The 56,411-nt window shown below is 57.4% G+C and carries 54 protein-coding genes (2 of these 54 cut by a window edge); 34 read left to right on the forward strand and 20 right to left on the reverse strand.

All coding sequences use genetic code 11. From position 1 onward, the window contains the following. From CKW11_RS09205 to CKW11_RS09230, 6 genes are all read left to right on the forward strand, one after another. Positions 1-358: the end of a bifunctional prephenate dehydrogenase/3-phosphoshikimate 1-carboxyvinyltransferase gene (locus CKW11_RS09205; protein ID WP_256582039.1), read on the forward strand. It extends 1,850 nt beyond the left edge of the window; 358 of the gene's 2,208 nt are visible here — the last part of the coding sequence; its start codon lies beyond the left edge, outside the window; the stop codon is at positions 356-358. Then, positions 355-1,044, forward strand: coding sequence for a (d)CMP kinase (gene cmk / locus CKW11_RS09210; protein WP_007963625.1), 690 nt, complete (start codon positions 355-357; stop codon positions 1,042-1,044). The genes CKW11_RS09205 and cmk overlap by 4 nt, the downstream gene beginning before the upstream one ends. A gap of 119 nt (positions 1,045-1,163) precedes the next feature. Beyond that, positions 1,164-2,849 carry a 30S ribosomal protein S1 gene (rpsA, locus tag CKW11_RS09215; RefSeq protein ID WP_027612422.1) on the forward strand — a complete coding sequence of 562 codons (1,686 nt, stop codon included), beginning with the start codon at positions 1,164-1,166 and terminating at the stop codon, positions 2,847-2,849. Between the two features lie 199 nt (positions 2,850-3,048). After that, the gene (locus CKW11_RS09220) at positions 3,049-3,327 is read left to right on the forward strand and encodes a hypothetical protein (protein ID WP_027612423.1); all 279 of its coding nucleotides are present in this window, start codon (positions 3,049-3,051) and stop codon (positions 3,325-3,327) included. Between the two features lie 151 nt (positions 3,328-3,478). After that, positions 3,479-3,766, forward strand: coding sequence for an integration host factor subunit beta (ihfB, locus tag CKW11_RS09225; RefSeq protein WP_068587689.1), 288 nt, complete (start codon positions 3,479-3,481; stop codon positions 3,764-3,766). A gap of 98 nt (positions 3,767-3,864) precedes the next feature. Next, positions 3,865-4,038 (forward strand): LapA family protein, encoded by a 174-nt coding sequence (locus CKW11_RS09230; RefSeq protein WP_253150466.1) that lies wholly within the window; start codon positions 3,865-3,867, stop codon positions 4,036-4,038. A 95-nt stretch (positions 4,039-4,133) separates the two neighbouring features. Here the strand turns inward: CKW11_RS09230 and CKW11_RS09235 are convergent, their stop codons facing one another. Genes CKW11_RS09235 through CKW11_RS09260 form a run of 6 tightly spaced genes read right to left on the reverse strand, consistent with a single transcriptional unit; the run spans position 4,134 to position 12,315 of the window. After that, positions 4,134-5,258, reverse strand: a complete 1,125-nt coding sequence (locus CKW11_RS09235; RefSeq protein ID WP_095137265.1) for a glycosyltransferase family 4 protein — start codon at positions 5,256-5,258, stop codon at positions 4,134-4,136. Further along, positions 5,251-6,291 carry an NAD-dependent epimerase/dehydratase family protein gene (locus CKW11_RS09240; protein ID WP_095137266.1) on the reverse strand — a complete coding sequence of 347 codons (1,041 nt, stop codon included), beginning with the start codon at positions 6,289-6,291 and terminating at the stop codon, positions 5,251-5,253. Before CKW11_RS09240 ends, CKW11_RS09235 begins: the two co-directional genes overlap by 8 nt. A gap of 11 nt (positions 6,292-6,302) precedes the next feature. After that, positions 6,303-7,631 (reverse strand): nucleotide sugar dehydrogenase, encoded by a 1,329-nt coding sequence (locus tag CKW11_RS09245; RefSeq protein ID WP_243753571.1) that lies wholly within the window; start codon positions 7,629-7,631, stop codon positions 6,303-6,305. After that, positions 7,628-9,553 carry an asparagine synthase (glutamine-hydrolyzing) gene (gene asnB / locus CKW11_RS09250; protein WP_095137268.1) on the reverse strand — a complete coding sequence of 642 codons (1,926 nt, stop codon included), beginning with the start codon at positions 9,551-9,553 and terminating at the stop codon, positions 7,628-7,630. The genes CKW11_RS09245 and asnB overlap by 4 nt, the downstream gene beginning before the upstream one ends. 18 nt (positions 9,554-9,571) lie before the next feature. Beyond that, positions 9,572-10,894 (reverse strand): O-antigen ligase, encoded by a 1,323-nt coding sequence (locus tag CKW11_RS09255; protein ID WP_095137269.1) that lies wholly within the window; start codon positions 10,892-10,894, stop codon positions 9,572-9,574. After that, complete coding sequence (locus CKW11_RS09260) at positions 10,894-12,315, reverse strand: oligosaccharide flippase family protein (protein WP_095137270.1); 1,422 nt, start codon at positions 12,313-12,315, stop codon at positions 10,894-10,896. The genes CKW11_RS09255 and CKW11_RS09260 overlap by 1 nt, the downstream gene beginning before the upstream one ends. A gap of 791 nt (positions 12,316-13,106) precedes the next feature. Here CKW11_RS09260 and CKW11_RS09265 point away from each other — a divergent pair. The 7 genes from CKW11_RS09265 (at position 13,107) to CKW11_RS09295 (ending at position 21,309) form a co-directional block, all read left to right on the forward strand. After that, the gene (locus CKW11_RS09265) at positions 13,107-13,703 is read left to right on the forward strand and encodes a sugar transferase (protein WP_095137271.1); all 597 of its coding nucleotides are present in this window, start codon (positions 13,107-13,109) and stop codon (positions 13,701-13,703) included. Beyond that, on the forward strand, positions 13,700-14,326 hold the full coding sequence (locus tag CKW11_RS09270) for an acetyltransferase (RefSeq protein ID WP_095137272.1): 627 nt from the start codon (positions 13,700-13,702) through the stop codon (positions 14,324-14,326). The genes CKW11_RS09265 and CKW11_RS09270 overlap by 4 nt, the downstream gene beginning before the upstream one ends. 92 nt (positions 14,327-14,418) lie before the next feature. Beyond that, a complete protein-coding gene (locus CKW11_RS09275; RefSeq protein WP_095137273.1) occupies positions 14,419-15,597 on the forward strand; it encodes a DegT/DnrJ/EryC1/StrS aminotransferase family protein in 1,179 nt (392 codons plus the stop codon). A 201-nt stretch (positions 15,598-15,798) separates the two neighbouring features. Further along, a complete protein-coding gene (locus CKW11_RS09280; protein ID WP_095137274.1) occupies positions 15,799-17,793 on the forward strand; it encodes a nucleoside-diphosphate sugar epimerase/dehydratase in 1,995 nt (664 codons plus the stop codon). A gap of 122 nt (positions 17,794-17,915) precedes the next feature. Then, positions 17,916-18,932 carry a glycosyltransferase family 4 protein gene (locus tag CKW11_RS09285; protein ID WP_095137275.1) on the forward strand — a complete coding sequence of 339 codons (1,017 nt, stop codon included), beginning with the start codon at positions 17,916-17,918 and terminating at the stop codon, positions 18,930-18,932. A 191-nt stretch (positions 18,933-19,123) separates the two neighbouring features. Further along, a complete protein-coding gene (locus CKW11_RS09290) occupies positions 19,124-19,447 on the forward strand; it encodes a helix-hairpin-helix domain-containing protein (protein WP_095137276.1) in 324 nt (107 codons plus the stop codon). 407 nt (positions 19,448-19,854) lie between these two features. After that, complete coding sequence (locus tag CKW11_RS09295; RefSeq protein ID WP_095137277.1) at positions 19,855-21,309, forward strand: O-antigen ligase; 1,455 nt, start codon at positions 19,855-19,857, stop codon at positions 21,307-21,309. A 58-nt stretch (positions 21,310-21,367) separates the two neighbouring features. Here CKW11_RS09295 and wzy read toward each other — a convergent pair whose 3' ends face one another. Then, complete coding sequence (gene wzy / locus CKW11_RS09300) at positions 21,368-22,813, reverse strand: O-antigen polysaccharide polymerase Wzy (protein WP_095137278.1); 1,446 nt, start codon at positions 22,811-22,813, stop codon at positions 21,368-21,370. Between the two features lie 341 nt (positions 22,814-23,154). On the opposite strand from wzy, the gene CKW11_RS09305 reads away from it, so the two are divergent. Both CKW11_RS09305 and fabF read left to right on the forward strand, forming a co-directional pair. Then, positions 23,155-23,952 carry an SDR family oxidoreductase gene (locus CKW11_RS09305; protein WP_095137279.1) on the forward strand — a complete coding sequence of 266 codons (798 nt, stop codon included), beginning with the start codon at positions 23,155-23,157 and terminating at the stop codon, positions 23,950-23,952. A 17-nt stretch (positions 23,953-23,969) separates the two neighbouring features. Further along, positions 23,970-25,244 (forward strand): beta-ketoacyl-ACP synthase II, encoded by a 1,275-nt coding sequence (gene fabF, locus CKW11_RS09310; protein WP_095137280.1) that lies wholly within the window; start codon positions 23,970-23,972, stop codon positions 25,242-25,244. Here the strand turns inward: fabF and CKW11_RS09315 are convergent. From CKW11_RS09315 to eat, 3 genes are all read right to left on the reverse strand, one after another. After that, positions 25,241-25,798, reverse strand: coding sequence for a TetR/AcrR family transcriptional regulator (locus CKW11_RS09315; protein WP_095137281.1), 558 nt, complete (start codon positions 25,796-25,798; stop codon positions 25,241-25,243). The two genes, fabF and CKW11_RS09315, sit on opposite strands and share 4 nt — an antisense overlap. Before the next feature lie 137 nt (positions 25,799-25,935). Further along, entirely contained in the window at positions 25,936-26,103 is a 168-nt protein-coding gene (locus CKW11_RS09320) for a DUF2897 family protein (protein ID WP_003226857.1), read from the reverse strand. Positions 26,104-26,323: 220 nt separating this feature from the next. Continuing rightward, on the reverse strand, positions 26,324-27,688 hold the full coding sequence (eat, locus tag CKW11_RS09325; protein WP_095137282.1) for an ethanolamine permease: 1,365 nt from the start codon (positions 27,686-27,688) through the stop codon (positions 26,324-26,326). Positions 27,689-28,096: 408 nt separating this feature from the next. Between eat and kdpF the strand changes: the two genes are divergently transcribed. The 6 genes from kdpF to CKW11_RS09355 all read left to right on the forward strand — a co-directional run bounded on the left by kdpF (position 28,097) and on the right by CKW11_RS09355 (position 36,166). After that, positions 28,097-28,186 (forward strand): K(+)-transporting ATPase subunit F, encoded by a 90-nt coding sequence (kdpF, locus tag CKW11_RS09330; RefSeq protein WP_007963673.1) that lies wholly within the window; start codon positions 28,097-28,099, stop codon positions 28,184-28,186. Positions 28,187-28,194: 8 nt separating this feature from the next. Then, positions 28,195-29,889 (forward strand): potassium-transporting ATPase subunit KdpA, encoded by a 1,695-nt coding sequence (gene kdpA / locus CKW11_RS09335; RefSeq protein ID WP_095137283.1) that lies wholly within the window; start codon positions 28,195-28,197, stop codon positions 29,887-29,889. Positions 29,890-29,899: 10 nt separating this feature from the next. Continuing rightward, positions 29,900-31,963 (forward strand): potassium-transporting ATPase subunit KdpB, encoded by a 2,064-nt coding sequence (gene kdpB, locus CKW11_RS09340; RefSeq protein WP_095137284.1) that lies wholly within the window; start codon positions 29,900-29,902, stop codon positions 31,961-31,963. A gap of 131 nt (positions 31,964-32,094) precedes the next feature. Beyond that, positions 32,095-32,640, forward strand: a complete 546-nt coding sequence (kdpC, locus tag CKW11_RS09345) for a potassium-transporting ATPase subunit KdpC (protein ID WP_095137285.1) — start codon at positions 32,095-32,097, stop codon at positions 32,638-32,640. 127 nt (positions 32,641-32,767) lie between these two features. After that, positions 32,768-35,419 (forward strand): sensor histidine kinase KdpD, encoded by a 2,652-nt coding sequence (locus CKW11_RS09350; RefSeq protein WP_095137286.1) that lies wholly within the window; start codon positions 32,768-32,770, stop codon positions 35,417-35,419. A 48-nt stretch (positions 35,420-35,467) separates the two neighbouring features. Next, complete coding sequence (locus CKW11_RS09355; RefSeq protein WP_047295501.1) at positions 35,468-36,166, forward strand: response regulator; 699 nt, start codon at positions 35,468-35,470, stop codon at positions 36,164-36,166. Positions 36,167-36,308: 142 nt separating this feature from the next. On the opposite strand, the gene CKW11_RS09360 is transcribed toward CKW11_RS09355, so the two are convergent. Then, entirely contained in the window at positions 36,309-37,355 is a 1,047-nt protein-coding gene (locus CKW11_RS09360) for a patatin-like phospholipase family protein (RefSeq protein WP_095137287.1), read from the reverse strand. A 216-nt stretch (positions 37,356-37,571) separates the two neighbouring features. Here CKW11_RS09360 and CKW11_RS09365 point away from each other — a divergent pair, with 216 nt between their 5' ends. From CKW11_RS09365 to CKW11_RS09375, 3 genes are all read left to right on the forward strand, one after another. Further along, positions 37,572-37,850, forward strand: a complete 279-nt coding sequence (locus tag CKW11_RS09365) for a hypothetical protein (protein ID WP_041069470.1) — start codon at positions 37,572-37,574, stop codon at positions 37,848-37,850. 79 nt (positions 37,851-37,929) lie between these two features. Then, the gene (locus tag CKW11_RS09370) at positions 37,930-38,697 is read left to right on the forward strand and encodes a CHAD domain-containing protein (protein ID WP_095137288.1); all 768 of its coding nucleotides are present in this window, start codon (positions 37,930-37,932) and stop codon (positions 38,695-38,697) included. 225 nt (positions 38,698-38,922) lie between these two features. Next, positions 38,923-39,717 (forward strand): acyl-CoA thioesterase II, encoded by a 795-nt coding sequence (locus tag CKW11_RS09375; RefSeq protein ID WP_095137395.1) that lies wholly within the window; start codon positions 38,923-38,925, stop codon positions 39,715-39,717. A 5-nt stretch (positions 39,718-39,722) separates the two neighbouring features. Here CKW11_RS09375 and CKW11_RS09380 read toward each other — a convergent pair whose 3' ends face one another. The 3 genes from CKW11_RS09380 to CKW11_RS09390 all read right to left on the reverse strand — a co-directional run bounded on the left by CKW11_RS09380 (position 39,723) and on the right by CKW11_RS09390 (position 42,803). Next, a complete protein-coding gene (locus CKW11_RS09380; RefSeq protein ID WP_027612458.1) occupies positions 39,723-40,088 on the reverse strand; it encodes an Mpo1-like protein in 366 nt (121 codons plus the stop codon). Positions 40,089-40,301: 213 nt separating this feature from the next. Beyond that, entirely contained in the window at positions 40,302-41,783 is a 1,482-nt protein-coding gene (locus tag CKW11_RS09385; RefSeq protein ID WP_095137289.1) for a methyl-accepting chemotaxis protein, read from the reverse strand. A gap of 213 nt (positions 41,784-41,996) precedes the next feature. Next, complete coding sequence (locus CKW11_RS09390) at positions 41,997-42,803, reverse strand: TatD family hydrolase (RefSeq protein ID WP_095137290.1); 807 nt, start codon at positions 42,801-42,803, stop codon at positions 41,997-41,999. Between the two features lie 235 nt (positions 42,804-43,038). On the opposite strand from CKW11_RS09390, the gene CKW11_RS09395 reads away from it, so the two are divergent. The 3 genes from CKW11_RS09395 (at position 43,039) to CKW11_RS09405 (ending at position 45,560) form a co-directional block, all read left to right on the forward strand. Then, positions 43,039-44,460 carry a transglycosylase SLT domain-containing protein gene (locus tag CKW11_RS09395; protein WP_095137291.1) on the forward strand — a complete coding sequence of 474 codons (1,422 nt, stop codon included), beginning with the start codon at positions 43,039-43,041 and terminating at the stop codon, positions 44,458-44,460. A gap of 108 nt (positions 44,461-44,568) precedes the next feature. Next, on the forward strand, positions 44,569-45,003 hold the full coding sequence (locus CKW11_RS09400) for a DoxX family protein (protein WP_041069491.1): 435 nt from the start codon (positions 44,569-44,571) through the stop codon (positions 45,001-45,003). Positions 45,004-45,251: 248 nt separating this feature from the next. Continuing rightward, on the forward strand, positions 45,252-45,560 hold the full coding sequence (locus tag CKW11_RS09405) for a hypothetical protein (protein ID WP_016985510.1): 309 nt from the start codon (positions 45,252-45,254) through the stop codon (positions 45,558-45,560). Positions 45,561-45,565: 5 nt separating this feature from the next. Here the strand turns inward: CKW11_RS09405 and greB are convergent, their stop codons facing one another. From greB to CKW11_RS09420, 3 genes are read right to left on the reverse strand one after another with little or no spacing between them, the layout of a single operon-like run. After that, the gene (gene greB / locus CKW11_RS09410; RefSeq protein WP_016770885.1) at positions 45,566-46,063 is read right to left on the reverse strand and encodes a transcription elongation factor GreB; all 498 of its coding nucleotides are present in this window, start codon (positions 46,061-46,063) and stop codon (positions 45,566-45,568) included. Between the two features lie 34 nt (positions 46,064-46,097). Continuing rightward, positions 46,098-48,602 (reverse strand): ABC transporter permease, encoded by a 2,505-nt coding sequence (locus CKW11_RS09415; protein WP_095137292.1) that lies wholly within the window; start codon positions 48,600-48,602, stop codon positions 46,098-46,100. Beyond that, positions 48,602-49,285, reverse strand: coding sequence for an ABC transporter ATP-binding protein (locus tag CKW11_RS09420; RefSeq protein WP_003226816.1), 684 nt, complete (start codon positions 49,283-49,285; stop codon positions 48,602-48,604). The genes CKW11_RS09415 and CKW11_RS09420 overlap by 1 nt, the downstream gene beginning before the upstream one ends. 10 nt (positions 49,286-49,295) lie before the next feature. Here CKW11_RS09420 and CKW11_RS09425 point away from each other — a divergent pair, with 10 nt between their 5' ends. The 3 genes from CKW11_RS09425 (at position 49,296) to CKW11_RS09435 (ending at position 51,360) form a co-directional block, all read left to right on the forward strand. After that, positions 49,296-49,901 carry an arylesterase gene (locus CKW11_RS09425; RefSeq protein ID WP_166496840.1) on the forward strand — a complete coding sequence of 202 codons (606 nt, stop codon included), beginning with the start codon at positions 49,296-49,298 and terminating at the stop codon, positions 49,899-49,901. Between the two features lie 57 nt (positions 49,902-49,958). After that, on the forward strand, positions 49,959-50,252 hold the full coding sequence (locus CKW11_RS09430) for a hypothetical protein (RefSeq protein ID WP_003226812.1): 294 nt from the start codon (positions 49,959-49,961) through the stop codon (positions 50,250-50,252). Between the two features lie 136 nt (positions 50,253-50,388). After that, positions 50,389-51,360, forward strand: a complete 972-nt coding sequence (locus tag CKW11_RS09435) for a L,D-transpeptidase family protein (RefSeq protein ID WP_095137294.1) — start codon at positions 50,389-50,391, stop codon at positions 51,358-51,360. Between the two features lie 123 nt (positions 51,361-51,483). On the opposite strand, the gene oprI is transcribed toward CKW11_RS09435, so the two are convergent. Continuing rightward, the gene (oprI, locus tag CKW11_RS09440; protein ID WP_025113130.1) at positions 51,484-51,735 is read right to left on the reverse strand and encodes an outer membrane lipoprotei OprI; all 252 of its coding nucleotides are present in this window, start codon (positions 51,733-51,735) and stop codon (positions 51,484-51,486) included. A gap of 635 nt (positions 51,736-52,370) precedes the next feature. Between oprI and CKW11_RS09445 the strand changes: the two genes are divergently transcribed. Continuing rightward, entirely contained in the window at positions 52,371-52,652 is a 282-nt protein-coding gene (locus CKW11_RS09445; RefSeq protein WP_003226804.1) for a GNAT family N-acetyltransferase, read from the forward strand. 60 nt (positions 52,653-52,712) lie between these two features. Here the strand turns inward: CKW11_RS09445 and CKW11_RS09450 are convergent, their stop codons facing one another. Together CKW11_RS09450 and CKW11_RS09455 are read right to left on the reverse strand one after the other, a co-directional pair. After that, entirely contained in the window at positions 52,713-53,789 is a 1,077-nt protein-coding gene (locus CKW11_RS09450; RefSeq protein WP_007908583.1) for a 3-deoxy-7-phosphoheptulonate synthase, read from the reverse strand. Positions 53,790-53,918: 129 nt separating this feature from the next. Beyond that, positions 53,919-54,362: a PilZ domain-containing protein gene (locus CKW11_RS09455; protein WP_095137295.1), complete on the reverse strand. Its 444-nt coding sequence runs from the start codon at positions 54,360-54,362 to the stop codon at positions 53,919-53,921. Here CKW11_RS09455 and CKW11_RS09460 point away from each other — a divergent pair. The 3 genes in view from CKW11_RS09460 to CKW11_RS09470 are tightly spaced (at most 30 nt apart) and all read left to right on the forward strand, a layout consistent with a single transcriptional unit that may run on beyond the window. Next, on the forward strand, positions 54,361-54,747 hold the full coding sequence (locus tag CKW11_RS09460) for a co-chaperone YbbN (RefSeq protein WP_095137296.1): 387 nt from the start codon (positions 54,361-54,363) through the stop codon (positions 54,745-54,747). The two genes, CKW11_RS09455 and CKW11_RS09460, sit on opposite strands and share 2 nt — an antisense overlap. Further along, positions 54,748-55,704 (forward strand): putative 2-dehydropantoate 2-reductase, encoded by a 957-nt coding sequence (locus CKW11_RS09465; protein ID WP_095137297.1) that lies wholly within the window; start codon positions 54,748-54,750, stop codon positions 55,702-55,704. 30 nt (positions 55,705-55,734) lie between these two features. Then, positions 55,735-56,411: the 5' portion of a 5'-nucleotidase gene (locus CKW11_RS09470; protein ID WP_027613454.1), read on the forward strand. Its footprint extends 229 nt past the window's final position; only the first 677 of its 906 coding nucleotides appear in the window; the start codon lies at positions 55,735-55,737; its stop codon lies beyond the right edge, outside the window.

The raw sequence follows: 56,411 nt of genomic DNA on the forward strand, positions 1-56,411 counted from the left end.
CCCGGTGCTGTTCGTGGCAGCGGCCTGTGCCGAAGGTCGCACCGTGTTGACCGGTGCTGAAGAGCTGCGCGTCAAGGAATCGGATCGCATTCAAGTGATGGCGGACGGCTTGCTGGCGCTGGGCGTCAAGTGCCAACCGACGCCGGACGGTATCATCATCGATGGCGGACAGATCGGTGGCGGCGAAGTGCATGGTCACGGCGATCACCGTATCGCCATGGCCTTCAGCGTTGCCTCGCTGCGCGCCACTGCACCAATCCGCATCCATGATTGTGCCAACGTCGCGACGTCGTTCCCGAACTTCCTCGCATTGTGCGCGCAGGTCGGCATTCGTGTGGCTCAAGAGGCTCAGTCGTGAAAAACATTGCACCGGTCATCACCATCGATGGGCCTAGCGGTTCGGGCAAGGGCACGGTCGCCGGTATTCTGGCCAAGCGTCTGGGCTGGAACCTGCTGGATTCCGGTGCGCTGTATCGCCTGCTGGCGTTTGCTGCGCACAACCATGGTGTCGACCTGACCAATGAAGAGTTGCTGAAGAAACTGGCCGCTCATCTGGATGTGCAATTCATCGCGGCGACCGAAGGTCAACTGCAGCGCATCATCCTTGAGGGTGATGAAGTCAGCGATGTCATCCGTACTGAAAGCGTCGGTGCCGGCGCGTCCCAAGTGGCTGCGTTGCCGGCCGTGCGCGAGGCGCTGCTGCAGCGCCAGCGTGCTTTTCAGGAAGCGCCGGGCCTGGTGGCTGATGGTCGCGACATGGGCACGGTAGTTTTTCCTGATGCGCCATTGAAGATCTTCCTGACCGCCAGCGCCGAGGAACGGGCGCGCCGCCGATATTTGCAGTTGAAGGGCAAAGGCGAGGATGTTAGTCTGTCGAGTCTGCTAGATGAGATCCGTGCACGCGACGAGCGTGATACCCAGCGCGCAGTAGCCCCGCTCAAGCCGGCGGCTGATGCGATCCAGCTGGATTCAACGGAGTTGTCCATCGATCAGGTGCTTGAACGCATCATGAGCGAGATCGCCATTCGCGATATCGCCGGGTGACCAAGAAGGCCGCAGGGGACCAGTCATAGTCCTGCAGCGCTTCTTTTAAATGAAACTAACCCACGCCGTCTGGGGTGTGGAGATGGGCGTATTCTTCGCCCTCATCTACAGGAATTAAAATGAGCGAAAGCTTTGCGGAACTCTTTGAAGAAAGCCTAAAGACCCTGAACCTTCAGGCAGGCTCCATCATCACCGGTGTTATCGTTGATATCGATTACCAGGCTCGCTGGGTAACCGTTCACGCTGGCCTGAAGTCTGAAGCACTCATCCCGCTGGAACAGTTCTACAACGATGCTGGTGACCTGACTATCAATGTCGGTGACGAAGTTCACGTTGCTCTGGATTCGGTTGAAGACGGTTTCGGTGAAACCAAGCTGTCCCGTGAAAAAGCCAAGCGCGCTGAATGCTGGATCGTTCTGGAAGCAGCCTTCGCAGCTGAGGAAGTGGTCAAGGGCGTTATCAACGGTAAGGTTAAAGGCGGCTTCACTGTCGACGTTAACGGCATCCGTGCGTTCCTGCCAGGTTCCCTGGTTGACGTCCGTCCAGTGCGCGACACCACGCACCTGGAAGGCAAAGAGCTGGAATTCAAGGTCATCAAGCTGGACCAGAAGCGCAACAACGTTGTCGTTTCCCGTCGCAGCGTCCTGGAAGCCGAGAACTCCGCCGAGCGTGAAGCTCTGCTGGAATCCCTGCAGGAAGGCCAGCAAGTCAAAGGTATCGTCAAAAACCTCACCGATTACGGCGCATTCGTCGATCTGGGTGGCGTGGACGGCCTGCTGCACATCACCGACATGGCGTGGAAGCGTATCAAGCATCCTTCCGAAATCGTCAACGTTGGTGACGAAATCGACGTCAAGGTTCTGAAATACGATCGCGAACGCAACCGTGTTTCCCTGGGCCTGAAGCAACTGGGCGAAGATCCATGGGTTGCTATCAAAGCCCGTTACCCAGAAGGCACTCGTGTTACCGCTCGTGTAACCAACCTGACCGACTACGGCTGCTTCGCTGAGCTGGAAGAAGGCGTTGAAGGTCTGGTACACGTTTCGGAAATGGACTGGACCAACAAGAACATCCACCCTTCGAAAGTCGTACAAGTCGGCGACGAAGTGGAAGTCATGGTTCTGGACATCGACGAAGAGCGTCGTCGTATCTCCCTGGGCATCAAGCAGTGCAAGTCGAACCCATGGGAAGACTTCTCTGGCCAGTTCAACAAGGGCGACAAGATCTCCGGCACCATCAAGTCGATCACCGATTTCGGTATCTTCATTGGTCTGGACGGCGGCATCGACGGTCTGGTTCACCTGTCCGACATCTCCTGGAACGAAGTGGGCGAAGAAGCCGTACGTCGTTTCAAGAAGGGCGACGAGCTGGACACCGTCATCCTGTCGGTTGACCCAGAGCGCGAGCGCATCTCCCTGGGCATCAAGCAACTGGAAAGCGATCCGTTCTCCGAGTACGTCTCGGTTAACGACAAGGGCGCTATCGTGACCGGTACCGTGAAAGAAGTTGACGCCAAAGGCGCCATCATCGTTCTGGCCGACGACATCGAAGCAACCCTGAAAGCCTCCGAAATCAGCCGTGATCGCGTTGAAGACGCGCGCAACGTTCTGAAAGAAGGCCAGGAAGTTGAAGCCAAGATCATCAGCGTTGATCGCAAGAGCCGCGTAATCCAGCTCTCGATCAAGTCGAAAGACGATGCTGAAGAGAAAGAAGCCATCCAGAGCCTGAAAGCAGCTCCGGAAGGCGAAGCAGCTGACACCACTATGGCGGCACTGCTGCGTCAAGCAATGGCCAAACAGAACTAAGTTCTGCTTGATCATGAAAAAGGGCGACTTCGGTCGCCCTTTTTTGTGCCTGCGATTTGTGCGGTACGGTTGGGGGGGGGGGGTGAAACCAATCCCTTCAGCGGGTTGTCTGTTTCTTTAATCGGATCAATCGCCTATTCGCGACTAAGCTGGGTATTAGTCGTGCAGTAGTCGGGCGTAGCCTGGCATAAGGAAGTGGATGAACAGATTTATTGTATTGATTGCGGTGTTGGTATTGGCTGGCTGCACCACAAGTGCCAAGACGCATGCCGTGCGTGGCGTCAGCGGTATCGAGATCGACTGCTCTGGTCTGGGTTCGGGGTGGGAGAAATGCCAGAAGCGCGCAGCGAAGGAGTGCAAGGGGGCAGGTTATAGGGTAATCACCCGATCTGATCAGGCCAAGGATGAAGATGAATATCCGTTTGGCTTCAATCCCGCAGGCTACGTCACTCGAACCATGCTGGTCATGTGTCGATGAGTGTTTACTGCTCGGCTTGTGCTTTTGTGCACTGAAAAAAGGCGTTTCGGCGCCAAGGAAGATATGTCAATCCCTGGGCTGTTCAAAATCTTCCGGGCGTGCTAAAACCTTTCAAGCGCTGATCTAGCTGCTTGAAAAAGAAGGGAAAAATATGACGAAGTCGGAGTTGATCGAACGAATTGTCACCCATCAAGGGCTACTCTCATCAAAGGATGTGGAGCTGGCCATCAAGACCATGCTTGAACAAATGTCCCAGTGCCTGGCTACCGGTGATCGCATCGAGATCCGTGGGTTTGGCAGCTTTTCTCTGCACTATCGTGCCCCGCGTGTCGGTCGCAATCCGAAGACTGGCCAGTCAGTCAGTCTGGACGGTAAATTTGTTCCGCATTTCAAGCCAGGCAAAGAGCTTAGAGATCGGGTAAACGAGGATGAAGAATAGGGATACGCCCTGTAATGCACGTGAGGGAAGGTGCTGTGCATAGAGTGAAAAGATTTATTTTGGTTTTACTTTTATTGGTAGCGGTGGTCGCTACCTTGATGTTTTCGCTTGAGAATCAGCAACCGGTTTCTCTGACATTCCTGGGCTGGTCTACTCCGCCGTGGGCTGTCTCGATGTATGTATTGACGGCGCTGTTGGTCGGCTTGGCGATCGGACCTCTGTTGAGCTTGATGCTGTACAGGCGCCATAAAGCTGGGTCGGGGAGGGGGTAGCCCGATCCTGGATGTGACAGAGTTCGGAATGTTGCAGCCCACACCAGCTTTGCGGCGCCGGCGTACAACCTTTCCGTACGCCGGGCCGCATTTGGCTAGTGTTGTAACTGCATTTTTTCAAGCATGAAGGCATTTACGCGGTGAACGTCATATTTCTCTTGCGCAATGGCGCGGCTTGTTTCGCCCATCTGTGCGCGTAACTCCCCCGACTCTGCCAGGCATTTCATCGCTTTCGCCAGATCGACGGCGTCGCGAGGTCTGACAAGCATCCCATTAATCCCGTTCTGAACCGTTTCACGACATCCAGGGGCGTCTGTCGTGACAATGGCCCTTCCACTGGACATGGCTTCGAGTACAGAGCGAGGCGTGCCTTCACGATAGGAAGGCAAAACAAACACGCTGCATTGCGCCAGATACGGTCGCACATCGCTGACGGAGCCGTGGTATTGGATAATTCCCTCTTGCTCCCATCCAGATACCGCAGCTGCGTTAATTCCAGAAGGGTTGGAATCAAGTGGGCCGACAATGTGAAAGGTTGCCTCAGGGTAGATCGGTTTGAGTGTACGAGCGGCCTCTACATACTCATTGATACCTTTGTCACGCAGCAGTCTCCCAACGAACAGAAAGCTCGGTTGAGAGGGCAGGGGAGCGACAGCGAAGCTCGCAGTGTCGACTCCCGATCCATTTACGATCCAGATCGGAAGGCCTGACTTCACAAGCCTCTGATCGATGAACAGCTGCCGATCATCAGGGTTCTGAAAGAATAAGCCATCCGCGAAACGTAGCCCAAACCGGTACAGGCCTGAGGCGACGCGATTCACAACAGCGCGACTGAAACTCGAGCTGACATCCGTGAATGCGTAGCCCAATCCGGTTATCAACGCATAGCTTCGCTTGACGCGCGTCAGCCGCGCCGCAAGCAATCCATATACCACCGGCTTGATCGTGTAAGCGAGCACCACATCGGGTTTGATTTTGCGCAGGCACCGGCTCAAATGCAGCAGGTAACGCAAATCCGCCAATGGGTTCAGCCCTGCGCGTGCCATGGGAACGACATGGTATGCGATGCCCTTTTCAGCCAGACGCTGGCGAACAGAATCATCCTCTTCTGGCGCAATGGCAGCGATTTCATGACCATTCGCTCGCATTGCATCCAGAAGATCTCCACGAAACCGAATCAACGACTCGGCGAGCCCGGCGATGACAACAATTTTAGACATGCTTGCCTACATGGGTCGTGTAGTAGTCCGCAGAACTCTTCAGTCCATCGGCGATACGATGCGTCGGAGCGTAACCGAGTAATGTTTGCGCTTTACTGATGTCAGCCTGGGAGTGACGAACGTCAGCGGCTCTGAAGTCGCGATAAGAGGGCTCAATGTCCTTGAGTTCAGCTCTGGCTACGGTGGCAAGTTCGCGGATGTTATAGAACAGCTCATTCAGGGTGGTCCGGTCACCTACGGCAACGTTGTAAACCTGATTGATCGCATCGGCATTTTGAGTGGTTGCAGCCAGCAAATTCGCTTGAACCGTGTTGGCAATAAAGCAAAAATCGCGGCTGGTCTCGCCATCACCATTAATGTGAATGGTTTCATCTCGCAGGAGTGCGCCAAACCACTTCGGAATTACTGCCGCATAGGCGCCGTCCGGATCCTGCCTTGGTCCGAATACGTTGAAGTATCGCAGGCCAATGGACTGCAAGCCGTAGCAGCGTGCAAAAACGTCCGCGTACAGCTCGTTTACGTACTTGGTCACGGCATAAGGGGACAACGGGCGGCCAATCCGGTCCTCTACCTTGGGCAAATCAGGGTGATCGCCGTAGGTAGAGCTGGATGCGGCATAGACGAATCGCTTGACGCCGGCATCACGGCTGGCGACCAGCATATTCAGGAAGCCATCGATATTCGTGCTGTTGGTTCGAGCAGGGTCTTCAAGCGAGCGAGGTACGCTGCCCAGCGCTGCTTGGTGCAGAACGTAGTCGACATCACCCGAAAGGGCCTTCTGGCAGTCTTCTGGCTTGCGGATGTCGCCGTGCACGAACTCGAATTTCGACCACGCTTGTGCTGGAACGGCTTGTTTCACCAAGTCCAGGTTACGTTGATGACCGGTTTCGAAGTTATCCAGGCCGATAACACGCTGATTCAGATGGAGTAGTGCCTCAAGCAGGTTCGAGCCGATGAAGCCGGCTACGCCAGTAATCAGCCAGGTTCGAGGTGACTTTTCCAGGTCTTGACGCAGTGTTTCGTAAGCGCTCATGCCAATCTCCTTTATAGACGCCAGAAACGGGCGCCCGCACTTTCAAGGGCTGATCCGTCGCATACGCCTTTGACGTCGATGACGACAGGTGCGGTGTGCATCAGGCTCAAGAACTGCTCGCTGCTCCAGCGTGCATAGGCGTCATGCGCCACTGCAACGACGATAGCTGCTGCGGGTTCCAGCTCGTTGATATCAATCAGTTTGACGCCATATTCATGTTCGGCTTCGGAGGCCTCTGCTTCCGGGTCAACGACCTGAACATTTACGCCGAACTCTTCGAGTTCACGAATGATGTCGATGACGCGGGAGTTGCGCAGGTCCGGGCAGTTCTCTTTGAACGTCAGGCCAAGCACGGTAACTTTGGCGCCGGCAATGGTGTGACCGGCGTGAATCATCTGCTTGATTGTCTGCTGGGCGATATAAGCGCCCATGCCGTCGTTGATGCGTCGACCGGCCAGAATAACCTGTGGAATGTAGCCAAGCTTTTCGGCTTTGTGTGTCAGGTAGTATGGGTCTACACCGATACAGTGACCTCCCACCAGACCCGGTTTGAACTTCAGGAAGTTCCATTTGGTGCCGGCGGCTTCCAGAACATCGAGAGTATCAATGCCCATGCGATCGAAGATGAGTGCGAGTTCGTTCATCAATGCGATATTCAAGTCGCGTTGAGTATTCTCGATAACCTTGGCTGCTTCGGCAACCTTGATGGATGCGGCTTTATATACACCCGCGACCACTACCGAGCTGTACACATCGGCGACAATATCAAGGGTGGCGATATCCTGGCCGGAAACCACCTTCATGATTTTGGTGAACGTATGTTCTTTGTCGCCAGGGTTGATGCGTTCCGGGCTGTATCCGACAGTGAAGTCCGTGCCGCATTTCAGGCCGGAAACGCGCTCCAGAATCGGGACGCAAATATCTTCGGTGACGCCGGGATAGACGGTCGACTCGTAGACAACGATGTCGCCTTTCTTCAACGCCTTGCCAACTGTCTCGGAAGCTTTCACTACCGGAGTCAGATCCGGCTGGTGTGCTTCATCAATCGGTGTCGGTACTGCGACGATGTGGAAATCCGCCTTTGCGAGAACATCGGTCTTGCTCGTAAACTCGATTTGAGTTTGTGCAAGCTCCTCGCTGGTGATTTCATTGGTACGATCCTGTCCTGATCGAAGCTCGCGCAGTCGGCTTTCGTTGATATCAAAACCGATTACCGGGTGTTTTTTGCCGAACGCTACAGCTACAGGCAGGCCAACATAGCCCAACCCGACCACCGATATCTTTCTCAGATACATGGATTTTTTTCCTCTGATAATAGGTTCTTGATTCAGTTGACTCATTTCCGATCGAGCCAGGCCTGGAACATCAGCACAGGCCAAAGTTGTTGCTGGAAATTTCCCTGCCCTCGGAGGTGTCTTTCCCATACGGCACGGATCGCTTCAGGAATGAAATATCCCTCGCGAGCAAGACGTTGTGGATCCAGCAGAGACTCGGCCCAGTCGCGCAGCGGGCCGCGAAGCCAATCGTGCAGTGGAATACCGAAGCCCATTTTAGGGCGCTCGATGAGTTCGCGTGGAACATACTGGTAGAGTAACTGACGCAGGATCCACTTGGTGTTGCCATCGCGAATTTTAAGCGACATTGGCAATGTTGAAGCAAACTCGACGATTCTATGATCGAGAAATGGTACGCGAGTTTCCAGGCTCACAGCCATTGCTGCGCGATCAACTTTGGCCAGGATATCGTCCGGAAGGTAGGTCAAAGTGTCCTGGCGCATCATCCACGAGGCGAAATCTCCGCTCTCAAAGCGCGCTATAGGGGAAAGGCTCGATCCGATAACGACGTCGGAAGCGTTTTGCCATTGCGAAACCACATGATTGTACATTTCGCTGGCAGTGTCGTGTCGCATGACACCTGCGAGTTTGTGAAGCTTGTCGCCAGGCAAGCGAACACGCAGGTTTGCGGGAATAAAAGGATTTAGCCCGCTTGCAATGTTGTCCCAACGGTTTGGCGACGCAGTCTCGATCATTCGAGAGGCAAGCTTGCGTACCGGTCCTGGGATTCGATTCAGCTTTTGCCAGACTTTTGGCAGAAATTGATAACGATTGTATCCGCCGAAAAGCTCATCGCCCGCATCGCCCGACAGGCTTACCGTCACGTGACTGCGCGCTAGTTGAGATACGAGATAAGTCGGTATCTGCGATGAGTCTGCAAAGGGTTCGCCATAGATATCCGGTAGTTTCGGTACTACGTTCAGAGCATCCGCACCAGTCACATACAGTTCGGTATGGTCAGTGCCAAGGTGGCGAGCCACTGCTTTCGCATGCTCGGCCTCGTTGTACCCGGGATTGTCAAAGCCGATGGTGAAGGTCTTTACTTTTTGCGTCGACAGCGACTGCATCAGGCTGACGATCAGGGTCGAATCGATCCCCCCGGAGAGGAATGCGCCGAGGGGAACGTCTGCAACCATTTGATCGCGTATGGTTGTGCGCATCAGTTCATGAAGTTGATCGATGGCATCAGCGTCCGATAGAGGTGCGCCGGTTTGGGCAGGCAGCTCCCAGTATTTTTGTGGCTCACCCAGCATGCCGTTTTCCACGGCATCACGGTCGATCTCGATCCAGGTGCCCGGAGGCAGCTTGTGCACGCCATCATAAATGGAGTGCGGAGCTGGAACGTATGCGAACTTCAATAGCAGCGCCAAGCTGTCGCGTGACACTTGCGCGTCAAAACTTGGGTGCGCATTCAGTGCCTGCAGCTCTGAGGCGAACAGCAATGCGCCGTTTTTCACCCCATAGTAAAGAGGCTTCTCGCCAATCCGGTCGCGGGCCAGTGTAAGGGTTTCGCGGCTTCGGTCCCATACGGCGATTGCAAACATGCCCACCAGTTGGCGGAGGGTTTCAGTGATACCCCAGTGTTCAAATGCCGCCAGCATGACTTCGGTGTCAGAATGACCGCGCCACGGTAGTGGGCTCGTATGCAGCGCGTCGAGGGATTTGCGTAGCGCCTGAAAGTTGTATATCTCGCCATTGAAAACTATGACATAGCGCCCGGTTGGGGATGTCATGGGCTGATGGCCGGCGGAACTGAGGTCCACAATCGCAAGACGGCGGTGACCGAGGAACAGGCCTGCGCCGTTGTTCCAGGCTCCTGCGTCATCCGGGCCGCGATGTAAGATGGTGTTGTTCATGCGGGTCAGGGCTGCCGCCCCGTCATACCTGCCTTGGCTGTTAGGGTGCCAGAACCCTGCAATACCGCACATGGAGCAATCTCATTGTAATCAAATGGTTGAAGGCTTATCGCGCAGAGTGGTGAAACTTCCGTTTTTGACCGCTAGCGCACAGACAATCAGGTAGAGGCTGAATATGGGCTGTCGGAGCATGAAGTGTGCCCCCGAAAAAAGCATCAATACGATAAGTACCGTCAGTGAATATGGATCTTTGGCCTGATACGCTCTGACGATCAGCCAGAGGTACAAAGCCGCAAATAACAGGACGCCTGCAATGCCAACCTGAGTAAGCATGTCGAAGGCCAGGTTATGAGCTTCCTCCTTGACCTTCGGGTCATTAAGGTAAGAGAAAGCGCCGGGGCCATGACCTATCAGGGGGGATTGAAGCCATGCTTCTGTCGCATGGATCCACAGAGTCTTGCGAACACTACCCTTGTTTTCGTCAAAGCCAACACCGATTACCGAGTCCGACTTGCCTGGCGCAGTTACCTTTTTGCTGACATGCGGGGCGGCTGTATTTTGGGTCGGAGTGCTGAACACGGACGATACCGTGCTAACAATCGAGGCTTCGACCGCCAAGAGTTTTTCCCGTCCCGGTCCGTCGATTATGAATTTGAAGGAGCCGAACGCCAAAACGAAGGCGCATAACATCGTGAACAATAACTTCCAATTTACCCGCTTCGCCCAAAGTGCGGTCACGATTGCCAGCAATGGCAGGCCAATCGTCCAGGCAAGCAGTAGTGCGTCGCTTCGTACGCATATTCCCAGAAAGAAAAAAGCCGACAGTAAAAGAAGATTACGTAGCCAGCGCAGTCCCTGCCAGTTCGAGTTGCGATGTACTGCCATCAGCCAGATCGGGATAGGCAGCAGAAGTAATGCGAGCTGGTTGGGGTTCGTGGACCACGCGGACAGGCGCGAAGGGTAGTCGGTGTTTATCCCGATAAATCTGGCCAACTCGTATGAGTCCGTCAGGAAGCAAATAAACGGTACGGTCAGTAATAGGGCGGGGACTACGCCAAGTGCTTTGATAAAACTATCGAATTCTTGCTGCGAGGCCTGATCCATAAAGGCCAGAGCCATAAGTGAAAAGCATGCGACGTATAAATAAGCCACGGCAGTGTGTGCACTGGCAGCACCTTGCAGGGGGCTGAGGAGTGCAGCCATTCCTGCGATTGCGATGAACCCTGCCCAGAACATCATTATGGGGTGTTTCAGGTATCTCAATGCGTGCTTGTATCGCAAAGCCCATAGCGTCAGTAAAACGACTACGAGCTCACCAAGCCCGACGGGAAGGTTCGCGAAGCGCAAGGCAGTTGCTACAGAGGCAAAGACGACTAACGCGGCGCCGATCGAGATGTAGTTCAGAGTTCGCATTATATCTGCCTCAAATCACGTACCTGTTTTGCCAAAGCGATCATCCCGACCATAAAAGCTCCAATAAGGAATAGGGTAGTCAGCGTGTTCGCCATGCTGTTGTAGCCTGAACAAGTCCAGAAAACACCTGCAGTTACTCCGAGCCAGGGTAGCAGACCGGTGACGGATTTCTTGATTGGGTTGGACAAGAGTATACAGTTTCGAATGTCTACGATAACGACCGCCAGCAGTTGTGAGACGAACCATGCCCAGCCAATTTCTTTGGTTGCATGGCCGTAGAGTGCAAATAACACTGCGGCGCCCGCCCCAATTGACAGTAGATTGACCAAAAGTGCCGTACCGGCGTCTCTTTGGGCCTGTAGAAATTCATATCCGAGTCGAACGTGTCCAGACATACATATGCCGGCCAGTAATCCTGCTGCAAAGGGCGCTGCATCCTGCAATGCAGGAACCCACTGAGCGAGCACTGGATAGAGCGCGATGCCGCAAAGGGTGAGGAGACCGTAGAAGAGCGCGCTGCCCAGATTCAGGTACAAAACAGTGTTTTTAAGCCAGACCCTTTTGTCGCGATCTGCCAGCCACTCACAAATTTTCGGATAAATCAGAACGGGATAAAGAGTGGCGACAAACCAAATTTTATTCAGGACATCGTAGACCGATCGGTATTTACCGAGTGTTTCGGCGCCGTAGGCGTGGCTCACATATATGGAGATGAACTCAGTTCCAAGGACCTGCAGCAATGCTAGTCCGACAATAGGAGATGCTTGACGGAACAGGGTTATGACCATTGGCCATTGTGCCGGTGCATGAAGTTCGGCCTGTTGGCGCCGCCAAAAAAGCCACAAAATCAGATAGTCGGGAATCTTTCTCAGTACGACGGCAGCAAGCACCCATTCTATCTGTTGGGTAGTGGCGGCAACGACCGCAACTGTAACAAAGCGACTTAGCTGGATGCACAATTGATATTGTGCATATACAAAATGTCGAGCTCGCAGAACATTCAGCATTTGAAAATACTGGCCCGGCAGTGCGAGTACATATTCCACTACCGCGGCGATACCAATCCAGTAAGCTAGATTCAGGCTGTCTGTCCGAAGCGGAAATAGCAAGGAAATTCCGTTGGCAATAAGTGGGCTTGCCACAAGCATGAGAAAGCCGGCCGTGATGTACGCCACTCGGGAAGCGTTAACGACGCGGGTAGCATCCACTTTTTTTGCCGAATGAATTGCGCTTACCGTCGACTTGGAAAGTGCCGAGTCCAGAAATAACAGGGTGCTCGAAAGAATGATATAAACAGAGTAAAAACCATATCCTTGAAAACCGATGTAGTAGACAAGGATTGGGATGATCAGAATGTTTAATATAAAATTCAAGCCATTGGCTGAGTAAAGCGCGAGAGATTTTTTCAGCCAACTGTTCATTCCATCTCCCTGTTCTCAATATGTAAGGTTCTCAACGTTCCGGTCTGGATCGCAAGGTGTGTTGTGATCTGTGGTGCGCGAGAATCGATTTCCTTTAACCCTCTCATCTATGTGCGAAGCATCCGGTCATCGTTCGATGGCGCGGTTGCGCGGAAATGCGAGCCAGGCCTTGGCTGTTGGCGTCATGGATGCAGGGCACGGAATGATACTGTATGGAGCGGCTCTGGCAAGTATCCTGAGGCAAGCGAGGGTGTGTGGCTTCTGGCTCCATGGTTGAAAAAAGATCCGTCCGGGATTGTGCTGTGAAAATAAAGCTGTCGAGCAAATCCAATTGACAGCATTTGAGCCTTGGTGCTTGCGTAAATCGCGGTTATGTGCATTGAGGGCGGGACTGTTATGGGCGGTGGCTGTAATCGTGATCCTGTGTACTTGTTCATTGCTTGATGGGTTAAGGGGGAGTGTCAAGATTTTTGCCCTTTGCCATCATTCTCAACCGTACAGCTTAGTGGTGGCGAATGATTACGAAAGTCAATGATGAATGCCTTGATGGATCAATGTTCGCTGCCGTCGTGGCTAACTGCCTTCATTTTTGGCTACTGTCGACGGCCGCTCAAATCATAAAATTTATCAGACGAAAGGGTGAAAAAACGATATCTCCATTTGTATTTTTGATTTAGATGGCGATTTGCAATGGTAGACGGAATATACTGTTCAGTGGTTGCTCTCCCTTTCTCTTGCAGGGCACTGCATCATTGATCCCCTGCGTTAATTACATTCATTCAGGTCAATAAATGTTCAAGCGGTTCATCGATATCAGTGCGTCTTTTTGTGCTCTCGTAATCTTGGCACCTGTGATGGCTATCGTTGCCTGGCACATCCGCAAAAAACTGGGCTCACCAGTCCTCTTCAGACAGGTACGTCCCGGTCTGGATGGCAAACCATTTGAAATGGTCAAATTTCGCACAATGCGCGATGCCGTGGACGCCAACGGTGTTCCACTTGCGGACTCCGAGCGGATGACTCCCTTCGGCAGCTTCCTGCGTGCCACGAGCCTGGATGAATTGCCTGAGTTGTGGAATGTCCTCAAGGGCGATATGAGTCTCGTTGGTCCTCGCCCGCTATTGATGGAATATCTCCCCCTCTACAGTCCAGAGCAAGGTCGTCGGCACGAGGTTCGTCCGGGCGTAACGGGGTGGGCGCAAATTAATGGTCGTAACGCGCTGAGCTGGGAAGAAAAATTCAAGCTGGATACCTGGTACGTTGACAATCGCTCGTTTCTGCTTGACGTGAAGATCCTGTTCTTGACGGTAAAGAAAGTTGTCATCAAGGAAGGGATCAGCGCAGCTGACGATGTGACGATGTCAAAATTTACAGGTAACAAATCTTGAAAAAGCTGGCGGTACTTGGAGCGAGTGGTCATGGCAAGGTGGTAGCTGATACTGCTCAGTGCAGTGGCTGGGATCAAGTTGACTTTTATGATGACGGCTGGCCAGGTCGTGTGCACAATGGTGTTTGGCATGTGGTTGGCGATTCTGCCGCACTTCTTGCCCGCTTTCATGAATATCAAGGTGTTATCGTCGCCATCGGCAATAACGCTGTCCGCAGTACGAAGCTCGCATCGCTGAGCGATATAGATGCTCCTATTGTGTCATTGATTCATCCGATGGCATTTGTAAGTCAATACAGCTCCATTGGGCCAGGCTCTGTGATTTTTGCGGGGGCGGTGGTCAATGCTGACGCGAAAATCGGCCGGGGCGCGATCCTCAACACCGGCTGCAGTGTCGACCATGATTGCATTCTGGGTGACACTGTCCACGTCAGTCCAGGGGCCAGGCTTGCAGGAGCCGTGAGCGTTGGAGACCGTAGCTGGGTCGGTATTGGCGCAAGTGTCAAGCAATTGATTACGATAGGTTGCGATGTGGTAGTGGGTTCTGGCGCGTCAGTGGTGAACAATGTCCCTGATGGTGTGATTGTCGTAGGTGTGCCTGCGAAGGCAATCAAGACTGCCTGAACCCAGATCGACTATGCTGGATTGCTTAGTCGCATGAGATGCAAGAAATTGATTCCACTGAATTTTCATCTTGAAATTAATGGGTATGGACTGTGCTGAACTCTCCCTTTTCTCCATGGCCTTCTTTTACTGAAGAAGAGGCCAATGCCGTGCGTGATGTAATTCTTTCCAATAAAGTCAACTACTGGACTGGGCAAGAGTGCCGAGAGTTCGAGAGGGAGTTCGCAGTCTGGAGTGGCACACGCCATGCTATCGCCCTGACCAACGGTACTGTCGCGCTGGATCTTGCTTTCAAGGTATTGAATATTGGCGGCGGAGACGAAGTTATCGTGACGTCCCGAACCTTTCTCGCGTCGGTCTCCAGTATTGTCAATGCTGGCGCAACCCCTGTTTTCGCTGACGTGGATCAGGATTCGCAAAACATCACCGCCGATACCATTTCAGCTGTTCTGACGCCGAGGACGCGGGCAATCGTATGTGTACACCTCGCGGGTTGGCCTTGTGATATGGATCCAATCATGGCCCTGGCAGAGAAACATTCTCTCAAGGTGATCGAGGACTGTGCCCAGGCCCATGGGGCAAAATACAAAGGGCGCCCTGTCGGCTCGATTGGTCACATTGGCGCATGGTCTTTTTGCCAGGACAAGATCATGACGACGGGTGGCGAGGGCGGGATGGTCACTACCAACGATCATGATTTGTGGGCGGCCATGTGGGCTTATAAGGATCACGGTAAAAGTTGGGAAGCAGTCTACGAGCGCGATCACGCGCCTGGTTTCCGCTGGGTGCATGAGAGTTTCGGTACCAATTGGCGAATGTTGGAAGTGCAAGGGGTATTGGGGCGAATTCAGCTCAAGCGTATGCCAGAGTGGCAAGAGTCGCGCTTGTCGAATGCCAGGAAGATTTGGGATACCGCTGCTCGACTCAAAGGTTTACGCGTACCGTCAACTACTGAGGATATTTCACACGCGGCTTACAAGTGCTACGTATTTGTCAAGCCAGATACTCTGAAAGCTGGTTGGGACAGAGATCGAATTATCAATGAGATCTCCAGTCGCGGCGTGCCGTGCTTCTCAGGTTCATGCTCAGAAGTTTATTTGGAGAAAGCATTCGATAATACTCCATGGCGACCCGAGCAGCGTCTGAAAGTTGCGAAGGAGTTGGGTGAAACCAGCTTGATGTTCCTGGTGCATCCTACATTGACAGACGATGAGATTGAAAAAACCTGTCAGGTATTGCGCGATGTAATGGAAGAAGCGCAAGCCAAGTGAATTTGCCGCGCATTTGTTTCTGGCGAATATTGGAATTGCTGTAATCGTCTAGAGCAAGAGTGTATTGAAAGGATGTTGATTCGAAGTGGGGCGAACATCAGGCGATAAAGCCTGTGTCGCCCTGTTTGTCTGATGACTTTGACCAGTGAGTCTGCAGGTTCAGGATCAGCTAGAGAATGATTTAGGTTGTACGAGGGAGTTATGGAAAGAGCACGAACATTCTTGTTAGGTCTGTCACGCAGGAAAAAGCGCTTGATTCAGGTAAGTTTCGATGTGCTGCTGATTTGGCTTGCTCTATGGATGGCATTTGTCGTGCGCCTTGGTATTGATGATCTGATCAATCCATTTAAAGAACATCGCTGGTTGTTTATCAGTGCTCCCGTCGTTGCAATTCCATTGTTTATTCGATTTGGCATGTATCGCGCGGTTATGCGATATTTTGGTAATGACGCCCTAATCGCCATCATCAAAGCCGTAAGTCTGTCTTCCCTCTTGCTGGCTGTTGTTGTGTACTGGTATAGCAACCACGCACCAGTAGTCCCTCGCTCGATCATTTTTAACTATTGGTGGCTAAGTCTGGTGCTGATAGGCGGATTGCGTCTTGCCATGCGCCAGTATTTTCTTGGTAACTGGTTTGCTGCTACGCAGCATGTGCCGTTCACCAATCGAGATGACGGTCTGCCCAAGGTTGCCATCTATGGTGCCGGCTCTGCCGGGAACCAGCTGGCAGTGGCGCTGCGGATGGGGCGTTTGATGCGTCCGGTAGCGTTTATCGATGATGATCGCGGTATTGCAGGACGGATCATTTCGGGGCTGCAGGTTTATACCCCAAAACATATACAGCAAATGATCGACACAACGGGTGCTCAGGAGATATTACTGGCCGTACCTTCCGCGAGTCGCGGGCGTCGCCGGGAGATTCTTAATTTTCTCGAAGACTTTCCTCTGCATGTACGAAGCGTTCCGGGGTTTATGGATCTTGCGAGTGGTCGGGTCAAGGTCGACGACATTCAAGAAGTTGATATTGCTGACTTGCTTGGTCGTGATGCAGTTCCGGCTAGAGAGGAGCTGTTCTCTCGCTGCATCGAAAACCAATGTGTTTTGGTGACCGGGGCTGGGGGATCTATCGGATCGGAACTATGCCGCCAGATTTTGAGCGCAAAACCGAAGACTTTGCTACTTTTCGAACACAGTGAGTTCAATCTTTACAGCATTGTGTCCGAACTTGAACAGCGAATCAGTCGGGAATCGCTGTTGGTCAAGCTGCTTCCGATTCTTGGGTCTGTGCGTCACCAGGAAAAACTTCTGGATGTGATGAAAACCTGGAATGTGGATACTGTCTATCACGCGGCAGCCTACAAGCACGTGCCTATGGTCGAGCACAATATTGCAGAGGGTGTCCTGAATAACGTTATCGGCACGCTTTATACCGCGCAAGCGGCTCTGCAGGCGGGTGTATCCAATTTCGTTTTGATCTCAACAGACAAAGCTGTCCGTCCAACCAATGTGATGGGCAGCACCAAGCGTCTGGCCGAAATGATATTGCAAGCACTCAGTCGTGAAACCGCGCCGACGCTGTTCGGATTTCTCGACAATGTATCCCAGGTGAACAAAACCCGTTTCACAATGGTGCGATTCGGTAATGTACTGGGGTCATCAGGCTCGGTAATTCCTCTTTTCCACAAGCAAATCAAATCTGGCGGTCCGCTGACGGTAACTCACCCGAAAATCACTCGTTATTTCATGACCATACCTGAGGCTGCACAGCTTGTTATTCAAGCTGGCTCCATGGGGCAGGGTGGGGATGTTTTTGTGCTTGATATGGGCGACTCGGTGAAAATTGTCGAGCTGGCAGAAAAAATGATTCATTTGTCCGGTTTGAGCGTGCGATCCGAAAAAAACCCTCATGGTGATATCGCCATCGAATTTACCGGATTGCGTCCTGGTGAAAAGTTGTATGAAGAGCTATTGATCGGCGATAGCGTAGTGGCCACCTCGCACCCGATGATCATGAGCGCGGACGAAGATCATCTGTCCTGGGATATTCTCAAAGGCAGAATCAGCAAGCTCTTATCAGCGATTGATAAGGACGACTACGCAACAGTGCGTCAGTTGTTGCGTGAGACTGTGAGCGGGTACACGCCAGATGGTGAAATAGTTGACTGGATCTATCAACAGCGACGTCTTGAACCTTGATCGGCGTGTGATGGCATATATGGCATATCTGTTCATCAGGCGCATGGCAGTGTGGTCAACTCAGGCTGGGCAGCTTCCTCCTGATCTTCGTTGCGTTAAAGGCGCTTAAAGGATGTCCCCAGATGAGTATATGGATGTCGTTAATTGTTGTAACGGCACTGTCTCTAGCACTCACGGGGGGCATGCGGCGCTATGCACTTGTTCGCAGTATCGTGGATCTGCCAAACAATCGTAGCTCCCATTCTATTCCGACGCCTCGCGGCGGTGGGATTGCGATAGTTTTCAGTTTTCTACTTGCGCTGCCGATTTTTGGCATCTGGGGTATTGTCGATTGGACTTTGATCATCGCAATGCTGGGGGCGGGATCAGTCAGTGCGGTATTGGGGTATCTGGATGATCGCGGTCATATCGCTGTTCGCTGGCGATTGCTCGGCCACTTTGTCGGAGCATTTTGGGCACTATTGGTGTTTAAGGGAATGCCTCCAATAAATTTGTTTGGAGTGCTGATTGATTTTGGTTGGGTTGGTCACCTGCTGGCGGTTTTTTATCTGGTTTGGATGCTTAATTTATATAATTTCATGGATGGTATTGACGGAATTGCCAGTTTTGAAGCGGTTACCATTTGTTTGGCTGTATGTTTTATATATTGGTTGACTGGGTACAAGGACCTTATATGGCCTCCTTTGCTTTTGGCTATGTCTGTTACAGGTTTTCTTTATTGGAACTATCCTCCGGCTCGAATTTTTATGGGGGATACCGGCAGTGGTTTTCTGGGGATTGTGTTCGGTGTTTTTTCGCTTCAGGCGGTCTGGCGTAATCCAGAGTTGCTGTGGGTGTGGTTGATCCTTCTGGGCGTATTTGTAGTGGACTCGACGTTTACATTGATACGGCGCTTTATTCAAGGAGCCAGGCTTGATGAGGGGCATCGTACTCATAGCTATCAGATCGCAGCCCGCCGCTGTGGAAAACATTCTACTGTCATATTTTCAGTTGTTTTAATTAATATATTTTGGTTGTTCCCGATTGCGCTAAGTGTGATGATTTTTGGTCTTGATGGTTTTGTTGGTGTTCTTGTTGCGTATACACCTCTACTATTAATTGCTCTTTATTTTGGTGCAGGAAGGATAGAGGGAGGGTAGTTGTACATGTTTTTTTCAACTTTTCACACTTCTGGTGACAAAAAGACTGTTGATTAAATTTTTGGTTCTACAGTTTTTCAATTTTACATTTAGTATTAAACACATTTTTGACACTCCGCGAATTTGACCTAATTTTGAAAGGCGGCAAATGAAAAGCTATCCTCTCAATTTGAAATAATGGAGTTTTAAATATGTCTTACGGATTCTTTCGCTCTCTAGTGCTTGCAGTGTTTGCAACCCTTTCAATCAGTGCAATAGCGGCCCCGGTGGTCGATTCCTCGCCTGCAGCTCTGGAGATTTCTGAGAAAAGACAAGACGAGAGAATCGATCTCAATGCCGCTGATGCGGGTACCTTGCAACGCGAGTTGACAGGCGTGGGTAAGTCAAAGGCTCAAGCCATTGTTGCCTACCGTGACATCAACGGGCCATTCTCTTCAGTTGACGAGCTCCTGGAAGTAAAAGGAGTAGGCAAAACGATTCTCGAAACGAACAAGGAGAAGCTACAAGTAAAATAAGCACTGTCGCTATGTGAAAGGCCAGCTTGACTGGCCTTTCTGCTTTGTCGTATCACGTGTCGACGTGATACGCCGCCTCCTCTATGTAATGCGGCTCAAGACTCTTTTGTCGCGCCATGACTGTTCCTTTCTTTCAACCCGTAGCACTCATCGTATGATTTCCCTTGACTAGCCCCGGCTCATGGGAGAATCAGGGAAGTAACTGGCAATGGATTTTTTAGTTTATAGGTGTTGACTTTTTCAGAAATACTCTGATCATTATTCAATGTTAAATAATATGACACATATCTGACAAGGAGAAGTTACAGGATATGTGCTTGTGGCATACTTGAGTCCGGTGTCCCTGGAGTTAGCTGCCAGGTAAACATCAGCTTGGTTTGTCGTTGATCAGAGAGTGTTATCTTCAAATGGATAGAAAAAGCGTAATCCCTGTAATCGCGGCTCTGGTCGCCTTCTTGTCCGTGTCGACCATGCTTCGTTTTCCGGGCTTGCCTATAGGCGTTGGCGAAGTAATCGTTTTGTTGACTGCGGTTATTTTTTATCGCCGCGGCCAGTTTTTACAGAATTTCAAGCACCCGCTGATGCTGTTCTGGATGGCTTTCATAATCACTGCCATTGCAGGCTATTTTGTGGGTACTGTACGTGGAGAGGCAACCGTACATACGGCGATTGCTTACGTTTACGCTGCCGGGTTCACTTTGATCGTTCTCGCTTATGTGGGGGATCTAAATAAAGAAGAATTTCAGCGCTTCATTAGAGCGTTGGGAACAATCCCTGTTCTGCTGCTTTCAATTCCGCTTGTGATTTTTCTGGTTGGTAGCGAATGGGTTTCGAATTTGCTGGAAATCAATACCACCTTTTATCCGTCAAGAGTTGCTGCATGGTCTACCAATCCTAATCAGTTAGCATTGTTCTTGTTGCCTGTGCCGATCTGGTTGGCCGCTGTGTCACAAAATACCAGTTGGCGCGGATTGCGACTTTTCAAGAAATTCATATTTCTATGGTTTGTGTTCTTTTTAGGGTTCTGTGTGAGGAGCGATGCGCTGCTATTGGCGTGGACCATTGGAGTTCCTCTTTTGACCATTATCGCGTGGTGCTGGTTAAAAAGAATCAACTGGAAATTTTTTGCGAGCGTGATTGCCGCGTTTGTGCTCGCGTTCGTTTCCTTCAAGTTTTTCTTTGATGGCCCTGGTCAGCAACTTTTCGAGGCTGTTCGAAATGAAGTTTCAGAGAAAATTTCCTCGGTGGAGCAACCTTCAGCCACGGACCGGGAAAAGGAACTAACTAGTATCAATTCTTCGTCGTCCAATACTTCAATCATTGCGCAAGATAATCCGGCAGGATCTGGCGAGGTGCAGCAATCACATGCCGAGATTCGGGCGAAGGAGACTCCTGCACCCCTTGTTTTTGGTCGATCTGACTCAGCTATTGGCGTTGGGATGGATCCAAATAAGGCGGGTGTACGTAAAACCTTGTGGGTACACGCCTATGAAGTGTGGAAGTTGTCTCCGATTGTCGGGCATGGGCCTGGTGCATTCTCTTATCTGGATTCACCCGATGAGAGACAAGAGGCGCACAATCTTCTCCTGGATATGCTTACGCAAGTAGGTATCGTGGGGGTAGGTCTTTTTGCTGTTGCTTACTTGTGGCTGATCATTGGTGCATTCAAGGCACGTGATCCTTACTCGATTACTCTATTGATCGTCTTAATGGTTTTCTCTGGTGCTCACTTTATGCTTCGCCAGCCGATATTTACGCTGTATATGGTGATTTGCGCTGTAGTTATAAAGAACAGGCTGTTTGAACAGGTTGCTGAAGATGAGGTTGACGATAATAGTCGTGTCTCATCTTCGGTTTCTTGAGGTCGGTTTCGTATATAAAAAAAGAGAGTTGTATCCATGCTGGATACAACTCTCTTGTTTATCGTTTCAGGAAATATGAATCCCGTTGATTATAAATGTAATGGCCGAAGTAGCAACTAGCTAAAATTCCAAAGTACACAAGGAGGAATGGGGCAATACTGTACAGTCCAGTCCGAGGCAGTAGCATGATTTTCACGAAAATCATGACGTGTGCGCCGAAGACAAGCGGGTTTGTAGAGTTAACAAGTTTCGCCAACAGGCCACCAAAAACACCTGCTGCAATCAGATACAAACCTGGTATCCAGAGTGTGTAGGCATAGAAATCCGCAAAAACTGACCAGCCCATACCAAATCCTTGTTGGTATGCATCTCCGGACAAAGCGATTTTGGAAAGGAATTGCCCGAAGTAAAGTTGATCCAGTGGAACAGATTGCCCCGCCAGAGCAAAAAATGTCGGAACAGCCGGAAATATACTGTGAAAATAGGCAAGCGTTGGGTAGCTGTCAATCTGCATGGCTGAATGAATATAGAGCACTGTAAGTCCTTGATTATCAATAAACCAAGGCAGATAAAGTGCGGTTTTTTCCCCAAAGTTGCCAGCGCGTGTGCCGAATGCTGCGAACGTCACCAGTACGGCGAGAATGGCAGGAATGGCTATTAGCGCAAGGCGGTCAATTTGTTTGATTCTGGTATGGAACAACCATATGCAGAGCAGGGAATATCCCATGATGCCGCCACGGATACCCAGTTGCAGGTTCGCAATGTAATAGGCTCCCAGCAATGCCATTACTGTCCAACCAAGCCATCGCGAGTTCGAAGCGAAAGCAAGGCCCAGCGCTATCAGCAGACCGTATTGTGCTGCAGTACTACCACGCGTTGTGAAGTCGCTTGAAGCAGACTTATACAGCGACAAGTAACCATCGCTGTGTACGGCGTTGTAAACATCGGGAAAGCTGATCAGAAAAACCACGGTAGAAATTGCTGCCAGAATCATGGAGGGAATACTCAGAGTCCATGCCCAAGAGATATCGTTACTGCTGGTTATCTGGCTCGATTGCTTGGATATCGTAAACATGTATCCCACGTGTATTGCATACAGGCATGTGGCGATATAGACCGATAGACGAACACCTTCCTTGGCACTCATCGATATCGTCACGAAGTCGGGTCTGTGTACGGAAAAAATATTGGTTTCCATACCCAATGCTGCTATGTCGAAGCCCGCAGCATAGCTGAGAAATCGACCACCAACGAATAACGATACGCAGCCTAGAAAAAATATGTATGTATGCACGATAGTGCGATGAACTAATACGCTCGTGATAATCAGGTAGACCAGGGTGGCGACGATTAGTAAGGTTGAAGCTGTTTCAGCTTGAGGCATCGTCAGGCTGTCTGGGACGAGCATCCAGGCCAGCAGCAGCAAGGGAATTAACCCTAGAGAGGCCACGGAAATAATCCTGGCGTTTGCAAGCCGATGAAGATTGAGCTGTTTGATATTCATGTGATTTCTTGACGATTTGAAAGTACTTGTATCATGCCATAAAGCGACTGGTGGATCGTCAAGGCTTTGCCGCCATCCTCTACGACTTCTGGGATTCAACGTTCGGATTTGCTCATGCAGGCAACTCCAAATGCCTTGGCTTCATGGTTACGCGTCTTGTATCCCCGTTGTGATGATGAAAGCCCGCTGATGATATGAGTTCTGTGCAAGCGTGCCTTTCGTTGAGCAAATAAAATTACCTTTGTAATATTTACGTCGTATTATGCCTATAATTCTCCTACCTCGTCAGCGTCTCCTGGTGTCGGGCGGCTCATCTTTCATCTAATCTGCGGAGTATCCTCATGAAATCAGGCCAAACCCTGGGAACAGCCCTCATCACCGGCGCCTCATCCGGCATTGGTGCCGTCTATGCTGAGAGATTGGCAGCGCGTGGATTCAATCTGTTGTTGGTGGCGCGAGATCAAAATCGACTGGAGACGGCGGCAACAGAAATTCGTGGCACCTACGGTGTCAAAGTGGAAGTCTTCAAGGCAGACCTTATGCGCAGGGAAAATCTGCTCGATGTGGAGCAACGCCTGCGCAGCGATGCAAGCATAACCCTATTGGTAAACAACGCTGGTGTGGCAACGGATGGTCCGTTGGCCAACGCTGATATGGAGCAGCTAGAACGTTTGATCCTGCTCAATATCACCGCCGTCACCCGCTTGGCAGCAGCTGCTGCTGCGAGTTTTACCAAGTCCGCTCGGGGCACGATCATCAACATCGCCTCGGTAGTGGCGCTGTTTCCGGAGCGCTTCAACGCGACCTACAGCGCGAGTAAAGCCTACGTGTTGAGCCTGACTCAATCGCTCAACGCCGAGCTCGAAGGCACAGGCGTGAAGGTGCAAGCGGTGTTGCCCGGCGTTACCCGCACTGAAATCTGGGAGCGTTCCGGCATCGACGCCAGCGGCATTCCGGCGGAGATGGTGATGGAGGCTGGCGAGATGGTCGATGCGGCGCTGGTCGGTCTGGATCAGGGCGAGTTGATTACCATCCCGTCGCTACCGGACGAGGGGGAATGGCAGGAATTTGTGCGTGCGCGGCATGTCATGGCGCCGAATCTGTCGCGCAGCTCCGCGGCCCAACGCTACAAGAATTGATCAGAGGTAACTGTGGTATGAGTGAACGTCGAATTGTTGTCACCGGTATGGGCCTGGTTTCTCCTTTGGGCAGTGACGTCGAGATTGTCTGGCAGCGCTTGCTCGCCGGGCGCTCGGGCCTGCGCAATTTGCCTGACGCGGTGAGTGCAGATCTGCCGACCCGTGTCGCCGGGATGGTGCCGACTGCGGCAGAGGACGTCGAGGCCGGTTTCGATCCGGACCTTGCCACGCCGCCCAAAGAGCAGAAGAAGATGGACCGCTTCATCATGTTCGCCATGGAAGCGGCGCGCCAAGCGTTGGCGCAAGCCGGATGGCAGCCGTCCGAGGCCAAGGATCAGGAGCGCACTGCGACCATCATCGGCTCCGGTGTTGGCGGGTTCGGTGCAATAGCCGACGCCGTACGCACCACGGACAGTCGTGGCCCGCGTCGGCTGTCGCCGTTCACCATCCCATCGTTTCTGGTCAATCTGGCGGCTGGACATGTATCGATCCAGCACGCTTTGAAAGGCCCGCTCGGCGCACCTGTGACTGCTTGTGCTGCCGGGGTCCAGGCGATAGGCGATGCTGCGCGGATGATTCGTGCCGGTGAAGCGGATATTGCGGTTTGCGGCGGGGCGGAAGCCTGTATCGATCGGGTCAGTCTGGCCGGTTTTGCCGCGGCGCGAGCATTGTCCAGCGGTTACAACGACACCCCCGAACGTGCCTCACGACCGTTTGATAGTGGTCGCGATGGTTTCGTAATGGGCGAGGGCGCCGGTCTGCTGGTGATCGAATCGCTGGAGCATGCGCTGGCCCGCGGCGCGCAGCCTTTGGCTGAGCTGGTCGGTTACGGCACCACTGCCGACGCCTATCACCTCACCGCCGGGCCGGAAGACGGCAGTGGTGCACGCCGCGCGATGCAGTTGGCGCTCGCTCAGGCGGGCGTCGCGCCAGAGCAGGTGCAGCATCTCAATGCGCATGCGACCTCGACGCCGGTTGGCGATCTTGGTGAATTGGCTGCGATCAAGGCGCTGTTCGGTACGGAGAATAAAATCGCCGTGACCTCGACCAAATCCGCCACAGGGCATTTGCTCGGCGCTGCCGGTGGGTTGGAAGCGATCTTCACCTTGTTGGCCATCCGCGATCAGGTAGTCCCGCCGACGCTCAATTTTGACAATCCCGATCCTGCGAGTGCGGGTGTAGATATCGTTCACGGCCAGGCGCGGCCGACGCCGATCGAATATGCCCTGTCCAACGGTTTCGGTTTTGGCGGAGTGAACGCCAGTGTGCTGTTCAAGCGCTGGCAGGCTTAGTCCTGCGATTGCTTGAGGTGATCGCGATTGACGTCGAGGATGCGCTGAGCAAGCTCGGCGTCAGCGACACTGCGCGACAGCAAGAGTGCGCCGACCAGCGTCGACATGATGACGATGGCCCGGTCGGCGCTGTTGACGCCCTCAAGGGTGCCTTCGATTTGATTCAGTCGGGCATTGAGTACTGCATCACTGGTCGGGCTCGGCTGGCCGCGCAGACCCAGCTCTGAGGAAATGGTCAGCAGCGGGCAGCCTTCGTGCGGAGAGGTCTGATGCCATTCGGACAGGTAGGTGTCGATAAACGCCTGCAGCGGGTGTTCCTGGGCAAAGATCTCGGCGCACAGACCATCGACTTGATCGCTCGCCTCCTGCAAGGCTTTTTCGACCAGTTCGTCCTTGGATTTGAAGTGCGAGTAAAAGCCGCCGTGGGTCAGCCCCAGCGCTTTCATCAGCGGTTGCAGACCGGTAGCACCGATGCCGTCCTTGCGAAAGCGTGCCGAGGCTTCCTTGATGATGCGCTGATGAGTCTGGGCTTTATGGTTCTGCGAGTAACGCATGTGGAGCTCTCCGCAACAAGGCCCCCATCTTAACCAAGGAAAATTAAATGGTGACTGTACTTCTACTTCTAAAAAGTCGGCGGATAAGTCCAAAGCCACGAAAAACAAACCCCGCCTCTTCCGGCGGGGTTTTTCGTTCAGCGATCCTGTGCGTCCTTGATGTCCGCTTCGGCGTTGCGCTGTGCAACGCGTTTGCGTTCTTCGTCGGTCAGTTCAACCTTGTTGGCGGTGTCGCGCAACATCATCAGTCCGCCAACGATCGAGCCGATTGCAACGACCAGAATCAACCAGGCATACCAAGGCATAACGGCTCTCCTTAATGGCAGCTCGGCGGGCGAGGGTTTCGCCAGCGAGGCTGCATACCACTTTGAGCGAAGTGAGTTCGCAGTGGTTCCATTCTAGGCCCGATATCCCCGACGCACCTTAATTCCCTGTAGGAGCTGCCGAAGGCTGCGATCTTTTGACTTTGCTTTTTCAAAAACAAGATCAAAAGATCGCAGCCTTCGACAGCTCCTACATGATGGGTTATCGCCCCGTCAGCATCGCATCGGCCGGAGCGTCAGCGCGCAGTTGCCCGGTGAGCAGGAAGTAGCCGAAGCCGACTGCCATGAAGCCGAGGAAAATCAGCCCGATCAAGGTGTTGAACCACGCCATCGCCACCAGGCAAACCACCGCCAGCACCAGCGCGATCAACGGAATCAGCGGATAGCATGGCGCACGGAAAGTCCGCTCGAGATTGGGTTCGGATTTACGCAATTTGAACAGGCTGAGCATGCTCATGATGTACATCACGATCGCACCGAACACGGCCATGGTGATCATCGCCGCGGTAAGGGTCATCCCACCGAGATTGATCAGACCGTCGCTGTAGATTGCGGCGATGCCAATGATGCCGCCGGCAATGATCGCCCGGTGTGGGGTCTGGAAGCGCGAGAGTTTCGCCAGCGACGCCGGCAGGTAACCGGCGCGGGCGAGGGCGAAGAACTGCCGCGAGTAGCCGAGGATGATCCCGTGGAAACTCGCCACCAGACCGAACAGACCGATCCACACCAGCATGTGCAGCCAGCCGGAGTTGTCGCCGACCACAGTCTTCATCGCCTGCGGCAACGGATCGTTGATGTTCGCCAAGGTGCGCCAGTCGCCGACGCCACCGGCAAAGAACATCACGCCCATCGCCAGCAACACCAGGGTCAGGATGCCGCTGATGTAGGCCTTGGGGATCGTGCGCTTCGGATCCTTGGCTTCTTCGGCGGCCATGGCCGCACCTTCGATGGCCAGAAAAAACCAGATAGCGAAAGGAATTGCGGCGAACATCCCGGCAATCGCTGGTGCGCCAAAAACGTCCGAACCGGCCCAGCCATTGAGCGCAAAGTTGCTGAAGCTGAAGGCCGGAGCGACCACGCCCATGAACACCAGCAATTCGGCGACGGCGAGCACGCAGACGATCAACTCGAAGGTTGCCGCCAGTTTCACCCCGAGGATGTTCAACCCCATGAAGACGATGTAGGCGCCGACTGCCGCGTGTTTCGGGTCAAGCGCCGGAAATTGCACGTTCAGGTAGGCGCCGATCGCCAGCGCAATCGCCGGTGGCGCGAAAACAAATTCAATCAACGTCGCCAGTCCGGCGATCAGCCCGCCTTTTTCTCCAAAGGCACGGCGACTGTAGGCAAACGGCCCGCCCGCATGCGGGATCGCCGTGGTCAGTTCGGTGAAGCTGAAGATGAAGCAGGTGTACATCGTGGCGACCATGAACGAGGTCACCAGAAAACCCAGCGTGCCAGCCACGCCCCAGCCGTAACTCCAGCCGAAGTACTCGCCGGAAATCACCAGCCCGACGGCAATGCCCCACAGGTGCAAGGTGCCGAGTGTGGGTTTGAGTTGTGTGTTCATGCGCTTGCTCCCGGAACGGTTTTGAAAGCTCGGGGAAGGGCGTGTGCAGTGGGCGTGCCATTGCCGTGAGTCAGGTCGTAAAGCGCTGAAAGCTGTCGTATCGGGGATGTTCGCGGCTGGATGAGCGTTTTTTGTGCGCCAGTTGGGTGCGATGCTGTCGGTTATGCCGTCTTCGCGAGCAAGCCCGCTCCCACATTGGATCTGTGGCGTTCACAAATCCCCTGTGGGAGCGAGCTTGCTCGCGAAGAGGCCCGCCAACACGACGCAAAACCCTGCTGTAACGAACGCATAAACCGACTCTTTACGCTTTCTTTATGCGCCGCCGCACCCCTCGCTCTCGTTCCTTTACAGCCTCCTTTCCGACAATGCCTCCACACGCGGCAATACGCCGTAATACGGAGATCTTCCATGAGCGTTCTGGACGGGGTGTCCCTGCTGTTGGCAGCCGGGCTGTTCATTTATCTGTTGGTTGCGCTGTTGCGCGCGGACCGGAACTAGGAGCGGCTATGCACAGTTATGACTATTGGCTGATCCTCGCGTTTTTTGCGGTGGTCTTGCTGCCGGCGCCGTTCCTCGGGCGCTTTTACTACAAGGTTATGGAAGGTCAGCGCACTTGGCTGACGCCGATTCTCGGCCCGGTCGAGCGCGGTTGCTATCGGATTTCCGGGGTTGATCCGCAGGCTGAGCAGAGCTGGCAGAAATACACGCTGGCCTTGCTGGCGTTCAACCTTGCCGGTTTCCTGCTGCTGTTCGCGATCCTGTTGTTTCAGGATCACCTGCCGCTGAACCCGCAAAACCTGCCGGGCCAGGAATGGACACAGGCGTTCAACACCGCGGTCAGCTTCATGACCAACACCAACTGGCAGTCCTACAGCGGTGAAGCGACGCTCAGCTACCTGAGCCAGATGGTCGGCCTCACTGTGCAGAACTTCGTCAGTGCCGCCACCGGTCTCGCGGTGCTGGTTGCGTTGTGCCGTGGCATCGGTCGCAAGTCGGCCAAGACCCTGGGCAACTTCTGGGTCGATATGACCCGCGCCACCCTCTACGGCCTGCTGCCGCTGTGCCTGCTGCTGGCGCTGTACCTGGTGTGGCAGGGCGTACCGCAGACCTTCGCGCAATACGTCAATGCCATAACCATGCAGGGCGTCGATCAAGTGATCCCGCTCGGCCCGGCCGCCAGCCAGATTGCGATCAAGCAACTGGGTACCAACGGTGGTGGCTTCTTCGGTGTGAACTCGGCGCATCCGTTCGAGAACCCGACCGCGTGGAGCAACCTGTTCGAAGTCACTTCGATCATCCTGATCCCGGTGGCGCTGGTGTTCACCTTCGGTCATTACGTGAAAGACCTGCGTCAGAGCCGCGCGATCATCGCCTGCATGCTCGCACTGTTCCTGATCGGCGGCGCGACTTCGCTGTGGGCCGAATATCAGCCGAACCCGACCCTGAACAACGCCGCTGTCGAGCAGACCGCGCCGCTGGAAGGCAAGGAAGCGCGCTTCGGCACCACCGCCACTGTGCTGTGGTCGGTGACTACCACCGCAGCGTCGAACGGTTCGGTCAATGGCATGCACGACAGCCTCAACCCGCTTAGCGGCATGGTGGCGCTGGTCAACATGATGGTCGGCGAAGTGATCTTCGGCGGCGTCGGTGCCGGGCTCTACGGCATGTTGCTCAACGTGTTGATCGCGGTGTTCCTCGCCGGTCTGATGATTGGCCGCACCCCGGAATACCTCGGCAAGAAACTGCAGGCGCGGGAAGTGCAATTACTGGTCGTGACTCTGCTGGTCATGCCGATCGGCGTGCTGGTGCTTGGTGCGATTGCCGCCACTCTGCCTGGCCCGGCGGCGACCATCAGCAACCCCGGCCCGCACGGTTTCAGCCAGTTGCTCTACGCCTACACCTCGGCCAGCGCGAACAACGGCTCGGCTTTCGGTGGCCTGAGCGCCAACACGCCGTTCCACAACCTGATGCTCGGTCTGGGTATGTTGATCGGTCGCTTCGGCTACATCCTGCCGGTACTGGCCTTGGCCGGTAGCCTGGCAATGAAGAAAACCGCACCGATCGGCCAGAACAGCTTCCCGACCCACGGCCCGCTGTTCGTGACCCTGCTGACCGTGACCATTTTGCTGGTGGGCGGCCTGACCTTCCTGCCGACTCTGGCGCTCGGTCCGATTGCTGAACACCTGAGCTTGGGCTTCTAAGGAATCCATCATGAATATGCATGTTCCTGCAAAACCTGCGGTGCCGACCAAGTCGGCAGAAGCACCGAAAACCGCGATCTCGGCCCTGTGGCGTCCGGCGCTGGTGCAAGCCTTCGTCAAGCTTGACCCGCGCCAACTGGTGCGTTCGCCAGTGATGCTGGTGGTCGAACTGACGGCGATCTTCACCACCGTGCTGTGCTTCATCCCGGACAACGTCGTGCCGACTTTCGTCGCCGCGCAGATTGCTCTGTGGCTGTGGTTCACCGTGCTGTTCGCCAACTTCGCCGAAGCCTTGGCCGAAGGTCGCGGCAAGGCTCGCGCCGACAGCCTCAAGGCTGGCAGCGAAGGCCTCAGCGCGCGGCGCAAACTGGGCAATGGCAGTTTCCAGGTGGTGCCCGCCGCCAGCCTGCGCAAAGGTGACGTGGTGCGCGTCGAGGCCGGGGAGATGATCCCCGGTGACGGCGAAGTCATCGAAGGTATTGCCGCGGTCAACGAAGCGGCGATCACCGGTGAATCGGCGCCGGTGATTCGCGAGTCCGGCGGCGATCGCTCGGCGGTCACCGGCAACACGCGCCTGGTGTCCGACTGGTTGTTGGTGAAGATCACCGCCAACCCGGGTGAATCGACTCTCGACCGCATGATCGCGCTGGTTGAAGGCGCCAAACGCCAGAAAACCCCGAACGAAGTGGCGCTGGATATCCTGCTGATCGGCCTGACCCTGATCTTCCTGCTGGTGGTGGTGACCCTGCAGCCGTTCGCCCACTTCGCCAACGGCAGCCTGCCGCTGGTGTTCCTGGTGGCGCTGCTGGTCACACTGATTCCGACCACCATCGGTGGCCTGTTGTCAGCCATCGGTATTGCCGGGATGGATCGTCTGGTACGGCTGAACGTGATCGCCAAATCCGGGCGCGCCGTGGAAGCGGCCGGTGACGTGCACGTGCTGCTGCTGGACAAGACCGGCACCATCACCTTCGGTAACCGTCGTTGCAGCGCGGTGTATGCCGCGCCGGGCGTGAGTGGTCGCGAGTTGGCCGAAGGCGCGTTGTTCGCTTCGCTGGCGGACGAAACCGCCGAGGGCAAATCCATCGTCGAATACCTGCGCGGTCTGCACCCGCAAACCGAGCCGGCGCCGGATACGTTGACTGCCGTACCGTTCAGTGCGGAAACCCGCTTGTCCGGTGTCGACTATCAGGGCCGTGTTTACCGTAAGGGCGCAGTCGATTCGCTGCTGGCCTTCCTCGGTCAACAGCGCTCCGATCTGGCCCCGGCGCTGTCCCGGGAAATCGACAAGATCGCGCAGAGCGGCGGCACGCCGTTGCTGGTCTGCGCCGACGGCAAGCTGCTCGGTGCGATCCATCTCAAGGACGTGGTCAAGCCAGGCATTCGCGAGCGTTTTGCCGAGCTGCGCAAACTGGGGATTCGCACGGTGATGGTCACCGGCGACAACCCGTTGACCGCTGCGGCCATCGCGGCAGAAGCGGGCGTCGATGACGTGCTCGCCGAAGCCACCCCGGAGAAAAAACTGGCGCGCATCCGCCTTGAGCAGAACGACGGTCGTCTGGTCGCCATGTGCGGCGACGGCGCCAACGACGCCCCGGCGCTGGCCCAGGCTGACGTCGGCATGGCGATGAACGACGGCACGCAAGCCGCACGCGAAGCAGCCAACATGGTCGACCTCGACAGCGACCCGACCAAGCTGCTGGACGTGGTGCAGATCGGCAAGGAGTTGCTGGTAACCCGAGGCGCGCTGACAACCTTTTCCATCGCCAACGACGTCGCCAAATACTTCGCGATTCTGCCGGCATTGTTCGCCGCGATTTATCCGCAACTGGGCGTGCTGAACATCATGCAACTGACCAGTCCGCAGAGCGCGATCCTCTCGGCGATCGTCTTCAACGCCTTGATCATCGTCGTGCTGATTCCACTGGCACTGCGTGGCGTGCGCGTACAGGCAGCGAGCGCCGCGGCACTGCTGCGCCGCAACCTGCTGATCTACGGACTGGGCGGGATTCTGGTGCCGTTCGTGGGGATCAAGGCGATCGACATGCTGCTCACGGCTTTGCATTTGGTGTGATCCATTCGCGAGCAGGCTCGCTCCCACATTTGCAATGCGGCCTCCTGTGGGAGCCAGCCTGCTGGCGATGAAGTCGACTCGGTCCACCTGAATTAACGCGGTATCCGCTTTCTGAATTCGAGGATTTTGCAATGTCCACAATGATACGTCCGGCCCTGAGCCTGGTGGTGCTGATGACCCTGATCACCGGCGTGGCCTATCCACTGGTGGTGACCGGCGTCGCGCAGGTCGCTTTCCCTGAGCAGGCCAACGGCAGCCTGGTGCACGATGCCGATGGCAAGGTGCGCGGCTCGTCGCTGATCGCCCAGGATTTTGTCGGCGATGCGTGGTTCCATCCGCGCCCTTCGGCGGGCGCCTTTGCCACCGTGTCCAGCAGCGCCAGCAACCTCGCGCCGAGCAATCCGGCGCTGGCCACTCGGGTAATCGACGACGCCAACAAGTTGCAGGTGCCAGGCCAGGGGCCGGTGCCATTGGCGTTGCTGACCACTTCCGGCAGTGGCCTCGATCCGCACTTGCCACCGGCGGCAATTGCCTATCAACTGGCGCGTGTCGCGCAAGCGCGCAACTTGCCGGTGGCGACCTTGCAGCAACTGCTCGATGCGCACATCGAACAGCCGCTGGTGGGGCCGCCGGTGGTGAATGTGCTGGAGCTGAACATGGCGCTGGAAAAACTGTAATTCTGCGGCGCTGCCATTCGCGAGCAAGCTCGCTCCCACAAGAGCAACACTGAACCTGTGGGAGCGAGCTTGCTCGCGAAGAGGCCATAACTGGCAACGCATAAACATCTGACTGAAGAGATCAAGCATGAGCGACTCCGGCCGCGCCGACGCCCTGTTAGCAGACCTGCCCCGCGACGGCCGTGGCCGGCTGAAGATTTTTCTCGGCGCCGCCCCCGGGGTCGGCAAGACCTACGCGATGCTCCAGGCCGCGCACACGCAATTGCGCCAGGGTGTGAAAGTCATCGCCGGTGTCGTCGAAACCCATGGTCGTGCGGAGACCGAAGCGCTGCTCGGCGGTTTGCCGCAGCAGCCGCTGGTGCGCTCGGAATACCGTGGCGTGATGCTCGAAGAAATGGACCTCGACGGTCTGCTCGCAGCCAAACCGAAACTGGTGCTGGTTGATGAGCTGGCGCACACCAACGCCCCCGGCAGTCGCCACGCCAAGCGCTGGCAGGATATTCAGGAACTGCTTGCCGCCGGCATTGACGTGTACACCACGGTCAACGTCCAGCACCTGGAAAGTCTCAACGATCAGGTGCGCGGCATTACCGGTGTGCAGGTGCGCGAAACCCTGCCGGACTGGGTGCTGCAGGAAGCCTACGAACTGCTGCTGATCGACCTGCCGCCGCGTGAATTGCTGGAGCGTCTGCGCGAAGGCAAGGTCTACGTGCCGGAGCAGGCGCGGGCGGCGATCGATGCGTTTTTCACCCAGACCAACCTCACCGCGTTGCGCGAGCTGGCGATGCAAACGGCGGCGGCGCAGGTCGACAACGACCTCGCTCAAGGCTATCGCCAACTCGGTCAGGCGGCTCCGGCGGTGCGTGGGCGTTTGCTGGTCGGCGTCGATGGCGATGCGCATGCGGAACGCCTGGTGCGTCACGCCAGCCGGGTGGCCCAACGTCGGCATTTACCGTGGAGTCTGGTGCATGTCGACAATGGCACGGTGCGCGACGAGCAATCGCGCCTGCGCCTGCAAAATGCCCAGCAACTGGCTGAACGCCTCGGCGGCGAAGTGGTGTTGTTACGCGCCGGCGAAGTGGCGAAAACCCTGATCCAGCATGCCGCCGAACGCCGTGCGAGTCTGCTGCTGGTCGGCCAGTCGCGGCCGAGTCTGCGGCGTCGCCTGTTCGGTGGTGGGCTCGCCGCGCGTTTGCTGCGCCAGGCCCACGGCCTGGAAATCAACGTACTCGACAACGATCATGAACACCCGCAACAGCGCCTGCGAACGACGCCGACGCTGGTCTGGTTCGACTATCTGTTGGCGCTGGTTGCCACGCTGCTGGCCAGTGCGCTGGCGTGGGCGGTATCGAGTATTTTGCCGTTGCCGAACATCTCGCTGGTGTTCCTCGCGGCGGTGTTGCTGGTGGCGGTGCGCAGCAGCCTGGGCCCGGCGCTGGCCTGCGCGGCGCTGTCGTTTCTGACCTACGATTTTCTGTTCATTCCGCCGAATTTTTCCTTCGCCATCCAGCGCGAAGAAGACGTTTTGACCTTGCTGTTCTTCCTGCTGATGGCGGCGCTCACTGGTAACCTCGCGGCGCGTCAGCGGCGGCAGTTGCAGGCGTTGCGCGACACGCAGGAAGAGACCACGGAGCTGCTGGATCTGTCGCGCAAACTCACTGCCGCAACCGATCGTCAGGCGGTGATCAGCGCTGCGGCGCAGCACCTCAACGGCTGGAGCGATCTGCAATTGTGCCTGCTCAACCGCGATGGCCAGGGCGGCTGGAAAGTCGAAACCGGCGGGCCGCTGGAGTTCAGCGAATCGGAACGCGCCGCCGCCGACTGGGCCTGGCAACACGATCAACCGGCCGGCATGGGCACCGGTACGCTGCCGTTCGGTCGCTGGTGGTGGTGGCCGCTGTCGGTGGAGGACGGGCCGCTGGCGCTGCTCGGGGTCTGCGCCAAAGAAGGCCAGACCTTGAGTGGCCAGCGTCGACGCCTGCTCACTGCGTTGAGCCAGCCACTGGCTCAGGCGCTGGCCCGTGCGCAACTGGCGGACGATCTGGAAGCCGCGCGCCTGCACGGCGAAACCGAGCAATTGCGCAGCGCGTTGCTGGCCTCGGTGTCGCATGATTTGCGCACACCGCTGACCGCCATGCGCGGCAGCATCGACAGCCTGCTGGCGCTCGGCGAAGCCATTCCGTTGGAGGATCGCCGCGAGTTGCTCGAAGGCACCCGCGACGAAGCCGAACGCCTCGACCGTTACATCCAGAATCTGCTGGACATGACCCGCCTCGGCCATGGTGCGTTGAAGCTGGCGCGCGACTGGGTAGCGCCGGCGGACATCGTCGGCAGTTCGCTCAATCGCCTGCGTGCGGTGCTCGCGCCGTTGCAGGTCAGCACCGACGTGCCGTCCGAGTTACCGCTGCTGTTCGTGCATGCGGCGCTGATCGAGCAGGCGCTGGTCAATGTGCTGGAAAACGCTGCACGTTTCTCACCGGCTCACGGTCGTTTGCAATTGAGCGCCGGGGCGAGCGAGGACGAGATTTTCTTCACGGTCAGCGACGAAGGCCCGGGGATTCCCGAAGACGAGCGAGCGAAGATTTTCGACATGTTCTACACCGCCGCGCGCGGTGATCGCGGCGGGCAGGGCACCGGTCTGGGGCTGGCGATCTGTCAGGGCATGGTCGGTGCGCATGGCGGGCGGATCAGCGTCGCCGAGGGCATCGACGGGCGTGGCACCAGCATCACCTTGCACCTGCCATTGCAGGCGCAACCGGGGATGGACAATGAAGCCTGAGCCCGGCTGCGCTACTCTCTTGCCAATCCTTTGTGTTGATGTGAATTCATGAGCCAGACCGCGACCATTTTGGTCATCGATGACGAACCGCAGATCCGCAAATTTCTGCGCATCAGCCTTGCCTCACAAGGCTACAAAGTGCTGGAGGCCGGCACCGGTGCCGAGGGCCTCGCGCAGGCGGCGCTGAACAAGCCCGACCTGCTGGTGCTCGACCTCGGCCTGCCGGACATGGACGGTCAGCAGGTGCTGCGCGAGTTTCGCGAATGGGCCACCGCGCCGGTGCTGGTGCTGTCGGTGCGGGCCAGCGAAGGGCAGAAAGTCCAGGCGCTGGATGGCGGTGCCAACGACTACGTGACCAAGCCGTTCGGCATTCAGGAGTTTCTCGCCCGGGTCCGCGCCTTGTTGCGCCAGGCGCCGGCCGGCGAGGCCCAGCAAGCGGCGCTGACGTTTGGCCCGTTGACCGTGGATCTGGCGTATCGGCGGGTGCTGCTCGACGGCGCCGAAGTGGCGCTGACCCGCAAGGAATACGCGGTGCTGGCGCAACTGGCGCGGCATCCGGGGCGGGTGATTACCCAGCAGCAATTGCTCAAGGATATCTGGGGGCCGACGCATACCGAGGACAGTCATTATCTGCGGATTGTGGTTGGGCATTTGCGCCAGAAGCTGGCAGATGATCCGACGCGGCCGCGGTTTATCGTGACTGAGGCGGGGGTTGGGTATCGGTTGTTGAGTGACAACAGCCTGTAGGTTTTGGGTTGGCTGAGCTGACGCCTTCGCGAGCAAGCCCGCTCCCACAGGGTTCTCCGGTGTGATTGAAATTTGTGTTTCTCACCGGCCACTGTGGGAGCGGGCTTGCTCGCGAAGAGGCCCTGACAGCCAGCCGAGAACTTCAGGGCTCTCTACTCTGCTCACTCTCATACCGATCCAGCGTATCCCGCGCAATTTCCCGTCCCAGCGCGATCAGCTCCGGCGCCTTGTAGAACTCGAAAAACCGGCACACGCGCTTCGGCACGTTGATCAGAATGTCCGGCGGATAGCCGGCGATCTTGTACTGCGCCAACGAGGTCTGCATCACCTCGAAACTCTGGTTGATCAGGTCCAGCAGCGACGCCGGCCCGACGTTGTCGATGATGAACGAACCGGTGGCGGATTTCGGTGCGCCTTCGCGCTCGGGAGCCGCTGCCGGTTGCTGACTTTCCGGCTCGCTGCCTTCCAGCCACGGATTGATGTCTGCCGCCTCGGCGCGCAAGGCTTCCTGTTCGAGCAACAGCAACTGCTCGGCCTGCTTGCGGCGGAATGGCATCTTCGAACCGAGGGAAGTGAGCAGGCTGTCGAAGCGCGAACGAAACGCGGGTGGACGCTGAATCACCGGCAATTTGTAGTGCCGCTGGTTGGTCGCGTTGAGGTTGACCGCGATGATCAGGTCGCAGTGGCTGGAGACCACCGGCACGATCGGCAACGGGTTGAGAATGCCGCCGTCCACCAGCATCCGGTTGCCCTGCATCACCGGGGTGAACAGGCTGGGAATCGCCGCCGAGGCGCGCATTGCCTGATGCAGGCAGCCTTCCTGAAACCAGATCTCCTGCTGGTTGGTGAGGTCGGCGGCGACCGCAGTGTAGGGGATGCGCAGGTCTTCGATGTTGATCTCGCCGACGATCTTGCGGATCTGCCCGAAGACTTTTTCGCCGCGAATTGCACCGAGGCGAAAACTCACGTCTACCAGCCGCAGCACATCCAGATAGTCGAGGGTTTCGATCCAGGTGCGGTACTCGTCAAGTTTGCCCGCCGCATAGATCCCGCCGACCACCGCGCCCATCGAACAACCGGCAATGCAGGCAATGTCGTAACCGCGTCTTTCGATCTCCTCAATGACCCCGATATGGGCATAGCCCCGGGCGCCACCGGAGCCCAGCACCAGTGCGACACGCTTTTTCATCAAACTTCCTCCCGACAAGGCTCCACAATGCACCCTTCGGGGGGCGGGCGACAATCGGCAGGGTCGCTGGAGACGGCAGGAGCGTCGTTTTTTCGATACTCCGTGACCGCTCGGCGCTATGCTTTAGTCGCCGCAGATTCATGGGGCGCCAAGGCACTTTTCCCGCGCTGCAACGTCTTACCTGCACGACTGTTGACCTATTTTGAGGTGTGAGTGATGAAAGCCTGGATCTGTGTGCCGTTGATCGCGCTGGCATTGGCCGGTTGCGCTGGCAAGACTGCTTATCGGGACAGCTGTGGCAGTCAGCTGGATGCCGCGTGGCATGAACTGGACCTGGCCAAGGCCGAGGGTTTCGCCGGCACGGTCAGCTACTCCAAGGCGCTGTCGTTGCTGACGGCGGCCAAGACTCAGCAGCAATTCGAAGGCTTTGAAGGCTGCAGCAAAAAGGCCGAGAAAGCCCGCTTCTATATTCGCGAATCCCGCGCCGGCCGCTAAGCTGCTGACTTGACGCAAGGATGCGCCTGCCTTCTCACGGCAGACTCATCCTTCAAGCCATGTGAATCAGGAGCAAGCGATGTCTGCGTTGGTGGATCGGTTGGTGGCTCATGTCCTGAGCCTGGAAGTGCGACTGCTGGCCTGTCAGGCGCGCCTGACTGCGCGGACCGACCCCGAGGCGCTGCACGACTTGCGCACAACGGTACGGCGCTTGCGCAGCCTGTTGCGACCCTTGCGCGGTTTGCCGGGAGTGGAACAACTGGAGGGCGCGGCGTCGGCAGTTGGTCAATTGACCACACCGTGGCGTGATCGCGAGGTGTTGGCGGCGTATCTGCTCAAGCATGATCAACCGCAAGCGGCGCAGCGGCGCATGGCGCAAATGGACGAAGCCTATCCAACATTGGCGGCGAGCGCCGAAGTGGCTTCGCTGCTGATTATCCTCGATGCCTTCCCGCGATTCCTGCGTGCTTCCGAGCGCCAGGGCCTGCTCAAGGGCCTGGGCAAACGCATCGAAAAACGCCTGCACAAACAATGGAAGAAACTCGACGAGGCGCTGCACGATCCGGCCCACGACCGCCATCGTCTGCGCTTGCTGATCAAGCGCGTGCGCTATGGCATCGAAGCCTATCCGGAACTCGATCGCCTGCCTGAGCCGGCGCTGGAGCGGCTGAAGTCGGCGCAGGGCGCGCTGGGTGACTGGCACGATTGCTGGCAGTGGCTGGCGCGGGCCGAACTGGAAAGCGATCTGCAACCGTGCGTCGCGACCTGGCAGGCGGGCCTGATCAAGGCTGAAGCCAAGGCGGATCGGGTGCTGGATAAACTCAGTTCAAGCTGCTTCAAATCCTGAATCCACTCAGATCCCTGTGGGAGCGGGCTTGCTCGCGAAAGCGGTGTGTCAGTCACAGATGTGTCTACTGATACACCGCTTTCGCGAGCAAGCCCGCTCCCACATTCGAATATCTTCCTGACCTTAAGGCCTTTCTGTCAGTCCATTTGACCGGAATAGACGCTGCGGCGCTCTGCCATGCTGGTTAAGATCGCTGCATTCCTTTTTTCGCTTGCCGAGGTTGTCATGCGCTTTTCCGATCTGATCGAGGCGGTCCGTCGCCAGCCAGAAGTGACCATTCCTGCCGAGTGGGGTCAGGGTCGGGCCAGTTTTGGTGGCTTGGTCGCGGCGCTGCAATACGAAACCATGCGCGCGAAAGTGCCGGCGGAGCGCCCGGTGCGTTCGTTGGCGATCACCTTTGTCGGCCCGGTCGAACCGGAAGTCCCGGTGAGCTTCGAAGTCGATGTGTTGCGCGAAGGCAAAGCGGTCAGCCAGGTGCTGGGCCGGGCTGTGCAGAACGGTCAGGTGGTGACAATTGTGCAGGGCAGCTTCGGCGCTTCGCGACCTTCGGAAGTGGCCGTTGCCGCCTATCCGGCAGCCGAAATGAAACACTGGGACGAATGCCAGGAGTTGCCCTACATCAAGGGCGTGACCCCGGAATTCATGCGGCATCTGGCGATGCGCTGGAGTGTCGGCGGCATGCCTTTCACCGGCAACACATCGCGGCAGATGGGCGGCTGGGTGCGTTTGCGTGGAGACGTCAAGGAAGAACCGGTCAATGAGGCGCATCTGCTGGCGCTGGTGGATGCCTGGCCACCGGCCTTGTTGCCGTACCTGAAGAAGCCGGCACCGGGCAGCACGCTGACCTGGACCATCGAATTCGTGCAACCGCTACGCGACCTGAGCACCCTGGACTGGTGCAAATACCTGGCCGACATCGAATACGCCGCCGACGGCTACGGCCATGTCGCCGCCAAGCTGTGGAGCGCGGAGGGGGAGTTGATCGCCATGAGTCGGCAGACCGTGACGATTTTTGCCTGAATCACTCAATGCCGACGGTGGCGCTCCCGCCAGGCGCGCCACCAGCCGCCACTTAGAAAGAACCGTGGAAAGGTCAGGAACTGCTCGACCAGCAAGCGTGACACGGCATCTTTGCGATCGCTGAACGGCTCGGAGGCTTGCGCCTCCAGGCTGTGGCCGTGGCGCTGCAAACCGAGCGCCGCGACAATCCCGATCACACCGATGGCGATACTGGCCAGACTCAAGCTGAACACGCCGGACACGATCAACAGAAATGCAACGATAAACAGCGGCACGGCAATCAGGTGCAACACCAGATTGGTCGGGTGCTGGTGATTGTTCGGGTACGCGCGCCATTGCCACGCGGGAAGATTGGGGTGACGTTTGCCCATGTTGACTACTCCTCGATCCATGTTGAACACATGGTTGAAGAATAGGCCGGGGCGGGTGGGGCGGCGAATCAAGGTTGGCTATGGTGGTGATAGGCGCAATGGCTGGATTCGATGGTGTTGCAATTGACGCCATCGCGAGCAGGCTCACTCCTACAAAGGATCTGCTGCGCACACAAATCCCCTGTAGGAGTGAGCCTGCTCGCGATGAGTCCCTTAAAGTTTGAGTTGACCGATGGCCTTGCTCAACTCCCCGGCCAACGTCGCCAACTCATTGCTGGTGGTCGCCGAATCCACGGTCTGCTGCACGGTGTTTTCGGTCACATCACGAATGCTCACCACCGCCCGATTCATCTCTTCCGCGACCTGACTCTGCTGCTCGGCCGCCACCGCAATCTGCGTGTTGCTCTCGCGCATCTGCGCCACGGCGCCGGTGATTTCCGCCAGCGCCTCGCCAGCCTCCTGCGCCTGTTGCACGCAGTCGTCGGCCTTGTACGAACTCTCCTGCATGAAGTCCACCGCATCGCGCGTGCCGGCCTGCAGTGCCGAGACCATGGTGGTGATTTCATCGGTGGAGGTCTGCACACGTTTCGCCAGGTTGCGCACCTCATCAGCGACCACCGCAAAACCGCGGCCCATCTCGCCGGCACGGGCCGCTTCGATGGCGGCGTTCAGCGCCAGCAGGTTGGTTTGCTCGGCGATGCTGTGAATCACACTGACTACGCCGTTGATCTTCTGGCTGTCTTCGGCCAGGCGCTGGATCATTTCGGCAGTCTGCTGCACGCCGCTGGAGAGTCCGGCAATTGACTGCTGCACACGGCTGACCACTTGCTGGCCACTGCCGGCCAGACCATCGGCGGTCTGCGACAGGTCGCGGGTGGCGCCGGCGTGCTGGGCGATGTGATAAACCGTGGCGGTCATTTCATTGATCGCGGTGGCGGCCTGATCGGTCTCGCTCTGTTGACCGAGCATGCCGTGGCGCACTTCGTTCATGCTCGCCGCAAGACGTGCGGCGCCGACGTCGAGTTGCCGCGCGGTGTTGGCGACAGTCGTGACCACCCGCTGATAACCGGCCTGCATCGCGTTGAACGCATTGGCCATTTGCCCGACTTCGTCCTTGCAGGCCAGCGGCACGCGTGCCGAGAGATCACCGCTCTTCTCGACATGCAGCATCACATCCTTCAACGTGTTGAGCTGACTGAGCAGGAAGCGGATCAGCAACTGCGAAGCGCCGAGCATGGCCAGCATCAGGATGAACACCGCCACCGCGTAGTTGGCAAAGCGTTCACTGAACACTTGCGCCAGGCTCGGGCCATAGGCGATGACCGCGACTTGCTCGCCGTCGCCACGACTGAACACTTCGGCGCCCAGCAGCGGGTTGTTGCCGAACAGCGGCAGATGATTGACCTCGTCCCAGCCGTTACTGTCGCTGATCTCCAGCACCGGTTGATCGTTGAGGCGCGGCACTTCTCCGCGTTTGAAGGTCAGTACCTGATCGGCCTTGGGCAGCGCCTGCCCGGCCGGCCAGGCCTTGAGCAATTGTGCCTGGGCTTGCGCGGCGGTTTTCGACGCGTGGCTGCGGGCCTGCTGCTCAAGTTGCACGGCGTACAGCACCAGCAGCAGGGTGGTGACGAAGGCGACCGCATTGACCGCCCAGAATTTGTATTTCAGCGAGATATTGCTAAGCCAGGCACCCATGGAGGTCTTCTCTGATAGCGGAAACAGTTTTGGCAAGGTGCCAGCATTGTGCCGCTATGCAGATCTGCGGATCTTGATATGGGTCAACAGGTTCTACGCTGCGCCCCTTGTGGGAGCGGGCTTGCTCGCGAATGCGCTGTGTCATCCAGCTCATTTCCGCCTGATACACTGCTTTCGCGAGCAAGCCCGCTCCCACAGGGGGACTCTGGTGTGTCAGGACAGGGCGGGGAGGTTGAAGAACGCGCGGGCGCACGCCGTTGTGTGCGCAGCCAGATCTTCCTCGGTCTCGCCGCGATGCAACGCCACTTCGCGCAGCACCTCGGTCAGATACGCCGGTTCATTACGGCCGTTTTTGGGTTTCGGTCGCAGGGTGCGAGGCAGCAGGTACGGCGCGTCGCTTTCGAGCATCAGCCGGCCGCGCTTGATCTCCTTGACCAGTGGATGCAGGTGTGTGCCCCGGCGCTCGTCGCAGATCCAGCCGGTGATGCCGATGTGCAGGTCCAGATCGAGGTAACTGAACAGGGCTTTTTGCTCGCCGGTAAAGCAGTGCACCACGGCGGCGGGCAGTTGATCGCGGAAGTCCCTGAGGATTTCCAGCAGACGCTGACTGGCATCACGTTCGTGCAGGAACACCGGCAACTGCAGTTCTACCGCCAGCGCCAGATGTTCTTCGAGGACTTTTTCCTGTTGCGGGCGTGGCGAGAAATCACGGTTGAAATCCAGCCCGCATTCGCCCACGGCGACCACATTTTGCTCTTGCAGAAGGCTGCGCAAACGGCGCGCGCTGTCAGCGTTCCAGTCACTGGCCGAATGTGGGTGAATACCAGCGGTGGCAAACAGCTGCTGGCCGTTTTCATCCAGTTGCCGGCACAGCTCCAGTGCCTGTTCGCTACCCTCGACGCTGGTGCCGGTCAGCACCAGTTGGCAGACCCCGGCCGCGTAGGCGCGGTCGAGTACGGCCTGATGTTTTTCGGCGAAACTGGGGTTGGTCAGGTTGACGCCGATATCGATGAGTTGCATGGTTCTACCTCGGGCCGAAGGCCGGAAAGCATACCAGAGCTGTAGATTTATAAGAAAAGCCAAGAACTACAACGAGTTATAGCTGTCTTTTGATGCCGCGACGCAGCCCGGGTTGGCAGAAAAGCCATCACTGTGCCAGTCTCTCGCACTTTGCCAGCGCTCCAGGCGCTCTGTTTTCGTCGGTGATTTCGACCGTTCAGCGGTGAAACCACCCCGTATTCTTTCCGGAGAGTGGATGCATCGTCCCTCGGTTTTGCTCCTGTTGTGTGCGTCGCTGCTGCTGCCGATAACGGCGGTTGCGCGCCTGCCCGGGCCACAGCAAGCCGTGCCGGCCGCCAAGGTTCGCGACCTGTCGGAGATTCGCAGCAGTCGCGTGTTGCGCGTGCTGGTCAACCAGAGCCGCAACAGCTCCGGTGAAGTCCAGGGTCAGGCCATCGGCGTCGAATACCATCGCCTGCGCGCCTTCGAGCAATACCTCAATGGCCACGCCCGCGATGGTCAGGAAATCACCCTCAAGATTATTCCCAAAGCCAAGGATCAACTGCTCGGTGCCTTGCAGCGCGGCGAAGGTGATCTGGTCGCGCCGGGCGAATTGCTTGAGCTGCAACCCGGCCGCGCGGTGGCCAGTAGCGAGCCGATCGCCAGTAACGTGCCGCTGGTGCTCGTCGGCATCAAGGGCGAGCGCCGTTACACCAAAGTAGAACAGCTTTCAGGCAAGACCCTGGCGTTGCCGACCGGCAGTGCGGCGGGGGAGGCGGTCAGCCAGCTCAATCAGAAACTGGCGTTGCACAAACTGGCGCCGATCAAGATCGAATGGGTCGATCCGACGCTGGCGGTCGAGGACGTGCTGGAGATGGTGCAAGGCGGGATTTTCCACCTGACTATCGTCGAGCAACCGATCGCCGAGCGCTGGGGCAAGATCCTGCCCAAGCTGCGTTTCGACCGGCAATTGGTGATCAGCGAGCCGGGTGAGGAGTACTGGTTTGTTCGCCGGGATGCCTCGATGCTGCGGGCGAGCATCGATCGCTTCCTGGTCGGCTACAAGAAACCGTCGAACGAGGATGCGGAGTTTCTGCGGATCTATCGACGGCTCTACAAAGTGCATTATCCGTTGTCCAAGGGTGACCGTCAGCGTCTGGAGAAACTGCGCCCGACCCTGCAAAAACACGCCGACGCGCAAAGCATGGACTGGCTGAATCTGGCGGCGCTGGCGTTCAAGGAATCGGCGCTGCAACCCAATGCGCGCAGCGGTAGCGGCCCGACCGGGCTGATGCAGATCACCCCGTCTGCGGCGCAGCGGGTCGGGGTGAACAACATTCAGAATCTCGATGCGAATGTGCAGGCCGGGGCCAAGTACCTGGCGATGATCCGACGCAAGTTTTTCAACAGTCCGAAACTCAATGAGCGCGAGCGCATGGCGTTCACCCTGGCGGCCTACAACATCGGCCCGGAGCGTGTGCAGGGCATGCGCGCCGAGGCACGGCGGCGCGGGCTGAATCCGAACCAGTGGTTCTTTCAGGTTGAGCGCATCGCCATGGAGCAGGTGGGCATGGGGCCCGTCAGCTATGTTAATAGCGTGAACAAGTACTACCTGGCGTTCGATCGGGAGCGGGAATCACTGGAGCCCCGGGGCCAGAAAGTCGCCTCACGGAAATGATCTAATAATTTGATTGTTATGGCGGAATAATTGCGCTTTTAACATGAATTTAACTGATTAATATAGCGACCAATCCCAACACACTTCTCGCAAAACAAGGAATGCCCCATGAGCTCTCTGATCAACAAGGTTCTGTTCACCCGCGCCGGTTATGGCCTGACCATTCTGCGCATCGCGGTCGGCGTGATCTTCGCTGCCCACGGTTCGCAAAAGCTGTTTGGTCTGTTTGGTGGTTACGGTCTGGCAGGCACCGCGCAATACATGGACAGCATCGGTCTGCACCCGGGTTACCTGATGGCCACGCTGGCCGGCGGTACCGAGTTCTTCGCCGGTCTGGCGCTGATCATCGGCCTGCTGGCGCGCCCGGCGGCGCTGGGGCTGACCTTTCTGTCGCTGGTGGCGATCTTCACCGTGCACATCAGCAACGGTCTGTTCATGGCCAACAACGGTTATGAGTTCGCTCTGGCGCTGCTCGGCGGCAGCCTCGCGGTGATGATCGAAGGCGCCGGCAAGCTGTCGGTGGATCGCGCCATCGCCGGTTGAACGCTCTGGATCAAGCAAAAGGCCCGCATTGTGCGGGCCTTTTTTGTTGCGGCCGATTCTTGACACTCATCGGTCACGTTATCTAGGATGTTGCTCATGCGCCGATTTAAACAGCTACTTGCGGGGCGCCAGGTGACTCAGACAGTTGCCGTCAGAAGCCGGAACAGGGCTTCGAAATACCGCTAAAGCGCTGGTTCGGTGTTGCCTCTCACCTGCCATGCAGACTTTTGAGGCAGAGACACGACACGATGAATGCACTACGCCCTCCAGCACGTCCCGCGCCGATCACGGCACATATCACCCAGCGCAACCCGAAAATCCTGCTTGGCGGCAAACATCAGCCGACGCTGTTGCGTTATCTCGATGGCTGGCCACGTCGCAGCGGCGGTCCTGCCGCGTTCCTGATCCAGTTCGTTGAAGACGGCGAGTCGCTGGCGCGGTTTGCCAGTGACAGTTTTGACCTGGCGGTGATTCAGGCGCCGAGCGCTGAAGACGCCCCGGAAATGATCAAGCAATTGGTGCGTGTTGCGCGGCAGGGTTTGATCACCCGCCGCTGAAACGCTCAGGGATATTCGATCGCCACGATATAGACAAACTGCTCACCGGTTGGCGTCTGTACCCGGACTTCGGCGTCCAGCGCCTTGCCGATCAAGGCGCGGGCCAGCGGTGAGTCGATGCTGATCAGACCCAGCTTCAGATCCAGTTCATCCGGGCCGACGATGCGGTAGCGCGACTGCTTGCCGTCTTCGTCCTCGATGGTTACCCAAGCGCCGAAGTAGACCTTGTTCGGATCGCTGGGTTTTTCGCTGACGACCTTCAGTGCTTCGAGACGCTTGGTGAGAAAACGCACGCGGCTGTCGATCTCGCGCAACATTTTCTTGCCATAGGTGTACTCGGCGTTTTCCGAGCGATCACCCTGTGCCGCTGCCTCGCTGACCGCTTGCGTCACCTGCGGGCGGCGTACATGCCACAGCTCATGGAATTCGGCGCGCATCCGCGCTTCACCTTCAGGGGTGATCAGCGCGGTGCCGGCGGTGCGGGGAGGGCGATAACGGCTCATGGCAACTTCTTGTGGTGACGAAGGCTGGAGTCTATCAACCCTCGCGCAAGACTGTCAGCGGACTCGCGTTCAATGCCCGGCGCGTGCCGAACACGCCGGCACCACCAATCAGTGCGGCACCAATCAATGGCAGCACCAGCAACCACGGATGCGGATGCCAAGGTAGATCGAAGGCAAAGCGATACAACACCAGACTCACCACTTCCGAGCCGATGGCCGCGAGCAAACCGCTGACCGCACCGAGCAAGCCGAACTCGATCCGCCGGGCCTTGACCAGCAACTGCCGTTGCGCGCCCAGCGCGCGTAAGAGCGCGCCTTGGCGAATGCGTTCGTCCAGGGTTGCCTGCAGGCCGGAGAACAGCACCGCCATCCCCGCCGCCAACACGAACAACAACACGTATTCCACCGCCAGGGTGACCTGGGCGAGGATGCTGCGCAGTTGTTCGAGCAAGGCTTCGACCTGAAGGATGGTCACCGCCGGGAAGGCTCGCGACAGCTCGACGATCTGCTGATCGTGACCGGGGGCCAGATAGAAACTGGTCAGGTAGGTGGCCGGCAGATCCTTGAGGGTGCCGGGCTGGAAGATCATGAAGAAGTTCGGCTGGAAGTTATCCCAGTTGATCTCGCGCAGGCTGGTGACCTTGGCTTCACGATTTACCCCGCCCACGCTGAACACCATGTGATCGCCGAGTTTGAGCTTGAGGCTTTCGGCGACTTTGCCTTCAACCGATACACCCGGTACGTCCTCCGAGGGTTGCCCGGTCCACCACGTACCGGCGGTGAGCTTGTTGCCGGCCGGCAGGTCGGCGGCCCAGGTCAGGCTCAAGTCGCGTTGCACCGCGCGGTCGCCGGCCGAATCCTTGCTGACGATCTGCTGCACCGGGTCGCCGTTGATGCTGATCAGCCGCCCCGGTACTACCGGGTACAGGGGCGCCGCTTGTGCGGACACCTTGATCAAATGATCGGCGAAGGCTTGTTTGTCCCCCGGCAGGATGTTCAGGGCAAAGTAGTTCGGAGCATTTTTCGGCAACTGGTTTTGCCAGGTGTCGAGCAGCTCGCCACGCAGCAGGGCGATCAACGCCATCGACAGCAGGATCAGACCGAACGCCAGCGCTTGCCCGGCCGCCGCCAGCGGATGACGCAACAGCTGGCCCAGACCGAGGCGCCACGGCAGCGGCGCGCGGGCGAGCATCCGGCGCAGGCTGTTGAGCAACAACAGCAGCAAGCCACCCAGCACCAGCGCAGCGACCACGCCACCGCCCAGCAGGGCGAAGGTCAGCAGCAGATCCAGACTCAGGCGCCACATGATCAGGCCCAGCGCACCCAGCGCCGCGCCATAGACCATCCAGGTGCTCGACGGAATCGGCAGCATGTCGCGGCGCAGTACCCGCAGCGGTGGCACCCGACCCAGCGCGGCAAGCGGCGGCAGGGCGAAGCCGGCCAGCGCCACCAGCCCGGTGCCGATCCCGGCGAGCGCCGGAAAAAGACCGCCGGGCGGGACGTCCGCTGGCAGCAGATCATGCAGCAGGGCAAACAGGCCCAGTTGCGCCAGCCAGCCGAGCACTGCGCCGCTGAGGGCAGCGAACAGGCCGAGTACGGTCAGTTGAATGCTGAACAACAGCATGGTTTCCCGACGCGACAAACCGAGGCAGCGCAGCAAGGCACTGGCATCGAAACGGCGACTGGCGAAGCGGTTGGCCGACAATGCGACTGCGACGCCTGCGAGCAACACCGCGACCAGACTGGCCATGTTCAGATAACGCTCGGCCTTGCCCAGCGCGCCACCGATCTGCCGGTTGCCGTCGCGCGCATCCTGAATGCGCTGATTCGCTGCCAACCCCGGTTTGAGCAGTTGTCGATAGGTTTCCAGTGCCTGCGGTTCGCCGCGCCACAGTTCGCGATAACTCACGCGGCTGCCGGGTTGCACTACGCCGGTGGCGGCGAGGTCATCGAGATTGATCATTACCCGAGGCGTGAGGCTGTAGAAGTTGCCGGCGCGATCCGGTTCGTAGGTCAGCACTCGGGTCAGCTTCAGGGTTTTCATGCCGACGTCGATGCTGTCGCCGATCTTCAGATCCAGCGCAGTCAGCAGACGTGCCTCGACCCAGGCTTCACCGGGTTGCGGTTCGCCGCCAGCGGTTTCACTTGCAAACGGGGCGGCGGCACTTTTCAGTTCGCCGCGCAGCGGGTAGGCGCGGTCGACGGCTTTGATGCTCGATAGCTGAATGCCGTTGTCGGTGGCGATAACGCTGGAAAACTCCACCACCTGCGCATGATTCAGGCGCAACTCGGTGCCGCTCCTGATCTGTTCCTCCCGCGCCGGTGAACTGCCTTCAAGCACCAGGTCGGCGCCGAGGAACTCGGTGGCACGCAGCATCATCGCGCCGTTGAGGCGGGCGCCAAAGTAGCCGATGGCGGTACTTGCGGCCACCGCCACCAGCAAGGCGAAAAACAGCACGCGCAATTCACCGGCGCGGGCATCGCGCAGTAACTGGCGGATGGCGAGACTGAACAGGCGCAACAGCGGCAGACGTGCCATCAAGGCTCCAGAGGGGCGACCAGCAGCCCGGCTTCAAGTCGGATCAGGCGCCGGCAGCGATGGGCCAGGCGTTCGTCATGGGTCACCAGCACCAGGGTGGTGCCTCGTTCCTTGTTCAGCTCGAACAGCAAGTCACTGATGCGCTCGCCGGTGTGGCTGTCGAGGTTGCCGGTGGGTTCGTCGGCGAACAGCACGTCCGGCTCGGCAGCGAAGGCCCGGGCAATCGCCACGCGCTGTTGTTCGCCGCCGGAGAGCTGGCGCGGCGAGTGCGTCAGGCGCTGACCGAGACCGACTCGTTGCAGCAGTTCGGTGGCGCGTTCGCGAGCGTCTTTGCGGCCATCGAGTTCCAGCGGCAGCATGACGTTTTCCAGCGCGTTGAGGCTGTCGAGCAACTGGAAAGACTGAAAGACGAAACCCACGTGTTCGGCACGGATGCGCGCGCGCTGGTCTTCGTCGAGATTACCCAAAGATTGCCCGGCGAGAATGACTTCGCCGCTGCTCGGCAGATCAAGGCCGGCGAGCAGGCCGAGCAGGGTGGATTTGCCGGAACCGGACGCGCCGACGATGGCCAGGCTGTCGCCCTGGTTCAGTTCCAGGCTGAGTTCGTGCAGGATAGTCAGTTCACCTTCCGCGCTGGGAACCACTTTGCTGAGGTTCTTCGCGGTGAGAATGCTTGCGCCCATGGAGAATCCGATGCGTGTGTGGTTTTTGAGTGCTGGCCTGGCCTTGATGTGCATGGCCCAGAACGCAGCGGCGGGTACTGTCCTGATCGTTGGCGATAGTATCAGCGCCGGTTTCGGACTGGATACCCGCCTGGGGTGGGTATCGCTGCTCGAGCAACGGCTCAAACAGGAGGGTTTTGACGACAAAGTGGTCAATGCCTCGATCAGCGGCGACACCAGTGCCGGAGGCCAGGCGCGCCTGCCGGCGCTGCTTGCAGAGCACAAGCCGGAACTGGTGATCCTCGAGCTTGGGGGCAATGATGGCCTGCGCGGAATGCCGCCAACGCAATTGCAACAAAACCTTGCGGCGATGATCGACAGCTCCCGCCAGAGTGGTGCCAAGGTCCTGTTGCTCGGCATGCAACTGCCGCCCAACTACGGCAAGCGTTACACCGATGCCTTCGCCGAGGTCTACGGCAAGCTTGCGGACGAGAAAAAGATTCCGCTGGTGCCGTTTTTCCTCGACGGCGTGGGCGGGCATCCCGATCTGATGCAGGCCGATGGTCTGCACCCGGCAGCCGGGGCTCAGGGCAAGTTGCTGGAAAATGTCTGGCCGACGCTGAAACCGCTGTTATGAGGCTTTTCTAGTGGCAGGCTTTCGGCTAATGTGGCGCCCCCTTATTTGGAGCCCCCGATGCCGCGTCCTGCCTGGTCCCTGTTTGCCTACCAACTGATCGAGCCTGACGAACAGCTGGATCTGTTCGCCTGCCAGGAAGTGCGGGTGCATCTGGTGACCCGTCAGCTCGAACTCGGTGGCTCGGCAGACCGCACGTTGTGTGGCAGTCTGCTGCCGGCACAACCGCGTTGGTCGAGTGTGGATCGTCGGGTGTTTCAGGATCAGCGTCTGTGTTCGTTGTGTCGGGCGATTCTTGAGTCGCAGAAGCGCGGTACCTCGCCGATCTGGCCCGAGTTGCGATTCGAGCTTTAGGACCAAAAGATCGCAGCCTGCGGCAGCTCCTACATGAAGACTTCTGGCTGCCCATCGGCGCATCTCCCCGAATTCCCGAGGTGCGGTGTACAATCGCGCCCTTATACCCTTGTTGATCATGCGAAGGATTTTCCGGATGTTGCCGCGCTTTCCTGCCGTCACCCGCTGCCTGTCACTTGCCGCCCTGTGTGTGGCCGGTCCCGTTGCTGCATTGGAGTTTCCCCTGCCACCACCCGGTGAGGACATCATCGGCCAGGTGCAGGTGATCAAGGCCAAGTACGAAGATACCTTCGCTGACCTGGGAACCAAGTACGACCTGGGCTATTCGGAAATGGTCGCGGCCAACCCGGGCGTCGATGCCTGGCTGCCGGGCGCCGGTACTGAAATCGTCCTGCCGACCCGGTTCATTCTGCCGCCGGGGCCGCGTGAAGGCATCGTGATCAACCTTGCTGAATACCGCCTCTACTACTTCCCGAAAGGCCGGAACGTGGTGTACACCTTCCCGCTGGGTATCGGGCGTGAAGGCTGGGGTTCGCCAATCGCGCATACCTCAATCATCGCCAAGACCCCGAACCCGACCTGGACGCCTCCAGCGTCGATCAAGGCCGAGCACGCCGCCGACGGTGATCCGTTGCCGAACGTGGTGCCGGCCGGCCCTGACAACCCGCTGGGTCCGTTCAAGTTCACCCTGGGCACGCCGGGCTACCTGATCCATGGTTCGAACAAGAAGTTCGGCATCGGCATGCGTACCAGCCACGGCTGCTTCCGCATGTTCAACAACAACGTGCTGGAAATGGCGGCCATGGTGCCGGTCGGCACTTCGGTGCGCATCCTCAACGACGCGTACAAGTTCGGCAGCAGTGGCGGCAAGGTCTATCTGGAAGCGCACACGCCGATCGACGACAAGGGCAACCCGTCGGTGGTCGACAAGCACACGGCAGTGATCAATGCGATGCTCAAGCGCGAAGATGTCACCAACAATCTGCGCGTGAACTGGGATGTTGTGCGTGATGTGGTTGCGGCCGAAGATGGCTTGCCAACTGAAATCGGCACGCCGAGCACTTCGGCACCGATTGTCTCGAGTGCGCCGATCGACTTGCAGCAATAAGATCGATCCGGACCCGCCGATGTGTGAAGCATCGGCGGGTTTTTTATGGCCCGGGAAAAAGCTTCGGGCACAAAAAAGCCGACCCAGAAACCGGGTCGGCTTGATAACAATCCCGAGGGATTATTACTTGCGGCTAGCTTTGTCCAGCATACGCAGAGCACGCTCGTTAGCTTCGTCAGCAGTCTGTTGTGCTTTTTGAGCAGCAGCCAGAGCTTCATCAGCTTTACGGTATGCTTCGTCTGCACGAGCTTGAGCGCGAGCAGCTGCGTCTTCAGTAGCGGTCAGACGTGCTTCGGTTTCTTTCGATGCGCTGCTGCAACCGGTAGCCAGAACTGCGGCCAGAGCCAGAGCAGAGAATTTCAGAACGTTGTTCATCGTGTTCCCCTTCAAGGACTTTCAATTAAGTGGCTTTCTCCTCCGATTGAGGAAATAGCCGGCGTACATACTACCCATTACTTGTAGTAAGTAAACTGACGGAGCGCAAGAAGCAAAAAAAATTGTAGGCGTTGATTCTTTTTCGAGCAACTTTTAACCGGGCTGTATAAAAAATATCCAGCTACAGGCCCCGGCTTGAGCGTGTTAATGAGAAAAAGTTCCCGCTGTCCGGTGCTGTTTCTGCGTCTTGCACCAAGTCTGCCTAGATGCATTCGTCTACACTTTTGTTCCGATTTTGCATGACACCTCACATATCTTTGTCGCTCTTGAGGTGACTTTAAAGAAGAGGCTGCGTCTTAAGTCTCGACATCCGGCAATGTTCAGGCGAGCGCCAGGGGAATATCGTCCCCGCGCCTGCCACTACGCCCATCGGAGTTACCCGTTCAACGAGCATGATGACGAGCGCACCTTGAGCATTTTCGCCAATGGTGCCTACTATTTATGACGTGCTCGATTGCGCGAGACCGGTGTGGTTTTTCTCGGTGTCCATCAGGCACAGGGTGGCGTAGATGTTCCTTCGCCGGAAAAACATCGGTAAGGTAGGGGTCAGAATTCAAGACCCGCGAGGAGTAGTGATGAGCGAGGCGTTGTCCATCCACCATGACCAGGCTGGTCATCAGTTCGAGACCAATGTGGACGGTCATCGTGCCTACCTGACCTATATGGATCTGGGGAAACAGACCCTGGATATCTATCGCACCTTCGTGCCGAACGCCCTGCGCGGCCGTGGCATTGCCGCAGCGCTGACCGAAAGCGCGCTGCAATACGCCGAAGAAATGGGTTATACGGTGATCCCGTCGTGCTCCTACGTCGAGCGCTACATGGAACGTCATCAGCGCCGCGCCGCCAAGATCTGAATCGCACACACAAAAACGCCGGGCATTGCCCGGCGTTTTTTTATGCCCGTGATACGTTTATCAGCTGCGCTGGCGTTTCGGCAGAACATCCTTGAGCTTGGCGTGCATGCTACGCAGGGTGTTCTCGGTGGCAGACCAGTCGATGCAGGCATCGGTGATCGACACGCCGTATTGCAGGTCGGCGAGGTCTTTCGGGATGGCCTGGCAGCCCCAGTTCAGATGGCTCTCGACCATCAGGCCAATGATCGACTGGTTGCCTTCGAGGATCTGGTTGGCGACGTTCTCCATCACCAGCGGTTGCAGGGCCGGATCCTTGTTGGAGTTGGCGTGGCTGCAATCGACCATGATGTTCGGCTTGATCTTCGCCTTGTTCAGCGCCTGCTCGCACAGGGCGACGCTGACCGAATCGTAGTTCGGCTTGCCGTTGCCGCCACGCAGCACCACGTGACCGTAGGCGTTGCCCTTGGTGGTGACGATCGACACGCCACCTTCCTGGTTGATACCGAGGAAACGGTGCGGGCTGGACACCGACTGCAAGGCGTTGATCGCCACGGTCAGGCCACCGTCGGTGCCGTTCTTGAAGCCGACCGCCGAGGACAGGCCGGATGCCATTTCACGGTGCGTCTGGGATTCGGTGGTACGTGCGCCGATGGCCGACCAGCTGATCAGGTCCTGCAGATACTGCGGGGAGATCGGGTCGAGGGCTTCAGTAGCCGTCGGCAGGCCTTTCTCGGCCAGGTCCAGCAGCAACTGGCGACCGATGTGCAGGCCGTCCTGAATCTTGAACGAGTCATCCAGGTACGGATCGTTGATCAGGCCTTTCCAGCCGACGGTGGTCCGTGGTTTCTCGAAATACACGCGCATGACCAGGTACAGGGTGTCGGAGACTTCCGCCGCCAGCACCTTGAGGCGATCGGCGTATTCGTGGGCAGCCTTGATATCGTGGATCGAGCACGGGCCGATCACTACGAACAGACGGTGGTCGGTGCCATCAAGAATGTTGCGAATGACTTCGCGGCCCTTGGTGACGGTGCGTAGCGCAGCATCGCTCAGAGGGATATCACGCTTGAGCTGATCGGGAGTGATCAGGGTCTCGTTAGAGGCGACGTTTAGGTCGTTGATCGGTAAATCAGCCATCGTTTACTCGTCAGGTCACGGGTGCCGGCCGCCAGCGATCCCCGCGCGGCGGAGCACAGCAGATTTAAGCGCGTCGGGGAGCCGAACCTTAGCGCGTCAGACGCGGCTCGACAATGGGCAAACGCGGCTTTAATCCAGCACTGGCTGGGCAAAAGCCTTGCGCACGCTGTCGTGGGAGAACTCGTCGGCGTGTTGTTCGACCCATTGCAGGGCCAGCGCCTGAATATCGTGCAGATCGTCGTGGGCCTCGTTCATGCGGCAATAACGTTCGATCTGGCACACCTGTTCGCCCATCCGGGCGATGAACAGTGTCTGCTCATCGGTGAATGCGATCCCCAGCAGATAGCCCTTTTTGCGCCGCAGGCACCACGCGACATAGCCCGGATAACAGATCTCGGCGTTGAGTGTCGGCATGCGCACTTGCAGCGCCGTGCCGTGGCGCCACGCGCGGTGATAATTGCAAGCGATCCCGCCGAGGCTGATAGTGTGCAGCTGTTGCCTGGAAATACACTCGGGCTTGAGCAAGATTAATTCAACCGGCACTTCGTCCGGATGAGGAATGAAACGTCCCATGAGCACAGACTCCCTGTGTCGGCCATTTGACATTGTTTCCCCCAGTATAGTGGTCGAATCCGAGCTGACCGATTTCGACGCCGACCAGCGGTTGCTGGCGATGAGCGGCGTTTCGCTGGTGATTTTCACCAGCGTCGGCTGTTCCAGCTGCCGCTATGCCAGAGAGGTTTTGCCCGGGTTCGAGCTGGCGGTGGATCGCCTGTGCTGGATCGATGCCGGCAACAACGGCGGGCTGGTGGAGCGCTATCAGGTCTTTCATTTGCCGGCGCTGTTCGTGGTGCGCGACGGCGAGTTCTTTGGGGCATTGCACACGCGCCTGACCGCCGATGCGCTGAACGCGGCCGAGGCGCAGGCGCTGGGTCGAATTGCAGAGGAGTTGCCTTAGATGGTGGGAGCAGACAGCAAACCGGTGATCGGGATTATCGGCACTGGGGCCATTGGCGGGTTTTACGGGTTGATGCTGGCGCGCGCCGGTTTCGATGTGCACTTTTTACTGCGCAGTGAATTCGCCGCAGTGGCCGAACGTGGTTTGCAGGTGGACAGTGCCGTGCATGGCACGCTGACGCTGAACCCGGTGCAGGCGTATGCGAAGGCCGAGGACATGCCGGCCTGCGACTGGTTGCTGGTCGGCGCCAAGACCACCAGCAGCGCAGGTCTGGCCCCGGCGATCATTGCCGCGGCCAAGCCCGACGCGAAAGTGCTGGTGCTGCAAAACGGTCTGGACGTTGAAGACAGCTTGCGTGAGTTGCTGCCCGATTCCCTGCATTTGCTTGGTGGTCTGTGCCTGATCTGCGTGCATCGCCAAGGTCCTGGACACATCACCCATCAGGCCTTGGGGGCGGTGAATGTCGGCTATCACAGTGGCCCGACAGCGGACGACGCGGCGCGCATGGCGATTGTCGAGGAGGGCGCCGGTCTGTTCCGCGCCGCTGGCATCGATTCGCAGGCGATGCCCAATCTGCATCAGGCACGCTGGCAGAAACTGGTGTGGAATATTCCCTACAACGGTCTTTCGGTGTTGCTCGGCGCCGGCACCACGCCGCTGATGGCCGACGCGGACAGTCGCGCGCTGATCCAGGCGTTGATGGCCGAAGTGGTGCAGGGCGCCAGGGCCTGTCGTCACGATATACCGCCCGGATATGCCGAGTACCTGTTCATGATGACCGAGAAAATGCCCGACTACTGGCCGAGCATGTACCACGATTTCCTGCACAAGCGGCCGCTGGAACTGGAAGCGATTTACGCTCGGCCCTTGGCCGCAGCCAAAGCGGCAGGGTGCGAACTGCCGCGTATCGAAGCGCTGTATCGCACCTTGAGTTTCATCGACCGACGCAACACCTGAGTCGGTTTTCTGGGGGGAGTGGGGGTAGGCATGGCCAAGAACATCGATGACAAACTGGTACTGGCGATTTCGTCTCGCGCCTTGTTCGACCTGAGCGAAAGCCACAAGGTCTATCTGGCGAGCGGCGTCGAAGCCTACCGGCAATACCAGATCGAACACGAAGACGAGATTCTCGCGCCCGGCGATGCGTTCCCGCTGGTGGAAAAACTCCTGAGCCTCAACAGTCGCCTCGACCGCGCCCGGGTCGAGGTGATTCTGGTCTCGCGCAACAGCGCCGACACCGGTCTGCGCGCGTTCAACTCGATCGATCATTATGGGCTGGACATCTCGCGGGCGGCCTTCGTCGGCGGGCGCAGTCCGTATCCCTATCTCAAAGCGTTTGGCTGTGACTTGTTTCTGTCCACTCATGCCGAGGATGTGCGCGCCGCGCTGGACGCCGGGTTTGCCGCGGCGACGATTCTCTCTGGCGGCGCCAGTCGTGCCGCCAGTGATGAGTTGCGCATCGCCTTCGACGGCGACGCGGTGCTGTTTTCCGATGAATCCGAGCGCGTTTATCAGGCCGGCGGGCTGCTGGCGTTTCAGGCCAAGGAACGTGAGTCGGCGCGCGAGCCATTGCGCGGTGGGCCGTTCAAGGGTTTTCTGGCGGCACTCAATGCGCTGCAACGCGAGTTTCCCGAAGACGACTGCCCGATCCGCACGGCGCTGGT

It is taken from the genome of Pseudomonas sp. Irchel s3a10 (assembly GCF_900187525.1).
GTDB classification, from domain to species: Bacteria; Pseudomonadota; Gammaproteobacteria; order Pseudomonadales; family Pseudomonadaceae; genus Aquipseudomonas; species Aquipseudomonas koreensis_G.

Coding starts and splice junctions, on each gene's coding strand:
- CKW11_RS09415 (WP_095137292.1), bottom strand. CDS start 48,602: ATGGCACGTCTGCCGCTGTTGCGCCTGTTCAGTCTCGCCATCCGCCAG.
- CKW11_RS09405 (WP_016985510.1), top strand. CDS start 45,252: ATGAATGCACTACGCCCTCCAGCACGTCCCGCGCCGATCACGGCACAT.
- eat (WP_095137282.1), bottom strand. CDS start 27,688: ATGAACACACAACTCAAACCCACACTCGGCACCTTGCACCTGTGGGGC.
- CKW11_RS09255 (WP_095137269.1), bottom strand. CDS start 10,894: ATGCGAACTCTGAACTACATCTCGATCGGCGCCGCGTTAGTCGTCTTT.
- CKW11_RS09265 (WP_095137271.1), top strand. CDS start 13,107: ATGTTCAAGCGGTTCATCGATATCAGTGCGTCTTTTTGTGCTCTCGTA.
- CKW11_RS09290 (WP_095137276.1), top strand. CDS start 19,124: ATGTCTTACGGATTCTTTCGCTCTCTAGTGCTTGCAGTGTTTGCAACC.
- ihfB (WP_068587689.1), top strand. CDS start 3,479: ATGACGAAGTCGGAGTTGATCGAACGAATTGTCACCCATCAAGGGCTA.
- CKW11_RS09430 (WP_003226812.1), top strand. CDS start 49,959: ATGCCGCGTCCTGCCTGGTCCCTGTTTGCCTACCAACTGATCGAGCCT.
- CKW11_RS09465 (WP_095137297.1), top strand. CDS start 54,748: ATGGTGGGAGCAGACAGCAAACCGGTGATCGGGATTATCGGCACTGGG.
- oprI (WP_025113130.1), bottom strand. CDS start 51,735: ATGAACAACGTTCTGAAATTCTCTGCTCTGGCTCTGGCCGCAGTTCTG.
- CKW11_RS09400 (WP_041069491.1), top strand. CDS start 44,569: ATGAGCTCTCTGATCAACAAGGTTCTGTTCACCCGCGCCGGTTATGGC.
- kdpB (WP_095137284.1), top strand. CDS start 29,900: ATGAATATGCATGTTCCTGCAAAACCTGCGGTGCCGACCAAGTCGGCA.
- CKW11_RS09220 (WP_027612423.1), top strand. CDS start 3,049: ATGAACAGATTTATTGTATTGATTGCGGTGTTGGTATTGGCTGGCTGC.
- greB (WP_016770885.1), bottom strand. CDS start 46,063: ATGAGCCGTTATCGCCCTCCCCGCACCGCCGGCACCGCGCTGATCACC.
- CKW11_RS09445 (WP_003226804.1), top strand. CDS start 52,371: ATGAGCGAGGCGTTGTCCATCCACCATGACCAGGCTGGTCATCAGTTC.
- CKW11_RS09370 (WP_095137288.1), top strand. CDS start 37,930: ATGTCTGCGTTGGTGGATCGGTTGGTGGCTCATGTCCTGAGCCTGGAA.
- CKW11_RS09350 (WP_095137286.1), top strand. CDS start 32,768: ATGAGCGACTCCGGCCGCGCCGACGCCCTGTTAGCAGACCTGCCCCGC.
- CKW11_RS09365 (WP_041069470.1), top strand. CDS start 37,572: ATGAAAGCCTGGATCTGTGTGCCGTTGATCGCGCTGGCATTGGCCGGT.
- CKW11_RS09450 (WP_007908583.1), bottom strand. CDS start 53,789: ATGGCTGATTTACCGATCAACGACCTAAACGTCGCCTCTAACGAGACC.
- CKW11_RS09230 (WP_253150466.1), top strand. CDS start 3,865: ATGTTTTCGCTTGAGAATCAGCAACCGGTTTCTCTGACATTCCTGGGC.
- kdpF (WP_007963673.1), top strand. CDS start 28,097: ATGAGCGTTCTGGACGGGGTGTCCCTGCTGTTGGCAGCCGGGCTGTTC.
- CKW11_RS09280 (WP_095137274.1), top strand. CDS start 15,799: ATGGAAAGAGCACGAACATTCTTGTTAGGTCTGTCACGCAGGAAAAAG.
- CKW11_RS09235 (WP_095137265.1), bottom strand. CDS start 5,258: ATGTCTAAAATTGTTGTCATCGCCGGGCTCGCCGAGTCGTTGATTCGG.
- CKW11_RS09435 (WP_095137294.1), top strand. CDS start 50,389: ATGTTGCCGCGCTTTCCTGCCGTCACCCGCTGCCTGTCACTTGCCGCC.
- CKW11_RS09305 (WP_095137279.1), top strand. CDS start 23,155: ATGAAATCAGGCCAAACCCTGGGAACAGCCCTCATCACCGGCGCCTCA.
- CKW11_RS09260 (WP_095137270.1), bottom strand. CDS start 12,315: ATGAACAGTTGGCTGAAAAAATCTCTCGCGCTTTACTCAGCCAATGGC.
- CKW11_RS09320 (WP_003226857.1), bottom strand. CDS start 26,103: ATGCCTTGGTATGCCTGGTTGATTCTGGTCGTTGCAATCGGCTCGATC.
- fabF (WP_095137280.1), top strand. CDS start 23,970: ATGAGTGAACGTCGAATTGTTGTCACCGGTATGGGCCTGGTTTCTCCT.
- CKW11_RS09360 (WP_095137287.1), bottom strand. CDS start 37,355: ATGAAAAAGCGTGTCGCACTGGTGCTGGGCTCCGGTGGCGCCCGGGGC.
- CKW11_RS09375 (WP_095137395.1), top strand. CDS start 38,923: ATGCGCTTTTCCGATCTGATCGAGGCGGTCCGTCGCCAGCCAGAAGTG.
- CKW11_RS09425 (WP_166496840.1), top strand. CDS start 49,296: ATGCGTGTGTGGTTTTTGAGTGCTGGCCTGGCCTTGATGTGCATGGCC.
- CKW11_RS09455 (WP_095137295.1), bottom strand. CDS start 54,362: ATGGGACGTTTCATTCCTCATCCGGACGAAGTGCCGGTTGAATTAATC.
- CKW11_RS09295 (WP_095137277.1), top strand. CDS start 19,855: ATGGATAGAAAAAGCGTAATCCCTGTAATCGCGGCTCTGGTCGCCTTC.
- CKW11_RS09380 (WP_027612458.1), bottom strand. CDS start 40,088: ATGGGCAAACGTCACCCCAATCTTCCCGCGTGGCAATGGCGCGCGTAC.
- kdpC (WP_095137285.1), top strand. CDS start 32,095: ATGTCCACAATGATACGTCCGGCCCTGAGCCTGGTGGTGCTGATGACC.
- wzy (WP_095137278.1), bottom strand. CDS start 22,813: ATGAATATCAAACAGCTCAATCTTCATCGGCTTGCAAACGCCAGGATT.
- CKW11_RS09315 (WP_095137281.1), bottom strand. CDS start 25,798: ATGCGTTACTCGCAGAACCATAAAGCCCAGACTCATCAGCGCATCATC.
- asnB (WP_095137268.1), bottom strand. CDS start 9,553: ATGTGCGGTATTGCAGGGTTCTGGCACCCTAACAGCCAAGGCAGGTAT.
- CKW11_RS09395 (WP_095137291.1), top strand. CDS start 43,039: ATGCATCGTCCCTCGGTTTTGCTCCTGTTGTGTGCGTCGCTGCTGCTG.
- rpsA (WP_027612422.1), top strand. CDS start 1,164: ATGAGCGAAAGCTTTGCGGAACTCTTTGAAGAAAGCCTAAAGACCCTG.
- kdpA (WP_095137283.1), top strand. CDS start 28,195: ATGCACAGTTATGACTATTGGCTGATCCTCGCGTTTTTTGCGGTGGTC.
- CKW11_RS09240 (WP_095137266.1), bottom strand. CDS start 6,291: ATGAGCGCTTACGAAACACTGCGTCAAGACCTGGAAAAGTCACCTCGA.
- CKW11_RS09460 (WP_095137296.1), top strand. CDS start 54,361: ATGAGCACAGACTCCCTGTGTCGGCCATTTGACATTGTTTCCCCCAGT.
- CKW11_RS09245 (WP_243753571.1), bottom strand. CDS start 7,631: ATGAGTCAACTGAATCAAGAACCTATTATCAGAGGAAAAAAATCCATG.
- CKW11_RS09390 (WP_095137290.1), bottom strand. CDS start 42,803: ATGCAACTCATCGATATCGGCGTCAACCTGACCAACCCCAGTTTCGCC.
- CKW11_RS09355 (WP_047295501.1), top strand. CDS start 35,468: ATGAGCCAGACCGCGACCATTTTGGTCATCGATGACGAACCGCAGATC.
- CKW11_RS09285 (WP_095137275.1), top strand. CDS start 17,916: ATGAGTATATGGATGTCGTTAATTGTTGTAACGGCACTGTCTCTAGCA.
- CKW11_RS09385 (WP_095137289.1), bottom strand. CDS start 41,783: ATGGGTGCCTGGCTTAGCAATATCTCGCTGAAATACAAATTCTGGGCG.
- CKW11_RS09420 (WP_003226816.1), bottom strand. CDS start 49,285: ATGGGCGCAAGCATTCTCACCGCGAAGAACCTCAGCAAAGTGGTTCCC.